Consider the following 57124-nt stretch of genomic DNA (forward strand, 5'->3'; position numbering starts at 1 on the left):
ACGGCGGCACCTTCCTGGTGTTCTCCGACTACATGCGCAACGCCGTGCGGCTGTCCGCGCTGATGCACCTGCCGGTGACGTACGTGTGGACGCACGACTCCATCGGCCTGGGCGAGGACGGCCCGACCCACCAGCCGGTCGAGCACCTGGCCTCGCTGCGCGCCATCCCGGGTCTGAACGTGGTGCGTCCGGCGGACGCCAACGAGACCGCGATCGCCTGGCGGGAGATCCTCACCCGCTGGACGAAGGAGTTCGGCAAGGGCGCCCCGCACGGTCTGGCGCTCACCCGCCAGGGCGTGCCGACGTACGAGCCGAACGAGGACGCGGCCAGGGGCGGTTACGTCCTCTTCGAGGCCGACGGCGGTGAGCCGCAGATCGTGCTGATCGCGACCGGCTCCGAGGTGCACGTCGCCGTCGAGGCCCGCGAGCGGCTCCAGGCCGACGGTGTCCCCACGCGCGTGGTGTCCATGCCGTCCGTGGAGTGGTTCGAGGAGCAGGACCAGGGGTACCGGGACAGCGTCCTGCCGCCCTCCGTGAAGGCGCGCGTCGCCGTCGAGGCGGGGATCGGCCTGACCTGGCACAAGTACGTCGGGGACGCCGGCCGCATCGTCTCCCTCGAGCACTTCGGTGCCTCCGCCGACGGAAAGGTGCTGTTCGAGGAGTTCGGCTTCACCGCCGAGAACGTGGCCGCCAAGGCCCGGGAATCCCTCGCCGCGGCCCAGCGCTGACGCCCACATACGACACGTAGGAGATGGAATTTCCATGACAGACGCACTCAAGCGCCTTTCCGAGGAAGGCGTCGCGATCTGGCTGGACGACCTGTCGCGCAAGCGGATCACGTCCGGCAACCTCGCCGAGCTGATGGACCAGCAGCACGTCGTGGGCGTCACCACCAACCCGACGATCTTCCAGAAGGCGATCTCCGAGGGCGACGGCTACGACACGCAGCTGACCGACCTCGCCGCCCGCAGGGTCACCGTCGAAGAGGCCATCCGCATGATCACCACGGCGGACGTCCGGGACGCCGCCGACATCCTGCGCCCGGTCTTCGACTCCACCGACGGCCGTGACGGCCGGGTCTCGATCGAGGTCGACCCGCGGCTGGCGCACAACACCCGCGCGACGGTCGCCGAGGCCAAGCAGCTGGCCTGGCTGGTGGACCGGCCGAACACGCTGATCAAGATCCCGGCGACCGAGGCCGGCATCCCGGCCATCGCCGAGACCATCGGCCTGGGCATCAGCGTCAACGTCACGCTGATCTTCTCCCTGGAGCGCTACCGCAAGGTCATGGACGCGTTCCTGACCGGCCTGGAGAAGGCCAAGGAGCGCGGCCTGGACCTGTCGAAGATCCACTCCGTGGCGTCCTTCTTCGTGTCCCGTGTGGACACCGAGATCGACAAGCGGATCGACGCGCTCGGCACCGACGAGGCCAAGGCGCTGCGCGGCAAGGCCGCCATCGCCAACGCGCGGCTGGCGTACCAGGCGTACGAGGAGGTCTTCTCCACGGACCGCTGGGCCGCGCTGGAGCGCGACGGCGCCAACAAGCAGCGTCCGCTGTGGGCGTCGACCGGCGTGAAGGACAAGGCGTACAAGTCCACCATGTACGTCGACGAGCTGGTCGCGCCGAACACCGTGAACACCATGCCGGAGGCGACCCTGTTCGCCACCGAGGAGCAGGGTGCGATCCGGGGCGACGCCGTCACCGGCACCTACGAGCAGGCCCGCGCCGACCTGGACGCGGTCGAGGCGCTCGGCATCGCGTACGACGACGTGGTGCGGCTTCTGGAGGACGAGGGCGTCGACAAGTTCGAGGCGTCCTGGAACGACCTGCTGAAGTCGACCGAGGCGGAGCTCCAGCGCCTCGCCCCCTCGGAGGGCTGAGACCTTGTCGAGCAGCAATCCGCTGCGTGACCCGGCGGACCGACGGCTCCCGCGCATCGCGGGGCCGTCGGGCCTGGTCATCTTCGGCGTCACGGGCGACCTGTCGCGCAAGAAGCTGATGCCGGCCGTGTACGACCTGGCCAACCGGGGGCTGCTGCCGCCGGGCTTCTCGCTGGTGGGCTTCGCCCGCCGGGAGTGGGCGAACGAGGACTTCGCACAGGAGGTCCACGACGCGGTCAAGGAGCACGCCCGCACCCCCTTCCGCGAGGAGGTCTGGCAGCAGCTCATCCAGGGCATGCGCTTCGTGCAGGGCACCTTCGACGACGACGAGTCGTTCGAGCGGCTGCGCGGCACGATCGAGGAACTGGACAAGGCGCAGGGCACGGGCGGCAACTTCGCCTTCTACCTGTCGGTGCCCCCGCGCTCGTTCCCGGTGGTCATCCAGCAGCTCAAGAAGCACGGTCTCGCCGACCAGACCGACGGCTCCTGGCGTCGCGCGGTGATCGAGAAGCCGTTCGGGCACGACCTGAGGTCGGCCGAGGAGCTCAACGCGATCGTCCACGAGGTGTTCGCGCCCGACCAGGTCTTCCGCATCGACCACTACCTGGGCAAGGAGACGGTCCAGAACATCCTGGCGCTGCGTTTCGCCAACACGATGTTCGAGCCGATATGGAACCGGTCCTTCGTCGACCACGTCCAGATCACCATGGCCGAGGACATCGGCATCGGCGGCCGGGCCGGCTACTACGACGGCATCGGCGCCGCCCGTGACGTCATCCAGAACCACCTGCTGCAGCTGATGGCGCTGACCGCGATGGAGGAGCCCGCCTCCTTCGACGCGGACGCGCTGGCCGCGGAGAAGACCAAGGTGCTCGGCGCCGTACGGCTGCCGAAGGACCTGGGCCGGGACACCGTGCGCGGTCAGTACGCGGCCGGCTGGCAGGGCGGCGCGAAGGCGGTCGGGTACCTGGAGGAGGACGGCATCGACGCCTCCTCGAAGACCGACACCTACGCCGCCATCAAGGTCGGCATCGACAACCGCCGCTGGGCGGGCGTCCCCTTCTATCTGCGCACCGGCAAGCGGCTCGGCCGCCGGGTCACCGAGATCGCGGTCGTCTTCCAGCGCGCCCCGCACTCCCCCTTCGACTCCACGGCCACGGAGGAGCTGGGCTCCAACGCCATCGTGATCCGGGTCCAGCCCGACGAGGGCGTCACGGTCCGGTTCGGCTCCAAGGTGCCGGGCACGTCGATGGAGATCCGGGACGTGTCGATGGACTTCGCCTACGGCGAGTCGTTCACCGAGTCCAGCCCGGAGGCGTACGAGCGGCTCATCCTCGACGTCCTGCTCGGGGACTCCAACCTCTTCCCGCGCACGGAGGAGGTCGAGCTGTCCTGGAAGATCCTCGACCCGATCGAGGAGTACTGGGACAGGAACGGGAAGCCGGCCCAGTACCCGGCCGGCACCTGGGGACCCGTCGAGGCGGACGAAATGCTCGAGCGAGACGGACGGAGCTGGCGCCGGCCATGAAGACAGACCTCACGGACACCACCGCCAGCAAGATCAACAAGGCGCTGGTGCAGGGCCGCCGGGCCATCGGCACGCCGGCCGTCGGCATGGTGCTCACGCTGGTCATCGTGACGGACGAGGAGAACGCCTACGACGCGCTGAAGTCGGCGGGCGACGCCTCGCACGAGCACCCCTCGCGCACGCTCGTCGTCATCAAGCGGGTCTCCCGCTCGCCGCGTGACCGCACCCAGTCCCGCCTCGACGCCGAGGTCCGGGTCGGCGCGGACGCCGGAACCGGCGAGACCGTCGTGCTCCGCCTCTACGGCGAGGTCGTCGACCACGCCCAGTCGGTGGTGCTGCCGCTGCTGCTGCCGGACGCCCCGGTGGTGGTGTGGTGGCCGGTCAACGCCCCGCTGGACCCGGCGAAGGACCCGCTGGGCGCGCTGGCCCAGCGCAGGGTGACCGACACCTACGCCTGCGAGAAGCCGGTAGAGGAGCTCGCCGCCCGCGCGGACGCCTACACGCCCGGCGACACGGACCTGTCGTGGACCCGCATCACGCCCTGGCGTTCGATGCTGGCCGCGGCGCTGGACCAGGTCGCCTGCGAGGTGAAGGGCGTCGAGGTGGAGGGCGAGGGGTTCAACCCGAGCTGCGAGCTGCTGGCGATGTGGCTCGCGGACCGGCTGGACGTCCCCGTCAGGCGTACCCAGTCCAGCGGCCCGGGTCTCACCGCGGTCCGCATGGACACCGACTGCGGCCCGATCGTGCTGGACCGCGCCGACGGATCGCTGGCGACGCTGTCCATACAGGGCCAGCCGAAGCGTGCGGTGGCGCTCAAGCGCCGGGACACGGCGGAGCTCATCGCCGAGGAGCTGCGCCGTCTGGACCCGGACGACACCTACGCGTCGGCGCTGCGCTACGGCGTGGAGCGGCTGAGGACGTCGGACGGCGGTGACGCGCCGGCCGCCAAAGGAGAACGGGAAGCGGTCCCCGCTCCCGTCGGGTCGGCTGCGAAAGCTCCCGCGTCCGAGGCGGCGGCGCAGGCCCCGGTGAAGAAGGCGGCGGCGAAGTGAGCACGGCACCGCAGCTGGTCGTGCACCGGGACAAGGAGCTGATGGCGCAGGCCGCGGCGGCCCGGCTGATCACCAGGATCGTGGACGCGCAGGCCTCCCGGGGCTCGGCGTCCGTGGTCCTGACCGGCGGCCGCAACGGCAACGGCCTGCTGGCCGCGCTGGCGGCGGCCCCGGCCCGGGACGCGATCGACTGGTCCCGGCTGGACCTGTGGTGGGGCGACGAGCGCTACCTCCCGGAGGGCGACCCGGAGCGCAATGTCACCCAGGCCCGCGAGGCGCTGCTCGACGCGGTGCCCCTGGACCCCGGGCGCGTGCACGCCATGCCCGCGTCGGACGGCCCGCACGGCGCGGACGTGGACGCGGCGGCCGCGGCCTACGCGGAGGAACTCGCCGCGGCCGCGGCCCCGGAGAACCACGGCCCGGTCCCGGTCTTCGACGTCCTGATGCTGGGCGTCGGACCGGACACGCACGTGGCCTCCCTGTTCCCGGAGCTGCCGGCGGTCCGTGAGACGGAGCGCACGGTGGTGGGCGTCCACGGCGCCCCCAAACCCCCGCCGACCCGGGTGACCCTGACCCTCCCCGCGATCCGCGCGGCCCGGGAGGTCTGGCTCCTGGCGGCGGGCGAGGACAAGGCGGAGGCGGCGGAGATCGCCCTCTCCGGCGCGGGCGAGATCCAGGCCCCGGCAGCGGGCGCGTACGGCCGCACCCGCACCCTGTGGCTCCTGGACGCGGCGGCGGCTTCGCAACTCCCGCGGACGCTGTATCCCCCGGCGACGGCGTAACCAGCCCGTCCGGCGCTTGAGGACGAGGCCCGAAGGGCCGACAGGGGGTCTGGGGCGCAGCCCCAGGGACGGGAAGGGAAAGGGCGGAGGGGGCGAAAAACCCCTCCGCCCCGCCCCCTACTTCACGGAACCCGCCATGACCCCCTGCACGAAGTGCCGCTGGAACGCGAAGAACACGACCACCGGCACCACCAGCGACAGGAACGCCCCCGGCGCCAGCACATCGACGTTGCTGCCGAACTGCCGGATCTGCGACTGCAGCTGCACCGTGAGCGGCTGAGCCGAACTGTCCGCGAACAGCAGCGCCACCAGCATGTCGTTCCACACCCACAGGAACTGGAAGATCGCCAGGCTCGCGATGGCCGGCCGCCCCACCGGCAGCACCAGCCGGGTGAAGATCCGCCACTCGCTCCCGCCGTCCATCCGCGCCGCCTCCAGCATCTCCTTCGGCATCTCGGCGAAGTAGTTCCGCAGCAGGAACACCGCGAACGGCAGTCCGTACGCCACGTGGAACAGGACGACTCCGGGGATGGTCCCGAACAGCCCCAGCTGGCCGAAGAGTTTGGCGACGGGCAGCAGCCCGATCTGCACGGGCACCACCAGCAGCGCGACCACGAGCAGGAACACCGCGTCCCGCCCGGGGAAGTCCAGCCACGCGAAGGCGTATCCGGCCAGCGCGGCCACCACCACGACCAGCACGGTGGTCGGCACCGAGATCAGCACGGTGTTCCAGAACGCCTGGGTGATGCCCGAGTTGCCCAGCAGCGCGGAGTAGTTCTCGAAGGACAGCTGCCCGGGGCTGGTGAAGACGGTCCACCAGCCCCCCTCGGCGGTCTCCTCGGCGGAGCGCAGCGAGGACAGGAACAGACCGGCCAGCGGAGTCATCCACACCAGCGCGATCACCACCAGGAAGGCCTGCACCACCGTGCTGCTCAGCCCACGGCGCAGCGCGTTCATCGCTGACTCCTTCGGAAACGGCGGACGTTGAAGACCATGGCCGGCACGACCAGGAGCAGCAGCAGTACGCCGAGGGCGCTGCCCAGCCCCTGGTTGTTGCCGCCGCCGAACGACACCAGCCACATCTGGGTGGCCAGCACCGTCGCGTCCTCCTGCACCGGGCCCGGCGCGATGATGTAGACGAGGTCGAAGACCTTCATGACGTTGATGACCAGCGTCACGAAGACGACGGTGAGCACCGGCGCGAGCAGCGGAACGGTGATGCGACGGAAGATCTGCCACTCGTTGGCACCGTCCATACGTGCCGCCTCCAGCGCGTCCCGGGGCAGCGCCGCGAGACCCGCGCCGATGAGCACCATCGCGAAACCGGTCCAGATCCATAGGTACGCTCCGATGATCGCCGGCGTGACGAGAGCCGGGCCGAGCCAGGAGATGCCGTCATAGGGTGCCGCGAAGTTGGCGGAGGGCAGTTTCAGGGCGTACGAGCCGCTGTCCAGTCCGGCGAAGCGGAACGAGCCGTCGGCGGCGGTGGTGGTGCGCGCCACGGGGTCCCCGTCGCGCACGGCCTCGACCGTCACGCCGGGCAGTCCCTTCTCGCTCCGGTCGACCGCCCCGGGCTCCCCTCCCCCGCCGGGGGTGAAGTCGAGGTACACCACGCCGCGCACCTCGTCGGGGCCGGCCTTCCCGGCCGCCGCGGCAGCCGCGGGTTCGGCGTCGCCCGGCAGGTCCTTGGGGGCGACCCCGACCAGGCCCAGCGCCGCCGCCGGGCCTCCGGGCGAGACGTCCGCACCGGTGGCGTACGACCCGTCCGCGCCCTTGGTCAGCCCCTCGCCGTCCCGCGCGCGGGCGGTCGGGTAGGAGGAGCTGCCCTGGAAGGCGTCGTGCACGGAGACGACGGCGGCGTTGAGGACGCCCTTGTCCGGGTCCTCGTCGTAGGCGAGCCGGAAGATGATGCCGGCCGCGAGGAAGGAGACCGCCATCGGCATGAACAGCAGCAGCTTGAAGGCGGTGGCCCAGCGGATCTTCTCCACCAGGACGGCCAGGATCAGTCCGAGCCCGGTCAGCAGCGTGGGGGCCACGACGACCCAGATCGCGGTGTTCCGGATGGCCTTGAGGGTGGCCGGGTCGCGGAACATCTCGGTGTAGTTCTCGCCGCCCACGAACGTGGTGCCGGAGGCGTCGAAGAAGCTGCGGCCGACGGAGAACAGCACCGGGTAGACGACCAGCGCGCCCAGCAGGAGCAGCGCGGGCAGGACGAACAGCAGGGCGATGACCCGCCCCCGGCGGCGCAGCCGCCGGCCGCGCGCGCTGCCGGGGTGCCGGGGTGTCGGTGGACTCGCCTCTTTCACGAGTGTGGCGGTCACGGCCGTCAGTTCCCGTAGGCCTTGGCGGCGGCACCCTCGAGCGCGGCGGCGGTCTTCGCCGGGTCGGACGGGTCGCGCAGGAAGTCCTGGAGGATCTTCCACTCACCGGCGCCCTTGGTGCCGCCGAAGGCCGCGGGGGCCTGGTCGGACATGTCGAAGCGGACCGAGTCGCCGGCCTCGACCAGGGACTTGGCGGTGGCGCGGGTGACGTCGTCGCCGTAGGAGGAGAGGTCGAGCCCCTTGTTCGGGGAGAGGAAGCCGCCCGCCTCGGCCCACACGGAGGCGGCCTCCGGGGAGGCCAGGTACTCCAGGAGCGCCATGCCGGCCTTGCTGTTCTTGCCGTCCTTGAGGACGACGGCCGCGTCGCCGCCGCTGACCACGGGCGCCTTGCCGTCGCCGACCGGCGGGAAGGGGAAGAAGTCGGCGTCGGTGCCGATGTTCTTGCCGAACTGGTCCTTGGCGACACCGGCGACGAAGTCGCCCTCGTAGACCATGGCGGCCTCGGCCTTGGGCCCGAAGACCTTCTCCACCGAGCCGGGGAAGTCGGTGTTGAGGGCGCCCTTCTGGCCGCCCTCGATGAGCTGCTTGTCCTTGAAGAGCTTACCGAGGGTGGTGAGCGCCTCGACGACCGTCGGGTCGGTCCACTTGATCTCGTGCGCGGCGAGGGCGTCGTACTTCTCGGGTCCGGCCTGGGAGAGGTAGACGTTCTCGAACCAGTCGGTCAGGGTCCAGCCGTCCTGTCCGGCGACGGAGAAGGCGGCGAGTCCGGAGTCGGAGATGGTCCGCCCGTTCTCCAGCATGGCGTCGTAGGTCTTCGGCGGGGTGACGCCGGCCTGCTCGAGGGCCTCGGGGCTGTACCAGACGGTCGACTTGTGGGCGGCCTTGAAGTAGAGGCCGTACAGGGTGCCGTCGACGCTGCCGTAGTTCTGCCACACGTCGGCGAAGTTCTCGCCCATGGTGGACCGCACCTTCTTGTCGAGCGGCTTGAGCCAGCCCTTGTCCGCGAACTGCTGGAGCACGCCGACCTGCGGGACCATCACCACGTCGGGGGCGTTGCCGCCCTCGATCTTGCTGCCGACGACGGTGGAGACGTTGTCACCGGTGGAGACGAACTGGGTCTTGGCGCCGGTCTTCTCCGTGAAGGCGTCGAGCACCTTCTGGAAGTTCTTCTGCTCGCTGCCGGACCACACGCCGGCCACGGTGACGGTCTGGCCGTCGAGCGACTTGTCGCCGCCGCCGGCCGAGACGGGGTCGCCGCCGCCGCAGGCGGTCGCGCCGAGCGCGAGGACGAGGGCGGTGCATCCGGTGAGCAGGGTGGTACGTCGTCGCATCATCGTCGATGTCCTTCGGGAGTGTCGGTCGGGTGTTTCAGGAGCCGTCGATCCACCAGGCGGCGGTGGAGCCGGGGAGCACCCCGGGCGGGCAGGGTCCGCTGGCGAGCAGCGGGGTGCCGGCGACCGGGGCGGGTACGGGGGCGGTGCCGAAGTTGACGGCGCAGACCAGGCCTTCGCCGCGGGAGAAGGCGAGGACGCCGGGCTGGGTGTCCAGCCAGCGCAGCGCGCCCTCGCCCAGCTGGGGCATCGCGGAGCGCAGCTGCAGGCCGTCGCGGTACAGGTGCCAGGAGGAGCGGGTGTCGGCGAGGGCCCGGTGGGTGGCGTACTCGGCGAAGTACTCCGGCTGCGGCAGCCAGGGTTTGGCGCCTTCGGCGCCGGAGGTGAAGCCGAACGGGGAGGCCTGTCCCGACCAGGGCAGCGGCACCCGGCAGCCGTCGCGTATCCGGGCGCGGCTGCCGGTGCGGCGGAAGATCGGGTCGGTGAGCACGTCGTCGGGCAGGTCGACGACCTCGGGCAGGCCCAGCTCCTCGCCCTGGTAGATGTAGGCGGCGCCGGGCAGCGCCAGCATCAGCAGCGCGGCGGCGCGGGCGCGGGCGGCGCCGAGTCCGCTGCCGCCGGCGGGTTCGCCGTAGCGGGTGACCGTGCGGACCTGGTCGTGGTTGTTGAGGACCCAGGTGACGGTGGAGCCGGTGCCCGCGATGTCCAGCATGGCCTCGGAGATGACCTTGCGGAAGGCGTCGGCGTCCCAGGGCGCTCCGAGCAGGTCGAAGAAGAAGGCCTGGTGGAGTTCGTCCGGGCGGACGTAGCGGGCGTGTTCGCGGGCGGTGGGCACGGAGACCTCGCCGACCAGGAGGCGTTCGCGGCCGTCGCGGGCGGTGTACTCCTCGCACACCGACCGCCAGTGCCGCCACACGTCGTGCACCTCGGGCTGGTTCCAGGCGAGCGGGTTGACCGAGTCGCGGGTGCGGGCGTCGGCCTCCGGGTCGGGCGAGTCGGGCAGTTCGGGGTGCTTGAAGAGTCCGGCGGCGACGTCGATGCGGAAGCCGTCGACGCCCCGGTCCAGCCAGAACCGGAGGGTGCGGTCGAACTCGGCGGCGACCTCGGGCTCGCGCCAGTTCCAGTCCGGCTGTTCGGGCGTGAACATGTGCAGGTACCACTGGCCGGGGCGGCCGTCCGGCTCGGTGACCCGGGTCCAGGCGGGGCCGCCGAACATGGCGTGCCAGTTGTTCGGCGGCTCGGCGCCGTCGGGTCCCCGGCCGGGGGCGAAGTGGAAGCGGGCGCGCTCGGGGCTGCCGGGGGCGGCGGCGAGGGCGTCGCGGAACCAGGGGTGCTCGCTGGAGCAGTGGTTGGGGACGATGTCGAGCAGCACCCTGATGCCGAGCCGGCGGGCGGCGGTCACCAGCCGGTCGAACTCGGCGAGGTCGCCGAAGACCGGGTCGACGTCGCGGTAGTCGGCGACGTCGTAGCCGTGGTCGTGCTGCGGCGAAGGGTAGAAGGGGCTCAGCCAGATGCCGTCCACGCCGAGCTTCTTGAGGTAGGGCAGCCCTGCCCTGACCCCGGCGAGATCGCCGATGCCGTCGCCGGTGCTGTCCAGAAAGCTGCGGACGTACACCTGGTAGATCACCGCGTCACGCCACCAGTGGTGCCTGTTCACCCCGTTGACCCGTCTGTGAGGAGCGCTGGTTGTTATGCATGCATGTTAGGTAGCGCTCTCGCGAGGGTGTCAATGAACGTGCGCAAGCTACTGAAGAGTTGGGTGAGCCATATCGGAACTTACTCGTACACAACGGGCACTCTTGTGACGTCCGCGTTACCTAACAAGTAACTAGAGGAGTCGGGCTCCGGGCTAGCGCGAGGAGACAGCGGCGAGCTCGCCCGCCAGCCGGCGCACCGCGGCCCCGGGCGTCTGCCGCCCGCTCATCGCGTCGTGCACCACCGCCTGCACCACCAGGCTCACCTGGTCGTAGTGCGGGCTCTTGGGGCGCGGAGCGGCGGCGAGCACGCTCTCGCGCAGGGTCGGCAGATAGGGGAAGCGCCGGACCAGTCCGGGGTCGTCGTACAGCGCGGCCCTCACCGGTGGCAGGGCGCCGCGCGTGAGCACCTGGCGCTGCACGCGCTCGCTGGTGAGGTACGCGATCAGGCGCGCGGCGGAGTCCGGGTGCCGGGCGTGGCTGCCGACGGCCAGGTTGGAGCCGCCGAGGACGCTCGTCCCCGGGCCGTCCGGCCCCGGCAGCGGCACGGCGCCCACCTTGCCGGCCACCTTCGAGCCGGGGGCGGAGGCGGCGACGTAGGCGTAGGGCCAGTTGCGCAGGAAGAGCAGCCTGCCGTTCTGGAACGCCTGCTTGGACTCCTCCTCCTTGTACGTCAGCGCCTGTCGCGGTATCCAGCCCTCGCGCACCCCGCGGGCGAGGAAGCCGATGCCCTCCGCGGCGGCCCGTGAGTTCACGGTGACGCGTTCGCCCTCGTCGCCGAGGATGGTGCCGCCCGCCGAGTAGACGGCCTCGGCCGCGTTGACGGTGAGGCCCTCGTAGGGCAGGAACTGGCCCGCGTAGCCGTCGAGACCGTGCTCGGGGGCGAGGGTCTCGGCGGCCCGTTCCAGCTCGGCCCAGGTGCGCGGCGGCGCCACCCCCGCCTCGGCGAGGACGTCCTTGCGGTACAGCAGCAGCCCGGCGTTGGTGACGTACGGGACGGCGTACAGGCGTCCGTCGTAGGTCGCCGTGTCGACGACCCGCGGGAGGAAGCTGTCGAGCGGGAAACGCTCGCGCGGCAGCGGGCGGATCCAGCCGGCCGCGGCGAACTCCGAGGTCCAGCTGACGTCGATGTTGAGCACGTCGAAGCGGCCGCGCTCCCCGCCGCGCAGATCGGTGATCATCTGCGCGCGGGTCTCGTCGGCGGAGTCCGGCAGCTCGACGAGGGTGACCTTCTCGCCTGGATGGGTACGGTTCCAGCCGTCGAGCACGGAGCCGAGATAGCCGGTGAGGTCGCCGGCGGTGGCCAGGGTGAGCGGCCCGCGGCCGCCCCCGCCGCCCTCGTCGGCCCGCGCCCCGGAGGCGACGTAACCGGTCAGGACGACGACGAGGGCGAGAAGGCCCCTACCCGCGGCATGGATCCACCGCATAGGTTCCCTCCAGCGCACCGGCACCCGGGCACCATCGTCCGGGGGTCAGAGGCCATGTATACCGGTTAGGTATGCGCGATACTAGGGTCTGCGGCACATTGCGCAGAGGCGAGGAGGAGAGCACGAGTGCGGCTGCACCTCCTCGCGCTGCTCGCCCGCGGCCCGGCACACGGCTACGAGCTCAAACAGGACCTTGAGCAACTGCTGGGCTCCGCGTACCCTCAGCCGAACGTCGGCCAGATCTACGTCACCCTCGGCCGCCTCGAGAAGTCGGGGCTGATCGAGGGCGAGGACGTCGAGCAGTCGAGCCGGCCCAACAAGAAGGTCTACCACCTCACCGACGCCGGGCGGGAGGCGCTGCGCGCCTGGTACGAGGAGACGGCCGACGAGCCGCGGGTGCGGGACGAGTTCTTCATGAAACTGGCCCTCGCCCCGCGGACCGGACTCGCCGACCAGATCGCGCTGATCAACCGACAGCGGCGTCAGTACCTGAACACCATGCGGCAGTTGTCGAAACTGGCCGCCGCCGAGGACCGCGACAACCGCATCTCCCATCTGCTGATCGAGGGCGCGATGCTGCATCTGCAGGCCGACCTGGACTGGCTGGAGCGGTGCCAGGAGGAGCTGGAGGAGCTGGAGTGAGCGAGAGCACCACTCCCGTGCTGCGCGCCGAAGGCCTGGTCAAGACGCACCACGGCGAGGGCGCCCCGGCGCACGCCGTGCGCGGGGTCGACCTGCGGGTGGCGCGCGGCGAGTTCGTGGCGATCACCGGCCCGTCCGGAGCGGGCAAGTCGACCCTGCTGCATCTGCTCGGCGGGCTGCAGCGGCCCGACGCGGGCAGCGTCTGGCTGGACGGCGAGCGCACCGACGGCTACGGCGAGGCCCGCTGGGCGGTGGAGCGCCGCAAGCGGATCGGGATCGTCTTCCAGTTCTTCAACCTCGTCTCCGACCTGTCGGTCGCCGACAACGTGGAGCTGCCCGCGCTGCTCGCCGGGGTGCCGCCGAAGAAGGCGCGCGCCGGGCGGAAGGAGCTGCTCGCCGAGCTCGGTCTCGAAGGCAAGGGGCGCAGCATGCCGGGCGAGCTGTCCGGCGGCGAGCAGCAACGGGTCGCGCTGGCCCGGGCCCTGGTCAACCATCCGCCGCTGCTGCTGGCCGACGAGCCGGCGGGCAGCCTGGACAGCAGGGGCACCCGCGAGGTGATGCGGCTGCTGTCCCGCTTCCATCAGCGCGGGCAGACGATCCTGCTGGTCACCCACGACGCCCGGCTGGCGAGCGCCGCGGACCGGGTGATCAGCTTCTTCGACGGCCGGATCGCCGACGACGCCGCACTCGACGCCGGCCCCCCGCCGCGCCGGGCCGGGGCGTCCGGGGTGCTGGAGCTCAAGGACTGACATGCGCTTCCACGACCGCCCCCCGCGGAAGGGCTGAGGCCGGTGCGGGCGACCCTGCGCTGGGCGCACTCCGATCTGCGCACGCACCGCGGCGAGGCGCTGTTCCTCGTCCTCGCCACCGCGGGCATCGTCGCGTCCCTGCTACTGGCCACGGCCCTGTTCGGGTACGCCACCAATCCGTGGCAGCGCGTCTTCACCCAGGTGCGCGGGGCGCACGTCACGCTGCACACCACCGCCTCCGCCGACGCGGGGAGGCTGGCGGGGCTGGACGGCGTGGAGTCCGTCGCCGGCCCCTATCCCACGGCCGCGGTCACCCTCGCCTCACAGGGCGGCCGTGCCTCCGTCGAGCTGCGCGGCGTCCCCGGGAAGCCGGAGGTGGGCCGCCCGCTGATCACCTCCGGGCGCTGGCTGGACCCGGCCACCCCGGACGGGGTGGTCCTGGAGAGCCGGCTCGCCCGCGCCCTGCTGACGGCCCCCGGCGACACGCTCACCGTGCCCGGCACGGCACGCAGGCTCACCGTGGTGGGCGTCGCCGACAGCGCCGAACCGCGTTACCGGCCGGGTGAGCGGTCCGGCCTGGTGTGGGCGCTGCCGTCGGCCGTGCCGGACCCGGCCGGCCAGGTGGTCGGGCTGCGGCTGACCGACCCGGGCGACACCGGGTACGCCGTGCAGCGCGCGGTGACCGAACTGGGCGCCGGGGCGATCGGCGAGGTGGCCACCTGGCAGCAGGCGCGTGCCGAGGCGCAGGGCGACAACCGGCTGCTGGGGCAGGTGCTGGGGCTGTTCGGGCTGGGCGCGCTGCTCGCCGCCGGGTTCGCCGTGCACGGGGCGATCGGCACCCGCATCCGGGGGCATCTGCGGGACATCTCGGTCCTCAAGGCGATCGGCTTCACACCCGGCCAGGTCGTACGCGTCTTCCTGATCCAGCACCTCCTCTACGCCCTGCTCGGCGCCCTGGCCGCGGCCGTGCTCACCGAGGCGCTGGGCGGGGCTGTGCCCGGGCGGCTGGGGGACGCGGTCGACGTGTGGCAGGGGCTGCCGGGGCACACCGTGGCGCTGTTCACGGTGCCGGTGGGGGCGGTGCTGTTCATCGGGGCGACCACCGGGCTGGCCGCCTGGCGGGCCGGACGGGTGCCGCCGGTGCCGGTGCCGCGTCCGGCGACGGCCCCGGCCGGCCGGCTGACCGGGGTGGCGCGGCGGGCGCTGGGGGCACGGGTGCCGCCGGCGCTGGTCCTGGGCTGGCACAAGGCGTTCACCCGCCGGCCGCGTTCCCTGGGCGCGGTCGGCAGACTGGCGCTGCCGCTGCTGCTGATCGTCGTGGCGCTGAGCGCCTGGACCACCATCGACCGGTTCCACGGCAGCCCCGAGCGGATGGGACTGCCCACGGCCCTCAGTGTCCGCGCGGACTCCTCACTGGGCGACGGGGGCGCCCTCGCGCTGCTGGAACGCGATCCGCAGGTCGCCGCCGCCTATCCGGGCGTGGAGGTGGCCGCGCTGGTCCCGGGACAGACCGCCACGATCGCGCTGCGCGGGCTGGGCACCCACCGGGAGCCCTACCCGTTCACGCTGGCCGAGGGGCGCGCCGCGCACGGGCCGGACGAGGCGGTGGCCGGGCAGGGTCTGCTCGACCTGCTGCACGTCCGGGTCGGCGACTGGGTGCGGATGACCGTCGGCGACCAGCCGCAGATCCTGCACATCGTCGGCCGCAGCATCGAACCGGAGAACGCCGGCCGGGTCATCTCCACGTCTCTCGACACCCTCCGCGCCAACGACCCGGAGCTGCGGCCGGCCCACTACCAGCTCCGTCTGGAGCCGGGCGCGGAACCGGCCGCGGTCGCCGAGCGGCTGGCCGCGGCGGGGCGGGGCCACCTGGACGTGCACACCGTCACCAACCCGGCCGACGGGCTGTCCCCGCTGCGCGCGGTCGTCCTGGGGCTGATCGTGGTGCTCGCGCTGATCGGTCTGATCGAACTGCTGACGCTGATCGGCGGCACGGTGCGGGAGGGCGAGCGCGACCTGCTGGCGCTCAAGGCCATCGGCCTCTCCCCCCGGCAGATCACCGCCGTGACGGTCACCGCGACCGCCGGTACGGCGCTGGCGGCCGTGCTCCTCGCCACGGCGCTGGGCCTGCCGCTGGCGCACTGGCTGATCGACGCCCAGGGAAGGTCGAGCGGCGTCGGCGCCGGAATCGCCCAGGGGCCCTCCCCCGTGCTCCTGCTGCTGCTCGGCACGGCCGCCGTGCTGGGGGCGGCGGCCCTCGCCGCCCTGCCGGCCGCGCGGGCGGCCCGCCGCCGTCTCGCGGACACGCTGAGCGCGGTGGCCTGAGCCCTCGCGCCCCGCCGGTCAGCCGCCGTGCGGGCCGTGCGGGTACCGCGGCGGGTGGTACGGCGGCTGCGGGGGCGCGTAGGGGTGCCCGCCCGGCCCCGGCACGTACGGGTTCCCGCCGGCACCCGGCGCGTACGGGTTGCCGCCCGGTCCCGGCGCGTACGGGTTGCCGCCGGGCGCGGGGGGCCGCGGGTGGCCGTAGGGGTTGCCCTGCGGCGGTACGTGCGGCAGTCCCGTGGGGGGCGCCGGCGGGACGGGGCCGGGGACCGGGGGGAGGCTCGACGGGTGGGTGCCCAGCCGGATGCCGTAGCGCCGCTTCAGCCGGCCCGTCTCCGCCAGGGCGATCGCGGTGACGGTCACCGGGGCGCCCAGGATGAAGACGATGCCCATGGTGAGGCTGAGCCCGTGCAGATCCCCGGTGACGAGGTCGGGGATCGCCATCAGCCAGCTGGTCACCGTGGCGAGCAGGGCCGGCAGACAGCGGTGCACGGCGGCCGTGCCGAAGAAGTTCCCCGAGACCCGCACGGCTCCGTTGGCCACGAAGACGAGCATCCACATCATCGTCAGGCCGACGCCGAGGATCACCAGGGGGTTGCCCGAGCCGTTCGTCGTCTGCACCAGCAGCACCAGCGCGACCACGCAGCCGATGAACAGCAGGAGCAGCTTGAGGGAGTTCAGCAGCGGTGTGCGCAGCTGGCTCACGGTGCCGGTGCGCCGCCAGACGAAGAGCATCACGCCGACCGTCAGCGGCGTGAGGAACAGCAGCACCGCCGAGGCGGTCAGCGCGTTCTCCAGCAGCTCCGTGACGTCGAAGCCGCCCTCCAGGACGGTGTAGACACCGATCGAGGCGACCGCCCCGGCGATGACCCGGAAGCGCTTGAGCCGTTCGATGGACGGGTCGAGCGACGGCGGGATCCACGCGGGGTGGAACACCGCCGTCGAGACGTGATGCGGCTTCAGGAAGCTCCGGGCTCTCAGCGAGCCGCCGGTCCAACTTCCGCGTGCAGATGCCACCTTGTGCTCCCCCGAGCGCTCGCCGTGATGATCGCCGGGGATTCTACGGGAAGCGGACGGCGCCCCGCCGCCCGCTTTCCCGCGCCGTGCTCAGCGCCGTCCGCGCAGCTCCCGGTAGGCGGCCACCAGGGCCTTGGTGGAGGCGTCCAGGCCCGGCACGTCCGCGCCCTCGGTGAGGGCGGGCTCGACGCGCTTGGCGAGGACCTTGCCGAGTTCGACGCCCCACTGGTCGAAGGAGTCGATGTTCCAGACCGCGCCCTGCACGAACACCTTGTGCTCGTACAGCGCAACGAGCTGCCCGAGCACGGACGGGGTGAGCTCGCGCGCGAGGATCGTGGTGGTGGGGTGGTCGCCCTTGAACGTCTTGTGCGGGACCAGTTCCTCCGGCACGCCTTCGCCGCGCACCTCGTCCGGGGTCTTGCCGAAGGCGAGCGCCTGCGTCTGGGCGAAGAAGTTGGCCATCAACAGGTCGTGCTGGGCCTTGAGTTCGTCGCTCAGCCCGTCGACGGGCTCGGCGAAGCCGATGAAGTCGGCGGGGATCAGCTTCGTGCCCTGGTGGATCAACTGGTAGTAGGCGTGCTGCCCGTTGGTGCCGGGCGTGCCCCACACCACCGGGCCGGTCTGCCACTCCACCTCGCGTCCGTCCCGGCCGACGTACTTGCCGTTGGACTCCATGTCGAGCTGCTGGAGGTAGGCGGTGAACTTCGACAGGTAGTGCGAGTACGGCAGTACCGCGTGGGACTGCGCGTCGTGGAAGTTGTTGTACCAGATGCCCAGCAGGCCCATCAGGAGCGGGGCGTTGGCCTCGGCGGGCGCGGTGCGGAAGTGCTCGTCGACGATCCGGAACCCGTCGAGCATCTCCCGGAAGCGGTCCGGGCCGATGGCGATCATCAGCGACAGGCCGATCGCCGAGTCGAAGGAGTAGCGTCCGCCGACCCAGTCCCAGAACGCGAACATGTTCGCCGTGTCGATGCCGAAGTCCGCGACCTTCTCCGCGTTGGTCGACAGCGCGACGAAGTGCGCGGCCACCGCCTTCTCGTCACCCAGCGCCGCGAGCAGCCAGCTCCGCGCGGAGGTGGCGTTGGTGACCGTCTCGATGGTGGTGAACGTCTTCGACGCGACGATGAACAGCGTCTCCGCCGGGTCCAGGTCCCGGACCGCCTCGTGCAGATCGGCGCCGTCCACGTTGGAGACGAAGCGGACGGTGAGGTCCCGGTCGGTGAAGGCGCGCAGCGCCTCGTACGCCATCGCCGGGCCGAGGTCGGAGCCGCCGATGCCGATGTTGACGACATTGCGGATGCGCCTGCCGGTGTGGCCCGTCCACTCGCCGGAACGGACCTGCTGCGCGAAGCCGGCCATCCTGTCGAGCACGGCGTGCACGCCGGGGACGACGTTCTCACCGTCCACCTCGATCACCGCGTCACGCGGGGCCCGGAGCGCGGTGTGCAGCACGGCCCGGTCCTCGGTGGTGTTGATCCTCTCGCCGCGGAACATGGCGTCCCGCAACCCGGACACGTCGGTGGCGACGGCCAGCTCGCGCAGCAGCCGCAGGGTGTCGTCGGTGACGAGGTGCTTGGAGTAGTCGACGTACAGGTCACCGACCCGGAGGGTGTACCCGGTGCCGCGGCCGGGGTCGGCGGCGAACAGCTCGCGCAGCCGCACCTCGCCCAGCTCCTCACGGTGCTTGGCCAGTGCGGTCCACTCGGGCGTCCGGTTGAGCCTGGTACGACCGTCTGCGTTCATCTCGGACTTCAGCCTTCTTCCTTGGGTGTCCCCGCTGTCCCCAACCTAATTGATCAGCGGTGAACACGACGGAAGAAGAAGACTGAAGGAATCCGAAGCGGATCGGTCTAGATCTCGCCCCGCAGTTTGGCGAGCGCCTCGGCGAGGATCGCCTCGCCGTCGGCGTCGCTGCGCCGCTCCCGCACATAGGCGAGGTGCGTCTTGTAGGGCTCGGTGCGCGGCGGGTCCGGGGGGTTGTCGCGGTCCTGTCCGGCCGGGAATCCGCAGCGGGGGCAGTCCCAGGTATCGGGCACCTGCGCGTCGCTCGCGAAGCTCGGCTGTGTCTCGTGCCCGTTGGAGCACCAGAAGGAGATGCGCAGCCGGGGCGCGGACTCGCCGCGCTCCGCCTCACCCATCGGCCCCGCCCCGACCCGGCTTCCCCGGATCGCGTTGCCACTTGCCACGGTCGTAACTCCCTGCGTGATGGTGCCGCAAAGCGAGTCGGCGTTCCGCTTCGCTGCGAGCGCCTCAGTCTACGTAAGGCCCAACGCACGTCCAGTGTGGGGAGTTACCGCCCCCGCGTACAGACGTGGGCCCCATGATAGGCCGCGCTCTGCTGCGCGTACCGAACATGGGGCCTTACGTGCGGAATGCTTGGGGAACGGGGTGCGGAAAGCGCCCTCGGATCAGTTGTTGATCTTCATGGTGATGCCGAGCACGACAATGCACGCGAACCAGAGCAGACCGACCACGAGGGTGATCCGGTCGAGGTTGCGCTCGGCGACCGAGGAGCCGCCGACGGAGGACTGCATGCCGCCACCGAACATGTCGGAGAGGCCGCCGCCCTTTCCCTTGTGCATCAGCACCAGCAGCATCAGCAGCAGGCTGAAGACGATCAGGGCGATGGAGAACCCCAGAACCACGGCTGGACCAACTTCCTCGGATGCGGATGGACGACGCGGGGCCCGGTACAGAACCGGACCCCGCAAGGGTACGACGAATCGCCGTTACCGCATACTCACTGGTCGCGGAAACGAATGATCTTGACGAACTCGTCGGCGTCCAGCGAGGCGCCGCCGACCAGGGCGCCGTCGATGTCGGCCTGCGCCATGATCTCGGCGACGTTGCCGGACTTGACCGAGCCGCCGTACTGGATGCGGACCTTGTCGGCCAGCTCCTGGCCGTACAGCCCGGCGAGCTTGCCGCGGATGGCGGCGCAGACCTCCTGGGCGTCCTCGGCGCCGCAGACCTTGCCGGTGCCGATGGCCCACACCGGCTCGTAGGCGATCACGATCGTCTCGGCCTGCTCGGCCGGGAGGTCCTTCAGACCGCCCTCGACCTGGGCGAGGGTGTGGGCGACGTGGTTGCCCGCCTCGCGGACCTCCAGCTCCTCGCCGACGCACAGGATGGGGGTGATGCCGTGCTTGTAGGCGGCCTTCACCTTGGCGTTCACGATCTCGTCGGTCTCGGCGTGGTACTGCCGCCGCTCCGAGTGGCCGACCGCGACGAAGGTGCACTTCAGCTTGGCCAGCATGGGACCGGAGATCTCGCCGGTGTAGGCGCCGCCGTCGTGCGCGGAGATGTCCTGGGCGCCGTAGGTGATCCGCAGCTTGTCGCCGTCGACCAGGGTCTGGACGGAGCGCAGGTCGGTGAAGGGCGGCAGGACGGCGACCTCGACGGCCTCGTAGTCCTTGTCGGCCAGGGCGAAGGCGAGCTTCTGGACGTGGGCGATGGCCTCGAGGTGGTTGAGGTTCATCTTCCAGTTGCCCGCCATCAGCGGCGTGCGGGTGGTCATCGGGGTCAGTCCTCCAGTGCGGCGAGGCCGGGGAGCGTCTTGCCCTCGAGGTATTCGAGGGAGGCGCCGCCGCCGGTCGAGATGTGGCCGAATGCGTTCTCGTCGAAGCCCAGCGTACGGACCGCGGCGGCGCTGTCGCCGCCGCCCACGACCGTGAAGCCCGGGGAGTCGACGAGGGCCTGGGCGACCGCCCGGGTGCCCTCGGCGTAGTCGGGGTGCTCGAAGACGCCCATCGGGCCGTTCCAGAAGACGGTGGCGGCGTCGGCGAGCTTCGAGGCGTACAGCTTGCGGGTCTCCGGACCGATGTCCAGACCCATCTGGCCGGCCGGCATGGCGTCCGCGGCGACGGTGGCGGGATCGGCCGGCGCCTTGGTCTTCATGTCGGGGAACTCCGCGGCGACCAGCGTGTCGACCGGCACCACCAGCTCTACGCCGTTCTTCTCGGCGCGCTCCAGGTACTCCCGGACCGCCGCGAGCTGGTCCTCCTGCAGCAGCGAGGTGCCGATCTCGTGGCCCTGGGCCTTGAGGAAGGTGTACGCCATGCCGCCGCCGATGAGGATGCGGTCGGCCTTGCCGAGCAGTTCGTCGATGACGGCGAGCTTGTCGGAGACCTTGGCGCCGCCGAGGGCGACGACGTAGGGGCGCCGGACGTCGTCGGTGAGCTTCCTCAGCACGCCGACCTCGGTGGCGATGAGGTACCCGGCGTAGTGCGGCAGCCGCGCGGGGAGGTCGAAGACCGAGGCGTGCTTGCGGTGCACCGCGCCGAAGCCGTCGCCGACGTAGATGTCGGCGAGGGCGGCGAGGCGGTCGGCGAAGGCGCCGCGCTCGGCGTCGTCCTTGCTGGTCTCACCGGCGTTGAAGCGGAGGTTCTCGATGACCGCGACCTGTCCGTCGGTCAGTCCGGCGACGGTGGCGGTGGCCGACTCGCCGACGGTGTCCGTCGCGAACGCGACGTCGGCGCCGAGGAGTTCACCGAGGCGCGCGGCGGCCGGGGCGAGCGAGAAGGCGGGGTCCGGGGCGCCCTTGGGGCGGCCCAGGTGCGAGGCGACGACCACGCGGGCGCCCGCGCCGGCGAGGGCCTCGACGGTGGGCAGCACGGCGCGGATGCGGCCGTCGTCGGTGATGGTGGTGCCGTCCAGCGGCACGTTCAGGTCGGCGCGGACGAAGACCCGCTTGCCCGCGACGCCTTCGGAGAGGAGTTCGTCGATCGTCTTCATAGGGGCTCCCTGCTACGGCTCGTGTTCACTCGTGATCGCTCGTGATCGAAAGAGGGCGGCTGTTCCGATACGTGCGTCAGGGCTCGGACAGCGCGTTGCCGCACCGGCCGAGCCCTGCACTCATATCAGGCTGCCCGCTCCGTGATCAGAGCTGGTTGCCCACGAAGACCGTCAGGTCGACAAGGCGGTTGCTGTAGCCCCACTCGTTGTCGTACCAGCCGATGACCTTCACGCTCTTGCCCTCCTGGACCATCGTCAGGGAGGAGTCGAAGGTGCAGGACGCCGGGGCGTTGACGATGTCCGAGGAGACGATCGCGTCCTCGGTGTACTCGAGGTAGCCCTTCAGCTCGCCCTCGGCGGCCTTCTGGAAGGCGGCGTTGACCTCTTCCTTGGTGACCTCGCGGGAGAGCTCGACCACCAGGTCGGTGACGGAGCCGGTGGGGACCGGGACGCGCATGGCCATGCCGTCCAGCTTGCCCTTGAGCTGCGGCAGCACCAGAGCGGTGGCCTTGGCGGCACCGGTGGTGGTCGGGATGATGTTCTCGGCGGCGGCACGGGCGCGGCGCAGGTCCTTGTGCGGGAAGTCAAGGATGCGCTGGTCGTTCGTGTACGCGTGCACCGTGGTCATCAGACCCTTGACGATGCCGAAGTTCTCGTCGAGGACCTTCGCCATCGGCGCCACACAGTTGGTGGTGCAGGAGGCGTTGGAGATGACGTGGTGGTTCGCCGGGTCGTACTGGTCCTGGTTGACGCCCATGACGAGGGTGATGTCCTCGTTCTTCGCGGGCGCGGAGATGACGACCTTCTTGGCGCCGCCGGCGATGTGCTTCTCGGCGTCTTCCTTCTTGGTGAAGATGCCGGTCGACTCGATGACGATGTCGACGCCCAGCTCGCCCCACGGGATGTCGGCGGGGTCGCGCTCGGAGAGCACCTTGATCGTCTTGCCGTCGACGGTGATCGTGTCGGCGGTGTGGGTGACCTCCTGCTTGAGGCGGCCCAGGATGGTGTCGTACTTCAGCAGGTGCGCAGTGGTCGCCGTGTCACCCAGGTCGTTGACGGCCACGATCTCGATGTCGGCGCCCTGCTCCAGCAGAGCGCGGAAGTAGTTGCGACCGATGCGGCCAAACCCGTTGATGCCTACGCGGATCGTCACGAACCGATCTCCTCGTTGGTACGCCGGCTCTAGTCGCCGGCGAGCTGTATTTGGGATGTCCCCGACCAATGTCGACCCTACCTCTCCGGGGCCCCGGCCGTGACATCGAGTTGGCCCATACCCGGCAGGGCGGCCCGTACCCGTCAGTAGGGTGCGGACCGCCCGGACCGGTGGTCGGCGGTCACTCCATTTCGCTACGGGTCGTCAGTCCGTGTTGACGTGCGGTGTCACCCGTCCAGGGCCGCCAGCGCCTTCCTCAGCAGCGCGGACCGGTCGGCCGCGGAGGGCAGGTGCTCCAGGCCGAAGCCCAGCAGCACGGTGTCGCCGGTGGTGACCGACCCATGGGTGCGGAAGAGCTCCCCGGTGCGCGTCCAGTCCTTCAGGACGGCCGGGCTGCCCGCAGGGGGCCCGGACACCTTCCAGGCGCCCAGCGAGTTCTCGAAGCCCTCGGTGTCCGCCGCGGTGCCGCCGGTCACCAGCGAGGCCTCGTCGGCGAGGACGCCGTGGCCGCCGCTGCCCGGGTCGGTGACGTAGGCGAGGGAGACCTCGACCGACTTGCCCGCGTAGGCGCTCAGGTCGAACTCCACCTGCCGCCAGCCGCCGGAGGAGCCGGTGAGGCTGTTCCAGGAGCCGGTGGTCCCGGTCGCCGCGCAGCCGTCGTCGCCGAGGGTCAGGTAGTGCTCCAGCCAGGGGTGCTCGCCGACGTAGAAGCCGGCCGCGCACTCGCTGGGCACGGTGGCGCGGGTGGCGCCGCCGGCCTCGGGCAGGGTCGTCCAGTCGCCGGCGCCGGTGGTGTGCGCCTCGACGAGGGCGTGGTCGTAGCCCTGTTCGGTGTCCCACAGCAGCCGGGTGCGCAGCGTGGGCCGGTCGGCCGCGGTGGTGCCGGTGAGGTCGATGGTGCGGGTGAGGCGCTTGTAGCCGTCGTCGGTGTGCACGGCGGCCGCCATGTACGAGCCTGCGTAGGGCCCGTACGGGTTGACCGTGCCCGGGTACTGTCCGGCGCCGGCGCTCGCGAACAGCGGGTACGCGCCGGCGGGCAGCTCGTCGGAGGTCACGCCGTAGGTGCCGGCCGCGTCCAGCGGGTTGCCGGGCGTGTCGCCGAGCGGGCCGGTGAAGCCGCCCAGTCCGCCGGAGCCGGTGAACGCGGTGGCCCCCGCGGTCGAGGTGCGCGAGTAGGCGCCCAGGTAGTACTGGCTGAAGTCGTCGGACAGGTTGCCGCCGCCGAGGTCGACGCTGCCGCCCGCCTGCTCGCCGGCCTCGATCAGCCGGCCGCCCTCGTTGAGGAAGGCCCGCAGCTGGAGCTGGGTGGCGACGCCCGGGACGGCGGCGCCGGTGTGGTGGACCACCGTGCCGAAGTGGCTCAGCACGCCGAGCGCGTCGGGCGCGCCCCGTTCCGCGACGTCCCAGACCGCCGCGCCGCGGCCGTCGGCCTTGAGCGCGTCGACGTACTTCTGGGTGTGCGCGGCCTTCGCGCCCTCCTCGGCGACGACCAGGACGTCCGCGCGGGGCCGCTCGGCGACGGTGTACGTGAAGTGCTCGCTGGAGACCTTCCCGCCCTTGCGCGCCTTGCCGGTGAACCACACCTCGACCTTGTCGCCGGGCGCTCCGTGGCGCACCTCGGCCCGGTACTCGTCGAAGTGCAGGTTGTCCTCGCCGCCGTACCGCTCCCCGCCCTTCCAGGGCCTGAGGTCCACGTCGTGCGTACGGCCGCCGTCGACCCGGTACTTGAGCTCCTTGTCGCGCACGGCACGGCGGGCGACGACGGAGACCTCCTGGGCGGCGCCGCGCGCGTACGAGGTGCCGAAGGACGCCGGGGTGAAGTCCGGGGCGTCCAGGCCGACGGCCGAGGACGGCCGGTCGGGGTGGGCGGCGGTCTCGGCGACGGAGAGCGCGAACGGGACGTTCTTGGCGAACTCCTGCTGGATCAGCTTCTCGTCGTCGGGGAAGGTGAAGCCCGACCGGCAGTCACGGGCGTTCCACTCGTCGTCCGGGTCGGCGTCGGAGGCGGTCTGGCAGGTCGACATCTCGGGCGTGAACATCCCCGTGCCGTTGACGTTGGCCGCGTGCCCGTCGGCCTCGCCGTTGGTGGTGTACAGCTCGGAGGAGAGCTGCGGGTGGTAGCCCGGGATCGCCGAGTCACCGGGCGTGCCGGCGAGGGCCCGGTACAGGACGTCGTCGGGGGTCGGCGTGGCCACCTGCCAGCCGACCCCGTAGAGGAGGAGTTCGGCGGCGGAGTGGTAGTTGATGCCGTAGGTGAAGCCGATGCGCTTCTGGAAGGCGTCGACGGCCTTGGTCTCGGGCTCGGAACCGGGGCCCGCGCCGCGGTAGGTCTGGCTGGTGGGGCTCGGGGACGAGCCCTCGTCGTCGTAGCCCCACTTGTAGGGGAAGTTGCGGTTGAGGTCGACGCCGTCGCCGGTGCTGATGGCGCCGTCGCCGTTGACGTCCCGCAGGTTCTTGCGCCACAGGCGGTTGGCGGGGTCGGCGAAGGTGTAGTCGTAGCCGTCGGGGTTGGCGGAGAGGACGAACCACAGTTCGGTGGTGTCCACGATCTTCTTGATCCGCTTGTCCGTCCGGTACGCGTCCAGGTAGTGGTGCATCAGCCGCCGGGTCATCTCCGGGGTGATCCACTCGCGCGCGTGCTGGTTGGACATGTAGAGGACGGACGGCCTGGAGCCGTCCTTGGTCCTCCCCGCCTGCTTGGTGAGCTTCAGGGCGAGGATGTCCTGCCCCCTGACGGTCTTTCCGATGGAGACGACCTTGGTGAGGCCCGGGTTCTCCCGCGCGGTGCGCAGGATCTCCTCCTGGAGGCCGCCCTTTCCGCTGTACGGGCGGAAGACGCCCTGGGCGGCGTTCTCGACCCGGGCGGCCGCCCGCGCGGAGAGCGTGTGCTCGGTGAGGTCGACGCCCTGCTTCTCCAGCTTCTCGGCCTGCCCGTCGGTGAGGTAGACCTCGACGGTGGCCGTGCCCTTGTCGGGCACCCGCTCACCGAGTTCGTGGCCGTCCTGCCCCGCCGCCAGCAGCAGGGACACCTGCGACTTGGTGACCTCGGCCCGGAAGACCTTGACCTCGCCGGAGTCGGAGGCCGCCGGGTCCGCGGGTCGCGCCAGGGCAGTGGGTGCGATGCCCGCTCCGCCGATCAGGAGCGTGCCGACAGCGAGGATCGATCTCGCTCTGTGTCTCATGAGCCCCCCTGAGAGTGGTCCGCCGCAGTGGCGAACAGATGCCAGGCTCATGACGCAACATGATCGAGTCAAGGGCGCCGCCACGCCACGTGAAAAACCGGCGCCGATCACCCGAACGGGCGCCGACGCCGGTCTCCTGACGGGCCATCAGACCATCAGCTTGTCGTCCAGCTCCTCGCCGATGTTGGCCTCCGTGCCCGGGAGGCCGAGGTCGGAGGCGCGCTTGTCCGCCATCGCCAGCAGCCGGCGGATCCGGCCGGCCACGGCGTCCTTGGTGAGCGGCGGGTCGGCGAGCGCGCCCAGCTCCTCCAGCGAGGCCTGCTTGTGCTCCATGCGCAGCCGTCCGGCCGCGGCGAGGTGCTCGGGGACGTCGTCGGCGAGGATCTCCAGGGCGCGCTGGACCCGGGCGCCGGCCGCCACGGCCGCGCGGGCGGAGCGGCGCAGGTTGGCGTCGTCGAAGTTGGCCAGCCGGTTCGCCGTGGCGCGCACCTCGCGGCGCATCCGGCGCTCCTCCCAGGCCAGCACCGACTCGTGCGCGCCGAGCCGGGTGAGCAGCGCGCCGATCGCGTCGCCGTCCCGGACCACGACCCGGTCCACGCCGCGCACCTCGCGCGCCTTGGCCGCGATCGACAGCCGGCGCGCGGCGCCGACCAGGGCGAGCGCGGCCTCGGGGCCGGGGCAGGTCACCTCCAGCGAGGAGGAGCGGCCCGGCTCGGTGAGGGAGCCATGGGCCAGGAAGGCGCCGCGCCAGGCCGCCTCGGCGTCGCAGGTGGCCCCCGAGACCACCTGCGGGGGCAGGCCGCGGATCGGCCGGCCCCGGCCGTCCACCAGGCCGGTCTGCCGGGCCAGCTGGTCGCCGCCCGCGACCACCCGTACGACGTAACGCGAGCCGCGGCGCAGTCCGCCCGGCGCCATCACGATCAGCTCGGAGCTGTGGCCGAAGATCTCCAGGATGTCCCGCTTGAGGCGGCGGGCCGCCATCGCGGTGTCCAGCTCCGCCTCGATCACGATCCGGCCGCTCACCAGGTGAAGGCCGCCGGCGAACCGCAGCAGGGCGGAGACCTCCGCCTTTCTGCAGCAGGTCCGGGTGACGGGGAGCCGGCTGATCTCGTCCTTCACCGCTGCCGTCATCGCCATGGGCCGATCCTTCCATGCATCCGAAAAATACGGTCGTACGCGGCGGCCAACAGCTCCGGGTCGTGCCGGGGGCTTCCGTCGGGCCGGGCCACGGGGGCCAGCTCGACCGCGGCGCCGAACCGCTGGGCGGCCTCGGTCAGCGAGTCGCGGTCGGGCACGGCGGCCTCGTCGGCCAGCACCACGTCCAGGGCGAGTTTAGGGGCGTGTCGTCCCAAAACCTCCAAATGACGCTGCGGGGAGAAGCCCTCGGTTTCTCCTGGCTGCGGGGCGAGGTTAAGCGAGAGTACCCGGCGCGCCTTGGTCTCGATGAGGGCGTCCAGCAGTTCGGGCACGAGCAGGTGCGGAATGACCGAGGAGAACCAGGAGCCGGGGCCGAGCACCACCCAGTCGGCGTCGAGGACCGCCGCGACCGCCTCGGGGACGGCCGGCGGGTCGATCGGCACGAGGTGCACGGACTGCACCTCGCCCGGAGTGAGGGCGACGGTGGCCTGACCGCGGACGGTGCCGACCTCGTCGGGCCGCTCCGGGTCGTGGCCCCTGACCAGTGCCTCGAGCTCCAGCGGCACGGCGGACATCGGCAGCACGCGCCCGTGCGCGCCGAGCAGCCGGCCCACCAGGTCCAGCGCCTGGACGTGGTCGCCGAGCTGCTCCCACAGGGCGACGATCAGCAGATTGCCGACCGCGTGCTCGTGCAGATCGCCCTGGGACTGGAAGCGGTGCTGGATGACGCGGGCCCAGGTCTGGCCCCAGTCGTCGTCACCGCACAGCGCGGCCAGCGCCTTGCGCAGGTCGCCGGGGGGCAGCACCCCCAGCTCGTCGCGCAGCCGTCCGCTGGAGCCGCCGTCGTCGGCCACGGTGACGACGGCGGTGAGGTCGCCGGTGATCCGGCGCAGCGCGGCGAGCGAGGCGGACAGGCCCATGCCGCCACCGAGGGCGACGACCTTGGGCTGGGTGCCGCGGCGGCGCGGTCTGGCGCCGCGGGCCTCGGCCGGCCGGCCGGAGCGTCCCTCGGGGACGACTCTGCGCAGCCGGCTCAGCCGCGGAGTACGTCGTGTCATTCCCGTCCCATGTCCCGGTGGACCACCACCGTCTCCACGCCCTCGGCGGCGAGCCGGGCGGCGAGCTTCTCCGACATGGCGACCGAGCGGTGCTTTCCGCCGGTGCAGCCGACGGCGATGGTCACATAGCGCTTGCCCTCACGACGGTAGCCCGCCGCGATCAGCCGCAGCAGCTCGGCGTACCGGTCGAGGAACTCCTTGGCACCGGGCTGGTTGAAGACGTACGACGCCACCTCGTCGTTGAGGCCGGTGTACGGGCGCAGCTCGGGGACCCAGTGCGGGTTGGGCAGGAACCGCATGTCCACCACGAGGTCGGCGTCGACCGGGAGGCCGTACTTGAAGCCGAAGGACATGACGGTGGCCCGCAGCTCGGGCTCCTCGTCGCCGGCGAACTGGGCGTCCATCTTGGCGCGCAGCTCGTGCACGTTGAGGCTGGAGGTGTCGATCACCAGGTCGGCGTCGCCGCGCAGCTCGCGCAGCAGCTCCCGCTCGGCGGCGATGCCGTCGACGATGCGGCCGTCGCCCTGGAGGGGGTGCGGGCGGCGCACCGACTCGAAACGGCGGACCAGGGCCTCGTCGGAGGACTCCAGGAACACCGTCCGCCGGGTGACGCCCCGCTTGTCGAGGTCGGCGAGGGATTCGCGAAGATTGTCGAAGAAGCGCCGTCCCCGGACGTCGACGACGACGGCGATCCGCGCGACGTTGCCCTGGGAGCGCGCGCCGAGCTCCACCATGGTGGGGATCAGCGCGGGCGGCAGGTTGTCCACCACGAACCAGCCCAGGTCCTCCAGACACTTCGCGGCCGTCGAGCGGCCGGCCCCGGACATGCCGGAGATGATCACCAGCTCGGGGATGGCCGCCTCGGGCGCCCCGGCCTTCTCGTTGCCCGTCTTCACCTGTGCTCCGTCGTCCTGGCGGGCGGCGCCACCGGCCTCCTGCTGTGCCCGGTCCCGCTCCGCCGCGGGTCCTGTCTCGTGCTCGGTCATCGTTCCTGCCCCCGTCGTTCGTCCGGGGCGCCCGTGGAGACGGGCTCCCCGGGAGAACCCGTTGCCTGCCCGGGTTCTTCCGTGTCATCCATGATCTCGCCCGTCGCCGTGTTCACGGCGGGGGCGGCGGGTGCCGCCCGGGCCAGGGCGGCGACGATCGTCTCGGCCGTCTTGCGACCTATGCCCGGTACATCGCAGATCTGGTCGATTGTCGCCGATCGCAGCTTCTTCACCGAACCGAAGTGCTTGATCAGCGCCTGCTTGCGGGTCTCGCCGAGGCCGGGCACGTCGTCCAGGGGGCCGGACCGGAAGCGCTTGGCGCGCTTGGCGCGCTGGTAGGTGATCGCGAACCGGTGCGCCTCGTCCCGGACCCGCTGGAGGAGGTAGAGGCCCTCGCTGGTGCGGGGCAGCACCACCGGGTCGTCGTCGCCCGGCAGCCAGACCTCCTCCAGCCGCTTGGCGAGGCCGCAGACGGCGATGTCGTCGATGCCCAGCTCGTCCAGCGCCCGCTGGGCCGCCGCGACCTGCGGCGCGCCGCCGTCGACGACGACCAGCTGCGGCGGGTAGGCGAAGCGCCGGGGACGGCCGTCGTCCTCGGTGAGCGTGTCCCCCACCGACCCCCCGAACCCGGGCTCGGCCCCATCCCCTAGGGCACCCCCCGCCGACCCGGCGGAGCCGGCCCCGGACGCATCCGCGGGGGTGACCCCCGCCGACCCGCCGACGGCAGTCCCGGGCGACTCCGCGAGCGCGGTCCCCGACGACCCGCCGACGGCAGGCCCGGCCGCTTTCGCGTGGCTGCCTCCCGACGACCCGGCTCCGGCGGGCCCGGATGCGTCCGCGTGCGTGACCGCCGGCGACCCGGCGACGGCGGTCTCAGGTGATTGCGCGGCGGCAGGCTCGGGCGACTCCGCGAGGGCGGCCCGCGACGGATCCGCCGAGGCGGCCTCGGACGCATCCGCGAGCGCGGTCCCCGACGGCCCGGCGACGGCAGACCCGGGCGACTCCGCGGCGGCGGTCCCCGACGGTTCCGCCGAGGCGGGCCCGGGCGCTTCCGTGAGGGGGGCCGTCGGTGGTTCCGGGAGGGCAGGGGCGTCGGTGGGGGCCGTGCCGTCGGTCCACTCCCCCGTCCGCTCCTTCTCCGCCAGGTAGCGCCGGAAGCGGCGGGTGATGACCTCGTGCATGGAGCGGACGTCGTCCTGGCCCGCGAAGCCCTTGATCTGGAAGCGCCGGTACTCGCTCTTGCGGGCCAGTCCGTCCTCGAAGACGACCATGGAGGCCACCACGTCGTCGCCCTGGAGGTGCGAGATGTCGTAGCACTCGATCCGCAGCGGAGCGCTGTCCAGGTCCAGCGCGTCGGTGATCTCCTCCAGCGCGCGGGAGCGCGTGGTCAGGTCGGAGGCGCGCTTGGTCTTGTGCAGCACGAGCGCCTGCTGGGCGTTGCGCTCCACGGTCTCCATCAGGGACTTCTTGTCACCGCGCTGCGGGATCCGCAGGGAGACTCCGGAGCCGCGCCGCTCGGTGAGCCACTGCTGGACCGGCTCCACCGGGTCGGGCAGGGCGGGGACCAGGACCTCCCGGGGGACGGCGTCGCCGGTCTCCTCGCCGTAGAGCTGCTGCAGCGCGTGCTCGACCAGGGCGGCGGTGGTGATCTCCTCGACCTTGTCGGTGACCCAGCCGCGCTGGCCGCGCACCCGTCCGCCGCGCACGTGGAAGATCTGGACGGCCGCCTCCAGCTCGTCCTCGGCGACCGCGATCAGATCGGCGTCGGTCGCGTCGGCGAGCACGACCGCGTTCTTCTCCATGGCCTTCTTCAGGGCCCCGATGTCGTCGCGCAGGCGGGCGGCCCGCTCGTACTCCATCTCCTCGGCCGCCTCCGTCATCCGCCGCTCCAGCCGGCGGAGGTAGGTGCCCGTGCGGCCGGCCATGAAGTCGGAGAACTCCTCGGCCAGTTCACGGTGGTCCTCGGCGGAGATGCGGTCCACGCAGGGCGCCGAGCACTTGCCGATGTAGCCGAGCAGACAGGGGCGCCCGGTGCGCGCGGCGTTCTTGAAGACCCCGGCCGAGCAGGTGCGCACCGGGAAGACGCGCAGCAGCAGGTCCACGGTGTCGCGGATCGCCCACGCGTGCGCGTACGGGCCGAAGTACTTCACGCCCTTCTTCTTGTGACCGCGCATCACCTGCACGCGCGGGAACTCCTCGTTCATCGTCACCGCGAGGTACGGGTAGCTCTTGTCGTCGCGGTACTTGACGTTGAACCGGGGGTCGTACTCCTTGATCCAGGAGTACTCCAGCTGAAGTGCCTCGACCTCCGTGGACACCATCGTCCACTCCACGGACGCGGCCGTGGTGACCATGGAACGGGTGCGCGGGTGCAGCCCGGCCAGGTCCTGGAAGTAGTTCGCCAGGCGCTGGCGCAGGCTCTTCGCCTTCCCGACGTAGATCACCCGGCGGTGCTCGTCGCGGAACCGGTAGACCCCCGGCGAGTCGGGGATCTCACCCGGTTTGGGGCGGTAGCTGGAGGGGTCGGCCATGTCTCACACCCTACTGGCGGGGACCGACACCGCGACGGCCCCGTGGACGCCGGGGCCCGGCCCGGTCCGGTCCGGAGGGGTTACGGCGCACGGGAAGCGGGAAGGTGGGGGTTCCGTCCCTCGGGCGAGCGGCGGACGGTCATGAGGACGGTCACGAGCCGGAGGGCTGGTCGGATGCGACGGACGCGGATCGAGAAACCACGACGGCCTGCCAGGACCCGCCGGTACGCGGACGAGGCGTACGGGCTCACCGAGTCCCTCGACCCGCGCGACCCCGACATCGTGCGCGCCAAGCGGCTGCGCACCCGTGCGGCGGACCGGGACGGAACAGGCGCGGCCTGAGGGCCGGTACGCGCCGCTGTCGGGCCTCAGGTGTTGTCGGGACTTGGCCGACACGCTTCAATGCGGGGGAACTCGGGGCCCTGAACGACGGTGTTCGGATGTGAAGATTCCGCCGCGCCGGCCGGGGGGCGGCTCCGGGGTGACCCGCGCGAACGGCCTGACCAGCCGTTGTGGACTTCACAGAGAGGCCCCTGCATGCCGCACGCCACACCGCACGCGGACGTCGCCACCGCGGAACTGGACTCGGCCCTGCGCGGTGGCCCCTTCCACGTAGCCCTGCGGGCCGCGATCGCCGCGCGCGGGCTGCCGCTGCAGCGGGTGCAGCACCATCTGTCGCGGCACGGTGTGAAGGTCGGTGTCACCAGTCTGAGTTACTGGCAGCAGGGCGCCCGCCGTCCGCAGCGCCCGGAGTCGCTGCGCGCCGTACGGGCGCTGGAGGAGATACTCCAGCTGCCGGAGGAGTCCCTGATCCGGCTGCTCGCCGAGTCGGACGAGCGCGCGGCCGGCCGGTGCTCCCCGGGGCGGTCCTACCGCTCCCTGGTCGAGGCCTCGGGCGTACGGGAACGGCTGCTGGCCGAGATCGGCGCGCCGCGCGACGGCGGGCTGCACACCCTGGGGCACCACGAGCGGGTACGGATCGGGGCGCGCCGCGAGCTGGCGGAGCGCGAGTCGCACCACATCGTGCGCGCCCACCGGGACGGCGTGGACCGCCATGTGGCCGTCCACCACGGCGACCCCGGCTCCGCGCCGGAGCGGATGACCGTGCACGCGCTGGAGAACTGCCGGACCGGGCGCGTCCGTTGGCACCGGGACACCGGGGTGCTGGCGGCCGAGCTGCTCTTCGACACCCGGCTGCGGGCCGGCGACACGTTCCTCTTCCGCTACGCCGTCGAGGACGGCACGGCCGGGGTGTCGCGCGAGTACGTGCACGGGGCGGACTCCCCCGGCGGCCAGTACGCGCTCCAGGTCCGCTTCGACCCCGGAGCGCTCCCGGTGCGCTGCCGGCGCTTCACCCAGCATTCGCCGGCGGCGCCGCGCGGGGGCCACCAGGACCTGGCGGTCAGCGGGCGGTACCGCTCGGTGCACCTGGTGGAGCCGCGGCTGCGGTCGGGCTACGTGGGGATCGCCTGGGACTGGGAGTGACCCCGGTCAGACCTGCGGGCCGGCGACCAGCGTGCCGTTCTTCACCTCGACGGTCAGCGGCTTCAGGGGGGCCACGGCCGGCTCGCGCAGCACCTTGCCGGTGGTGGCGTCGAACTCGCTGCCGTGACAGGGGCAGACCAGCTTCGTGCCGTCGAGCTTGTTGATCGGGCACCCCGCGTGCGTGCAGACGGTGTTGTACGCCTTGAGCGTGCCGTCCCCGCTCCGGCTGACCACGACGTTGTGGTCCGGGTACAGCTTCGCGCCGTCCTCGGCGACCTCGCTCTCCGGCCCGAGCTCGACGGGCTCGGTCAGCGGGGCGGCGGAGTCGTCCGTGGTCCCTCCGCACGCGGTGAGACCCAGCCCGGCGACGGGGGTGAGGGCCACGCCCCGCAGGACGGTGCGACGGCTCGCGGCAGGTCGGGCAGACATGTGTGCTCCACGGGGGGAACGGCGACGAACAGGGTCCACCGGGGACGATACCGGGACCGACCACACCAACAGCGACCGGGTGCACCCGTTTCCCCTCCCGCGCGTAAACGATTGCGCAAGCGTTTACGCGCCGCCCCGCATGGGATACCGTCCCCACCCAGTACGGGACGGCGACCGGGGAGAGCCACGATGGCGACCATGGCGGATGTGGCACGCAGCGCCGGTGTCTCGGTCGCCACCGTCTCCCACGTGCTGAACGGCACCCGCCCGGTCCTGCCGCACACCCGCCGGGCCGTCCTGGACGCCGTCGAGGAGCTCGGCTACACCCCGAACACCCTCGCCCGGTCCCTCGTGACGTCCCGCACCCGCACGATCGGGCTGGCGGTGTCCGCCCTCAGCAACCCGTACTTCACGGAGATCCTGCAGGGCGTCGAGGCCGCCGCCCTGGAACACGGCTACAGCCTCCTCATCGCCGATCCGCACGACGACCCCCAGCACGAGCGCAAGGTCGTACAACTGCTGCACGAGCGCCGTGTCGAAGGCATGATCGTCGCGCCCTCCGCCCGGCCGCGGGAGCTGCTCGCCTACCTCGGGCGCCACCGGGTGCCGGCGGTGTTCCTGGACCGGCTGGTCGACCCGCCCGGGAACGGCGGGGGGCCGCGCTTCGACCAGGTCTGCGCGCAGAGCACGGAACCGACGGCCCGCCTGGTGACCCATCTCGCCGGTCTCGGTCACCGTCGGATCGGCCTGGTCGCGGGGCGGCCGGGGCTCAGCACCACCGCCGAGCGGATCACCGGGTACCGGCACGGCCTGGCGGCCGCCGGACTGCCCTACGACGAGCGGCTCCTGGTGCACGGCGACTCCGAGTCGGCGGGCGCGCAACGGGCCACCGCCGGCCTGCTGGCCCCCGGTTCGCGGCCCACCGCGCTGGTCACCGCCAACAACGCCATGACGATCGGCGCGCTGCGCGCCCTGCGGGAGCGCGGTCTGTCCGTGCCCGGGGACCTCGCGCTGTGCTGCTTCGACGACTTCGCCTGGGCGGACCTGTTCTCGCCCCGCCTCACGGCGATCGCCCAGCCCAGCAGGGACATCGGCGCCCGGGCAGTGCGGGTGCTCCTGGACCGCCTCGCCGAGCCGGACCGTCCCGCGCGTACCGAACGCCTGCCCTGCGCGTTCGTGCACCGCACGTCCTGCGGCTGCCCGGAGGAACCGCGGCCGCCGGAGGACCCCTCCCCCTCAGCCCGAGAACCCGAGGAAAGGAACCCCTCGTGATCGTCGTAGCCGGTGAGGCACTGATCGACCTGGTACCGCGCGGCGCGGGGGCGCTCGCGGCGCTGACGCCGGCGCTCGGCGGCGGCCCGTTCAACACGGCGGTGGCGCTGGGCCGCCTCGGCTCGCCCGCCGCCTTCTGCTCGCGGGTCTCCCGAGACGCCTTCGGTGAGGCGCTGCTGGACCGGCTGCGGGAGACCGGTGTCGACGTGGCGTCGGTGCAGCGCGGCGACGAGCCGACGACACTGGCCGTCGCCACGCTCGGCACGGACGGCTCGGCGGCGTACTCCTTCTACGTGGAGGGGACCGCGGACCGGCTGTTCACCGCCCCCGGGGCGCTGCCGGCCGGTACCCGCGCGGTGTCGTTCGGGACCTGTTCGCTGGTGCTGGAGCCGGGCGCGAGCGTGTACGAGGAGCTGATGCGCACCGCCTCCGCGCGGGGCGTGTTCACGGCGCTGGACCCCAACATCCGGGCGGGTCTCGTCCCGGACGCGGACGCCTACCGGGCCCGGTTCCGGAGCTGGCTGCCGTCGGTGTCGCTGCTGAAGCTGTCCGCGGAGGACGCCGCGTGGCTCGGCGGCTCCCCGAAGGAGTGGCTGGCCGCCGGCCCCGCGGCGGTCGTGGTCACCCGGGGCGGGGAGGGGCTGACGGTGTTCACCCGCGACGGCGGCGAGTACGCGGTGCCGGGTGAGCGGGTCGAGGTGGTGGACACGATCGGCGCCGGGGACACGGTGAACGCGGCGCTGCTGCACGGGCTCGCGGCCCGGGACGCGCTCAGTGACGCGGGGGTGGCCGCGCTGGACGCCGGGGGCTGGGCGGACCTGCTCGGGTTCGCGGCGCGCGCGGCGGCGATCACCTGTTCCCGCGCGGGCGCGCAGCCGCCGTACGCGCGGGAACTGGAGCCGGAGGGCGTCTGACGCACGCACGCGCCGTGCCGCGGGTCTCCCCCGCGGCACGGCGCGTGCCGGTGCGTGCCGGTCAGGCCTTGGTCGCCCGCGTCGTCTTCTTCGCGGGGGCCTTGGTGGCCTTGGTGGCCGCCTTCTTGGCGGTGGTGCCGCCGACCGCCTTGGTGGCGGTCTTCCTGGCGCCGGTCCTGGCGGCGGCCGTCTTCTTCGCGGCCGTCCTGCGCGGGGCCCGCACCTCGGCGGCGTCGCTGATCCGCTCCGCGCCCAGGATGTCCTGCAGGAACTTCCCGGTGTGGCTGGCCGGCACGGCGGCGATCTGCTCCGGGGTGCCCTCCGCGACGACCAGGCCGCCGCCCGCGCCGCCCTCGGGACCCATGTCGACGACCCAGTCCGCCGTCTTGATCACGTCGAGGTTGTGCTCGATGACGATGACCGTGTTGCCCTTCTCGACCAGGCCGGACAGGACCTTCAGCAGCTTGCTGATGTCCTCGAAGTGCAGACCGGTGGTCGGCTCGTCCAGGACGTAGACCGTGCGGCCGGTGGAGCGCTTCTGCAGCTCGCTCGCGAGCTTCACGCGCTGCGCCTCACCGCCGGACAGGGTGGTCGCGGCCTGACCGAGCCGGACGTACCCGAGTCCGACGTCGTTGAGCGTCGTGAGGTGGCGGGAGATGCCCGGGACCGCCTCGAAGAAGTTCATGGCCTCTTCGATCGGCATGTTGAGGACGTCGGCGATGGACTTGCCCTTGTAGTGGACCTCCAGGGTCTCCCGGTTGTAGCGGGCGCCGTGGCAGACCTCGCACGGGACGTACACGTCCGGGAGGAAGTTCATCTCGATCTTGATCGTGCCGTCGCCCGCGCAGTTCTCGCAGCGGCCGCCCTTGACGTTGAAGGAGAAGCGGCCGGGCATGTAGCCGCGGACCTTCGCCTCCGTCGTCTCGGCGAACAGCTTGCGGACGTGGTCGAAGACACCGGTGTACGTCGCCGGGTTGGAGCGCGGGGTGCGGCCGATGGGCGACTGGTCGACGTGGACGACCTTGTCGACGAGGTCGTCGCCGTCCACCCGGGTGTGCCGTCCGGGCACGCTGCGGGCGCCGTTCAGCTCGCGGGCCAGGTGGGTGTACAGGATGTCGTTGACCAGCGTGGACTTGCCGGAGCCGGACACACCGGTGACCGCGGTGAACACGCCCAGCGGGAAGGACACGTCGATGTCCTGGAGGTTGTTCTCGCGGGCGCCGTGCACCGTGAGCCGGCGCGACGGGTCGTGCGGGCGGCGGATGTCGGGCAGCGGGATGGCCTTCTTGCCGGCCAGGTACTGGCCGGTCTGCGACTCGGCGTTGGCGAGCAGCTCCTTGAGGGAGCCGCTGTGCACGACCTTGCCGCCGTGCTCCCCGGCGCCGGGGCCGATGTCGACGATCCAGTCGGCGACCTTAATGGTGTCCTCGTCGTGCTCGACGACGATGAGCGTGTTGCCCATGTCGCGCAGCCGGACCAGGGTCTCGATCAGCCGGTGGTTGTCGCGCTGGTGCAGCCCGATGGACGGCTCGTCGAGGACGTAGAGCACGCCGACGAGTCCGGAGCCGATCTGGGTGGCCAGGCGGATGCGCTGGGCCTCGCCGCCGGAGAGCGTGCCCGCCGCGCGGTTCAGGGAGAGGTAGTCCAGGCCGACGTCGACCAGGAACCGCAGCCGCTCGTTGACCTCCTTGAGCACGCGCTCGGCGATCTTCTTGTCGCGGGCGGTGAGCCTCAGCTCGCCCAGGAAGTCGGCGCAGTCGCTGATGGACATCGCCGAGACCTCGGCGATGGACTTGTCCATGACGGTGACGGCGAGCACGACCGGCTTGAGCCGGGTGCCCTCGCACGTGGGGCAGGGCACCTCTCGCATGTAGCCCTCGAAGCGCTCCCGGCCGGCGTCGCTCTCGGCCTCGCTGTGCCGGCGCTTGACGAAGGGGACGGCGCCCTCGAAGGCGGTGGTGTAGCGGCGCTCCCGGCCGTAGCGGTTGCGGTAGCGGACCTCGACCTGGGTCTTGTGGCCGTACAGCAGGGCCTTCCTGGCGCGCTGCGGCAGTCCCGCGAAGGGGATGTCGGTGCGGAAGCCCAGGGCGTCGGCGAGGGCGCCGATCAGACGGTCGAAGTAGTCCTTGGTGTGGCCGTGCGACCAGGGGTGGATGGCGCCCTCGTCGAGCGTCTTGTCCGGGTCCGGGACGATCAGCTCGGGGTCGACCTCCATGCGCGTGCCGATGCCGGTGCACTCGGGGCAGGCGCCGAAGGGCGAGTTGAAGGAGAAGGAGCGGGGCTCCAGCTCCTCGAAGGACAGGTCGTCGTACGGGCAGTACAGGTGCTCGGAGAACATGCGCTCGCGCTCGGGGTCGTCCTCGGGGAGGTCGACGAAGTCGAGCACCACCATGCCGCCGGACAGCCCGAGGGCGGTCTCCACGGAGTCGGTCAGGCGGCGCTTGGCGCCGTCCTTGACCGTGAGGCGGTCGACGACCACCTCGATGGTGTGCTTCTCCTGCTTCTTCAGGGTGGGCGGGCTGGAGAGCTGGACGGTCTCGCCGTCCACCCGCGCGCGGGAGTAGCCCTTGGTCTGGAGGTCGGAGAAGAGGTCGACGAACTCGCCCTTGCGCTCGCGCACCAGCGGCGAGAGCACCTGGAAGCGGCTCCCCTCCGGGAGCTCCAGGACCCTGTCGACGATGGCCTGCGGCGACTGGCGGGAGATCGGCCGGGAGCACTCGGGGCAGTGCGGCTTGCCGATGCGCGCGAAGAGCAGACGCAGGTAGTCGTAGACCTCGGTGATGGTGCCGACCGTGGAGCGCGGGTTGCGGGAGGTCGACTTCTGGTCGATGGAGACCGCCGGGGACAGGCCCTCGATGAAGTCGACGTCCGGCTTGTCCATCTGGCCGAGGAACTGCCGGGCGTACGAGGAGAGCGACTCCACGTAGCGCCGCTGGCCCTCGGCGAAGATCGTGTCGAAGGCCAGTGAGGACTTGCCCGACCCCGACAGGCCCGTGAAGACGATGAGCGAGTCGCGCGGGAGATCGAGCGAGACGTTCTTGAGGTTGTGCTCGCGCGCTCCACGGACGATGAGACGGTCGGCCACGCCGGTCCGCACCTTTCTTGAGAGAAGTGACAGGGGCGGGGCCCCCGTCTTTCTCAGACTAGGGGGAGCCACTGACAACGCCGGTTCGGATTCACGGGTTGTCAACAAACCCCGGCTCTCCAGCATGCCCGACGCCGCTCCCGAGCTTATAGCACGTGCATTCGATTTAGGGTCGTGCTTCACCACCTTCACCCGAAGGTGGGACGGGGCTAGGGTCAGCACCATGATTGATCACGCTGATGACCTGGCGTCTGTACAAGCAGCGACCGAACGGCTGCTCAGCGCGGCCGCCGCACTGGACAACGCGGCTGTGACCCAGTCGTCACGGCTTCCCGGCTGGACCCGCGGCCATGTGCTCGCCCACCTGGCCCGCAACGCGGACGCCCTGGTGAACGTCCTGGAGGGCCGCCCCATGTACGCGTCCGCCGAGGCGCGGGACGCCGACATCGAGCGGGACGCGCCGCGCCCCCTCGACGCGCACCTCGCCGACGTGCGGGAGAGCGCCGAGCGCTTCCGTGCGGCGGGCGCGGCCCCGGCGGACTGGTCGCGCGAGGTGGAACTGCGCAACGGGGTCACGGACCGGGCGGAGCGGGTGCCGTTCCGGCGCTGGGTGGAGGTGGCGCTGCACCACGTGGACCTGGGGATCGGCTACGAGCTGGAGGACCTGCCGGCGGACTTCACGGAGCGGGAGATCGCCTTCCTGGCGGCACGGTTCGACGGGCACCGGGACGTGCCGCCGACCGCCCTGGCCACCGAGGACGGCAGGACCTGGACCACCGGCGGCGGGGCGGACGGCGGTCCGGTCGCGGTCGGCGGGACGGCCGCCGACCTGCTCGGCTGGCTGGCCGGCCGCCGGGACGGCGCCGCCCTGACCGTGAAGGGCGGCGCCCTCCCGTCGCTTCCGCCGCTCTAGGGGACGGCACGACCGGCGGCGCTTCCCCCTATAGGCTGACGGCCATGACGTACAGCGGTCGGGTGACGGTCGGCGGCCCAGCCGACGTGCACGAACTCAAGGACCTGATGATCACCAAGATCGCGGTCGGCCCCATGGACAACAACGCCTATCTGCTGCGTTGCCGGGCCACCGACGAGCAGGTGCTGATCGACGCGGCCAACGACGCGGAGGCCCTGCTGGGGACGATCGGTGACGACGGCATCGCGTCCGTCGTCACCACCCACCGGCACGGCGACCACTGGCAGGCGCTCGCCGCGGTCGTCGCCGCCACCGGCGCCCGGACCCTCGCGGGCCGGGAGGACGCCGAGGGCATCCCGGTGCCGACGGACGTGCCGGTCGACGACGGCGACATCGTCCGCGTCGGCCGGGTGGAACTCACCGCCCGCCGTCTGGTCGGACACACCCCCGGCTCGATCGCCCTCGTCTACGACGACCCCCACGGGCACCCGCACGTGTTCACCGGGGACTGTCTGTTCCCGGGCGGTGTGGGCAACACCCACAAGGACCCGGAGGCGTTCGCGAGCCTGATCCATGACGTCGAGACCAAGATCTTCGACGTGCTGCCGGACGAGACCTGGGTGTACCCCGGCCACGGCGACGACACCACCCTGGGCGCCGAGCGCCCGCATCTGCCGGAGTGGCGCGCGCGGGGCTGGTGACGGGGCCTACGCCTCGGCCAGTCCCGGTCCGGCCAGCGCCGCGATCCGCTCCACCGCGAACACGTATCCCTGCACGCCGCACCCCGCGATGACGCCGTCGGCGCGCAGGGAGACGTAGGAGTGGTGCCGGAAGGACTCGCGCCGGTGGATGTTGGAGATGTGGACCTCCACCACGGGCAGCCCGTCACAGGTGTGGAGGGCGTCGAGGATCGCCACGGACGTGTGCGAGTAGGCGCCGGGGTTGATGACGATCCCGCAGTGGCTGAGGCGCGCCTCGTGGATCCAGTCCACCAGTTGGCCCTCGTGGTTGGACTGCCGCAGGTCCACGGTGCCGCCCCGCGCCGCGGCCGCCTTGGCGCACATCGCCTCCACGTCGGCGAGCGTGTCGGAGCCGTAGATCTCCGGCTGGCGCTGTCCCAGCAGGTTCAGGTTGGGGCCGTTGAGGATCATGATGGGGGCGCTGGCCAGGTTGCGGGGCACGGTTCCTCCGGTCCGTCGGGGTGACGCGGCTCCCACCGGAGCCGCTGCTCGGACCCGGTCTATCACGGTGTGCAGTACGGCCGTTCGGCGCCGGGCGCGTCGACCCCGGGACGCCGGTCACGCGCGCGGGAGAACGGCCGTGCCCGGGGCCCCGTCGTCTCCGACGCGGACCCCGGGCACACGGGTACGGAAATCCGTCCTACGGGTTGAGCGCCAGCTCCAGATAGGCGGCGAGCAGCACCAGGTGCACGCCTCCCTGGAGCGGTGTGGCGCGTCCGGGAACGACGGTCAGCGCGCCCACCACCATGGTCAGGGCGAGCAGCACCAGATGGGTGTTGCCGAGGCCGAGGACGAGCGGGCCGGTGAGCCAGAGGGACGCCAGCGCGACGGCCGGGATGGTCAGGCCGATGCTCGCCATGGCCGAGCCGAGCGCCAGGTTCATGCTGGTCTGCACCTGGTTGCGGCGCGCGGCGCGCACCGCGGCGATGGTCTCCGGGAGGAGGACCAGCAGGGCGATGACCACACCGACCACGGAGTGCGGCAGCCCGGCCGCTTCCACGCCGGACTCGATCGTGGGCGAGACCCCTTTGGCCAGGCCGACCACTCCGATCAGGGCCAGGCCCAGCAGCCCGAGACTGATCAGGGCGACGCGCGTGGTGGGGGCCTCCGCGTGCTCCTCCACCGGGCTGGCCTTCTCGCTCTGTTTGACGATCGGCAGGAAGTAGTCGCGATGTCGCACCGTCTGCGTCGCCACGAAGAGGGCGTAGAGGATCAGCGAGGAGACCGCCGCGAACGTGAGCTGCACGGTGGAGAACTCCGGACCCGGCTTGCTCGTGGTGAACGTCGGGAGCACGAGGCTGAGGGTCGCCAGCGTCGCGACGGTGGCGAGGGCGGCGCCGGTGCCCTCCGAATTGAAGACCGCCGTGCCGTGACGCAGTGATCCCACCAGCAGACTCAGTCCGAGGATGCCGTTGACGGTGATCATCACGGCCGCGAACACGGTGTCTCTGGCGAGCGTCGCGCTCTTGTCCCCGCCGTCGATCATCAGCGTGACGATCAGCGCCACCTCGATGACGGTGACGGCGACCGCCAGCACCAGGGAGCCGAACGGCTCACCGACCCGGTGGGCGACCACCTCCGCGTGGTGCACTGCGGCCAGCACGGCGCCCGCGAGGACCAGGGTCACCACCGCGACGATCCAGCCGGGCAGTTCACGTCCCCAGGTCAGGACCAGCAGGACTACGGCGAACACCGGCACCAGGGTTGTCCACTGGGCCGCGAGCCTGAGCCGAGCGGTCATGTGGTGATCGTCGCAGACGCGAAGCGGCACCGCACCTTACCGAGGCCCTCGGACCACCGGCCGATTCCAGGAGGCGCGGGGGGTGTCACCGCCGTGCGGCGCACCCCTCCGCTCCGCGATCCTGATCGTCTCGGGGTCATCATGGTCACGCATGGCCTCCTCGTACGAGTCGTATGGGCCCGGCGCCGCCGCGCGGCGCCGGGGTGGAACATGCCGCACCGGAAGCGGTGGCCGGCGAGGTGCCGACCGCCGCTCCCGGTGCCGGTGCTCCGGTGTCCGACAGGGTCAGACGTCTATGTCCTGCTTCTGGGGGTTCCCCTCCGGGCCCCCGCCCGCCTCGGCCTCCGCCTGCTTCCGGGAGGCCCGGAGGCTGGTGATCGTGGTGACGATCAGGACCGAGCAGATCACGCCCAGCGAGACCGGGATGCTGATCTCGGGAACGTGTACCCCGGACTCGTGCAGTGCGTGGAGCACCAGCTTCACGCCGATGAAGCCCAGGATGATCGACAGGCCGTAGGACAGGTGGACCAGCTTCTTCAGCAGGCCGCCGATGAGGAAGTACAGCTGCCTGAGGCCCATCAGCGCGAACGCGTTCGCCGTGAACACGATGTACGGGTCCTGCGTCAGGCCGAAGATCGCGGGGATCGAGTCGAGCGCGAAGAGGACGTCCGTGGTGCCGATGGCGAGCATCACGACGAGCATCGGGGTCATGACCCGCTTGCCGTTCTCCTCGATCCACAGCTTGGTGCCGTGGTACCGGTCGGCCACGCCGAAGCGGCGCTCGGCGGCCTTGAGCAGCTTGTTCTCCTCGAACTCCTCGTCCTCCTCGTCGGCCCGGGCCTCCTGGATGAGCTTCCAGGCGGTCCAGATCAGGAAGGCGCCGAAGAGGTAGAACACCCACGAGAAGTTGGCGATGATCGCGGCCCCGGCGGCGATGAAGATCGTGCGCAGCACCAGGGCGACGAGCACACCGACGAGGAGCACCCGCTGCTGGTACTGCGACGGCACCGCGAACTTCGCCATGATCAGGACGAAGACGAAGAGGTTGTCGACGCTCAGCGACTTCTCGGTGATGTAGCCGGCGAAGAACTCACCGGCGGGCTGGCCACCGCCGAAGACCAGCAGGCCGAGCCCGAAGAGCGCGGCCAGGACGATCCAGACGATGGTCCAGATCCCGGCTTCCTTGATGGAAACGTCGTGCGGTTTGCGGCCGATGAAGAAGTCGACCGCGATGAGGGCGCTCAGGCCCAAGATCGTCAGGACCCATAGGGTCACGGAAACATCCACTGCGCCTCCGGCAGATACGTCACAGGGCAAATGTCAGCGTCGTCGCTGCCGGAGGTCTCTTCCACCCGGACCTCCGGCGCTCTACTGCGCCCGGACGGTCCTTGGGCCGACGCCCCGGGATCTGGCCTGATCCGTATTGACGGGGTCGCCGCACAGACAGGGAGTACTCCCCTCCGTGCGGTCAAAGATACCCAATCACCAAGGATTGGTAAAGGCTCAAGTAAAGGAAGTTACAAAGCCGCAGGTCGCGGGGCTTTGCACAGCCTTGATCAAGAGGGGTGCGGGCGTCACCTGTTCCATGAGCGGCGGGCCGCGGCGACCTGGGTGAGCACCTGGTCGAGGATCTGGCTGCCCGGCGGGACGACCGGCGGCTCGTACGTCCAGGCGTGGCCGACCCATGGGTCGGCCAGATGGTCGTCGGGCACGGGCGTCAGCCGCAGCAGCGCCCGCCACAGCGGGTCGAGGAGCGGGCCGTAGCCCGCGGACTCACCGCGGTCGGCGACCATCATCAGATGGACCCCGACGGACGGTCCCTCGTCGGCGAGATAGCGCAGCTGGTTGACGGCGCGGTCGTCGAAGCCGTGCGGGAAGTCGTTGACGATCAACAGCTGCTGGGAGGTGTCGAAGCCGGGCGGCAGCGCGTCCGGGGCGCCTCCGCGCAGCGCCATCTGCACCAGGTCGACCCGCTGGGTGAGCCTGCCCAGTACGTCCGTCACACCCGCGGCGCCCTGGGCCGGCGGGGCCGCCAGCACGCCGGTCCGCGTCAGCGGCGCCAGCGCCTGTGCCCCGGATCCGGCCGGATCGATGACGTGCACGGTGAACTCGCCCGCCGGGTAGACGGCGAGCAGCCGCGCCGCGTGCGCCACCGCCGTCTCCATCGCGAGGCGCCGCATGTCGTGGGAGTCGGTGAACGTCCCGTCGACCGAGTCGGTGCGTCCGCTGTCGATCCACAGCCCGCGCTCCAGCGGCAGCCGGAGCAGCATCGGGATGCGGATCCGGTCGGCCTCGGGCAGCCGGAGGTCGCCCAGGCGCAGCGCCATGGGTATCTCCATGGGCACCCGGTAGGCGTGCCAGGCGGGGTTGTCCCAGCGGGCGAACGCCGGGGGCAGGGCGGGCTCGACGACGTCGGCCTCGGCGACGAGCTGGGCGAGGTCCCGGTCGAGGGCCTCGCGCGCCTGGGCGACCAGCTGGGCGTGCCGGGCCCGGGCTGCCTCGCGGGCCGCGTCGCCCTGGCCGCCGATCCGGCTGCGCGGGTCGGACAGAGCCTGCTCGAGCTCCTTGTCCATCCGTGACTCGGCGAAGTCGGCGGCGCTGCGGTAGGCGGCGGTGGTGCGGGCCAGGTCCTCGAACATGCCCCACACCTGGTTGTACAGCCGCTCCTCCATCGACCAGCCGGTCGCGTCGCCCGCGACGGGCTGGGCCGGCTGTCCGGGCCGCGCCGGCGGCGCGGTGGGCGGGGGCGGCGGCGGGGCGGATGTCTGCCGGCGCGGGTGGCTGTAGTCGATCGGGCCGCCCGGGGTCGTGGACGGGTCCGCGGCGCCGCCCGCGCCGTACGACGGCTGCGGTCCGGTCTGTCCCGGGCCGCCGCCCGGCTGCCCGCCGTACGACGGGGGTACGGCGCCGGGGGCGCCCTGCGGTGCGGCGCCGCCCTGGTCGGGGCCGACCGCGGGGGCGGCCGGCTGGCGGGAGCGGTCGCCGTCGGCGGTGCGGGGCGGGGGCGCCTGCACGGAGCGGGCGAGGCCCCGCGCGACCGCCTCGTTGATGCTGCCCGCGAGCGGGACGGCCTCGGGCAGGCCCTGGTCGGTGAGGAGTTCGGCCAGCCCGCCGGCGTAGCCCTGGCCGACGGCGCGCACCTTCCAGGCGCCCTGCCGCCGGTAGAGCTCCAGGGCGACGACGGCCGTCTCGGCCTCCAGGCCGGTGATGGTGTAGCTGGCGACCTCGTCGCCGTCCAGGCCGGTGACGGCGACGAAGGGGGCCGCGACGGCGCCGAACCGGGCGGGTCCCGGGCCGCCGTCCGGGACGGGCAGGGCGAGCAGCACACTGACGCGGTGGACCGCGTCCGTCATGGCATCCAGGTCCACCGCGAGACGGTGGTCGGCTGCCGCCTGACGCGACACCTCCAGACCGGGCTGGGTGGGTGCGCCCGGGTGGGCCACCCACTCCACTCCGTGGATCCGGCCGGTCTCGTCACCGAGCGCGGCCGCGGCCACGACCGGCGTGCCGGCCGAGACCCGGATCTCCAGACGGGACTGGGAAAGCGGGTGGTTCTGTCCCCGCACCAGCTCGGCCGTCATCGCCTTCGTCCCCCCGTGTCGCGTGTGTGGCTGCGCAGATCGCCGTCGGTGCCTAGAGAACCGGCAGGATCGCCGGCATCAGGTCCTGGAAGGTGCGGCCGTTGGCCGGGTTGCCGAGGGCCGTCATCGTCCAGCCCGAACCCGAGCGGTGCACCTTGGCCATGATCTGGGCCGTGTAGGCCCCGCCGCCGGCCAGCGTGTAGCGGGCGAGCTCCTGGCCGTTGGTCTCGTCGACGAGGCGGCAGAACGCGTTCTGCACCTCCTGGAAGGTCTGGCCCGTGAAGGAGTTCACGGTGAAGACGATCTGGTCGATGTGGACCGGGACCCGGGAGAGGTCGACGAGGACGGCCTCGTCGTCGCCGCCCTGGCCGACACCGCCGACGAGGTTGTCGCCGGTGTGGCGCACGGAGCCGTCGTCGCTCACCAGGTGACGGAAGAAGACGACGTCGACCGGCTGCTTGTCGGCGAACAGGACGGCGGAGGCGTCCAGGTCGATCTCGCGGGTGCGCGAGCCGAACAGGCCACGACGGGGAGCCGCCTGCCAGCCGAGACCCATGCGCACGGCGGTCAGGCTGCCTCCGTCGTTCTTCTGCAGACTGATGGCCTGACCCTTGGTCATGTTGACGGTCACGCGCTGATTCCCCTCTCGAACTGTCCCCTGTTGCCGCGCGATCGCGGTTGACCAGAACCCTACGCAGGGGCACTGACAGTGACGTACCCAGGGCCGCACTTTGTGTCGTTCTTGCAACACACCGTGCGCGGCCGTCAGGAGAGACCGGCCTCCTGCATCTGCCGCAGCTCCTTCTTCATCTCGGACACCTCGTCGCGCAGCCGGGCCGCGATCTCGAACTGGAGGTCCGCGGCGGCGGTCCGCATCCGCGCGGTGAGCTCCTCGATCTGCTCGGTGAGCTCGGCGGCGGGGCGGTCGGTCGGCACGGTCTCGGCGGCCCTGCCCTTGGCGCTCTTCGCTCCCTTGGCCGCCTTGCCGCCGAGGGAGGGGACGGGCGCCTTGGTACCGCCGCCGTCCTTCTTGGCCTGGCGGTAGCCGGAGCCGAGCAGCTGCTCGGTGTCGATGTCCTCGCGGGCGATCTGCGCCACGATGTCGTTGATCTTCTTGCGCAGCGGCTGCGGGTCGATGCCGTTCGCCGTGTTGTACGCGACCTGCTTCTCCCGGCGGCGGTTGGTCTCGTCGATGGCCTTCTCCATCGCCGGGGTGATCTTGTCGGCGTACATGTGCACCTGGCCGGAGACGTTGCGCGCCGCGCGGCCGATGGTCTGGATCAGGGAGGTGCCGGAGCGCAGGAAGCCCTCCTTGTCGGCGTCGAGGATGGCCACCAGGGACACCTCGGGCAGGTCGAGCCCCTCCCGCAGCAGGTTGATGCCAACGAGGACGTCGTACTCGCCGCTGCGCAGCTCCCGCAGCAGCTCCACCCGGCGCAGGGTGTCGACGTCGCTGTGCAGGTAGCGCACCTGGATGCCGAGTTCCAGGAAGTAGTCGGTGAGGTCCTCGGCCATCTTCTTGGTGAGGGTGGTGACCAGGACGCGTTCGTCCTTCTCCACGCGGGTGCGGATCTCGTGCACCAGGTCGTCGATCTGGCCCTCGGTGGGCTTGACCACGACCTCGGGGTCGACGAGGCCGGTGGGCCGGATGATCTGCTCGACGACGCCGTCCGAGCGGGACAGCTCGTACTGGCCGGGGGTGGCGGACAGGTAGACGGTCTGGCCGACGCGCTCCTGGAACTCCTCCCACTTCAGCGGCCGGTTGTCGAGCGCCGAGGGGAGCCGGAAGCCGTGGTCGACGAGGGTGCGCTTGCGGGAGGCGTCGCCCTCGTACATGGCGCCGATCTGCGGCACGGTGACGTGCGACTCGTCGATGACGAGGAGGAAGTCGTCCGGGAAGTAGTCGAGCAGGGTGTTCGGCGGGGAGCCGGGCGAGCGGCCGTCGAAGTGCATCGAGTAGTTCTCCACGCCGGAGCAGGAGCCGATCTGGCGGAGCATCTCGATGTCGTACGTGGTGCGCATCCGCAGGCGCTGGGCCTCCAGCAGCTTGCCCTGCTTCTCCAGGTCGGTCAGGCGCTCGCCGAGTTCCTTCTCGATGTCGTTGACCGCGCGCTCCAGGCGCTCGGGGCCGGCGACGTAGTGCGAGGCGGGGAAGATGTACAGCTGCTGGTCGTCGCTGATGATCTCGCCGGTGAGCGGGTGGAGCGTGGACAGCGCCTCGATCTCGTCGCCGAACATCTCGATGCGGACGGCGAGCTCCTCGTAGACCGGGAAGATCTCGATGGTGTCGCCGCGGACGCGGAAGGTGCCACGGGTGAACGCCATGTCGTTGCGCGTGTACTGGATGTCGACGAAGCGGCGCAGCAGCTCGTCCCGGTCGAACTCGTCGCCGACGCGGAGGGGGACCATGCGGTCCACGTACTCCTGCGGCGTGCCCAGGCCGTAGATGCAGGAGACGGAGGCGACCACGACGACGTCGCGGCGGGTGAGCAGCGAGTTGGTCGCCGAGTGGCGCAGCCGCTCGACCTCCTCGTTGATCGAGGAGTCCTTCTCGATGTAGGTGTCCGACTGCGGGACGTACGCCTCGGGCTGGTAGTAGTCGTAGTACGAGACGAAGTACTCGACGGCGTTGTTCGGCAGGAGCTCGCGGAACTCGTTGGCCAGCTGGGCGGCGAGCGTCTTGTTCGGCGCCATGACCAGGGTGGGGCGCTGGAGTTTCTCGATCATCCACGCGGTGGTGGCGGACTTGCCGGTGCCGGTCGCGCCGAGCAGGACGACGTCCTTCTCGCCTGCTCCGATGCGCCGGGCGAGGTCGGCGATGGCCGTCGGCTGGTCGCCGTTGGGCTGGTAGGGGCTGACGACCTCGAAGGGCGCCACCGAGCGTTCGATCTGGGAAACGGGCCGCATGTCATCCACCGTACGACCCCCCACTGACAACGGGCGGTGATCAGCGGCGCTGCGGGGTCCGGGATCGGCGCTCCACCGGCCCGCGGGCCCGCAGCCGGGAGCGGGCCGGGCGGTGGTGGGCCGGCGAGTGGGCGGGGACGCCGGGCTTGTGCTCGGCGGGGGGCGCGACGGTTCCGCCCGCGACGATCAGCGGGTCGAAGATCACCACGACGCCCGCGAGGACGAGGAGCGCGAGCGGGCCGGCCATCATCGGTCCGAGCAGGGCGGCCGCGGACTCCCCCACGGCGGGCTCGGCCGTGCCGTGGACGTGGACGTCGAGGGCGGCCATGCCGGTGTAGTGCATCCCGGTGACCGCCAGTCCCATGACGAGGCTGGCTCCCACGCTCCACAGGAAGCCCTTCACCTGTCCGGCCGCCCACAGGGCCGCGCTGGCGGCCGCCATGGCGATGACCACGGACGCGGCGACGGTGAGGCCGTCGTACTCCAGGCGTCCGTCGAGGCTCATCCCGGCCATGCCGAGGTAGTGCATCGAGGCGATGCCGAGGCCGGTGATGGTGCCCCCGGTGAACAGCGCGGTCCCGGAGGCGCCCCGGTAGCCGACGATGAAGATCCCGACGCCCACCATGACGACGGCGACGGCCAGGCTCGCGAACGTCATGGCCCGGTCGTAGTGGATCGGTGTGCCCTCGATGCTGAAGCCCGTCATGGCGACGAAGTGCATCGTCCATATGCCGGAGCCGATGGCGGCGGAGCCGAGGGCGAGCCAGCCGGGCCGCCAGCTGCGGGACATCCGCATGGCTCTGGTGGTGCAGCGCAGGCCCAGGGCGCCTCCGAGGCAGGCCATGAGGAAGGCCACCAGTGGTGTGACCAGGCCGTAGCTGAATCCGTCGACCGTGCTCTGCATGCGCGGCTGCCCTTCCGCCTGTTCGTCCCACAACGTACTGAAATGAGCCCCCTCCCAGGGCCGCGACGGCGGTCCGGGTGACGCAGAGAGTATGACCCCACCGGAATGGTCGAACGACTTTCCGGCAAAGAAACACGTCCTTGCCCCAGGTGTGTGGCACCAGTGTGCGGAGTTCGGGCAACCCCGTTCAATCTGTGGCCATCCCGCACCCGTCTCGCGTTGACCGTCTGCTGTCACAGTTGAGCTCAATGTGATCGTTCGACGCGAGGAGTACGCATGCACGCACGCGCTGTCGCCGCATCGACCACCGCGCTCCTGGGGACCGCCGCCCTCCTGCTCCCGCTCTCCCCCGCGCGGGCCGCCGAGAGCTCCGCGCCGCCCCTGGTGATAGCCCACCGGGGCGCGTCCGCGTACGCCCCCGAGAACACCCTGGCCGCCGTCGACAGGGCGGCCGAACTCGGCGCGGACTGGGTGGAGAACGACGTCCAGCGGACCAGGGACGGTGAACTCGTCGTCCTGCACGACGACAGCCTCCAGCGCACCACGGACGCCGAGCAGGTCTTCCCCGACCGGGCGCCGTGGAAGGTGAAGGACTTCACCGCCGCGGAGATAGCCCGGCTGGACGCGGGCAGCTGGTTCGACCCCGCGTACGCGGGCGCGCGCGTGCCGACGCTGGAACAGTACGTGCGCCGTGTCGAACTGCACGGCCAGAAGCTGCTGCTGGAGATCAAGAACCCTCAGCTGTACCCCGGCATCGAGGGCGAGATCATCAAGGTGCTGGGCAACGAGGGCTGGCTGGACCGCGGGCACGTGGGGCAGCGGCTGGTCGTGCAGAGCTTCAGCGCGGACAGCGTACGGACGGTCCACGATCTGCGGCCCGCGGTGAAGACGGGGTTCCTGGGCACGCCGCCGGTGTCGGACCTGCCCGCGTACGCGGCCTTCACCGACCAGATCAACCCCTCGTACGGTTCCCTCTCCTCCGGTTACGTCGCCGCCGTGCACGCCTTCAAGGGACCGCACGGCAAGCCGCTGGAGGTGTGCACCTGGACCGTGAACGACGCGGCGGCCGCCCGGCGGGTCGCCGGGTACGGGGTCGACGGGATCATCACCAACACGCCCGACGTGGTGCGGGACGCGGTGGGCGGCTGAGGCTTCCGCCCGCGTTGTCAGTGGCGGGCCGTACGGTGAGGCGCATGGACAGCCATGGGCAGTACGAGCAGCGGGTGGTGTGGGCCGTCGTCGGCACCGGCATCGGCCCGCTGCTGCTGGCCGCGACCCGCGAGGGCCTGGTCAACGTCGTCTTCCACGCCACGGACGAGGTGCGCGACGGCGCGCTGGAGCGGCTGGCGTCCCGGCTGGGCGCCGAACCGGTGGAGGACCCCGCCTCGCCGCTGCTGGCGGAGGCGATACGCCAGGTGGAGGCGTACTTCGCCGGCGAGCGGCACGGCTTCGAGCTGCCTCTGGACTGGTCGCTGATATCGGGCTTCAACCGCGAGGTGCTGCGGGAGCTGGCCTCCGGGGTGCCCTTCGGCACGGTCGTCGGGTACGGCGATCTGGCGGGCCGGGTCGGCCAGCCCGGCGCCGCGCAGGCCGTGGGCATGGCGATGGGCGCCAATCCGCTGCCGGTGGTCGTGCCGTGCCACCGGGTCGTGGAGAGCGGCGGCGGCATCGGCGGCTTCGGAGGCGGCCTGGAGACCAAGCGCCGCCTCCTGGCCCTGGAGGGCGTCCTCCCCGAGCCCCTGTTCTAGGACGCGGGGACGGCCTCAGTCGTAGTGCCGCGCCTCGAAGACGTTGCCGTCCGGGTCGCGGAAGTAGAAGCTGCGCCGGGCCGGTCCCCGCGCGCCGAACGAGTCGTGCGAGATCTCGGACACCGGCACGGAGCCCTCCTCCAGCCGGCCGCGCAGCGCGTCGAAGTCCCCCGACGGCAGCGACAGACACACGTGGTTGACGGGATGACCCGAGCTCTCCGCGGCCCCGGGGAGCATGCCCATCCGCTCGGCCTTGGCCCGCGGCATCAGGTCGAGGATCGTCTCCTCGTTGACCCGCACCGAGGGGAAGGGCGCCTCGCCGGCGGAGTAGTCGGTGAGCCTGACGGGCTCCAGTCCGACGGCCTTCTCGTAGAAGCCGGCGGCGGCGATGGGGTCGTTCACCCACAGCACGATGTGGTCGAGGCGTGTCGTGTGCTCCGTCATGGCCACAGCCTCCGTGACGCCCATGAGTGCGCGCAAGGGGTTTGGCCCGGTGCGCCGCCCGCCAGAGATGAGGGAGAACCGGCAGACAGGAGGCAGTCGCGTGGTGCTCATGGTGTCCGAAGAGGTACGGGAGGCGCTCGCCGCGAACCGGCCGGTGGTGGCCCTGGAGTCCACGATCATCGCCCATGGGCTGCCCCGGCCGCGCAATCTCGAGGTGGCGCTGGAGCTGGAGGCGGCCGTGCGGCGGGAGGGCGCGGTGCCGGCGACGATCGCCGTGCTGGACGGGCGGCCTCGGGTCGGTCTGGACGAGAAGCAGCTGGAGCGGATCGCGAGCGGGGACGGCATACGCAAGCTGGGTCACCGTGATCTGCCGCTCGCGGTGGCCACGGAGGCGGACGGGGCGACCACGGTGTCGGCCACCGCCCTGCTGGCGGCGCTCGCGGGTGTGCGGGTGTTCGCCACCGGCGGGCTCGGCGGGGTGCACCGGGAGTGGACGGTGACCCAGGACGAGTCGGCCGACCTCGGTCTGCTGGCGCGGACGCGGATCACGGTGGTGTGCGCGGGGGTGAAGTCGATCCTGGACGTGCCGGCGACCCTGCAGCGGCTGGAGACGCTGGGGGTGGCTGTCGCCGGGTACGGCACGGACCGCTTCCCCGGCTTCTACCTGTCCGACTCGGGCCATCCCGTGGACTGGCGGCTGGACACCCCGGGGCAGGTCGCGGAGGTCATGCGGGCGCAGGACGCGCTGCGCGGGCCCGGCTCGGCGCTGATCGTGGCCAACCCGGTCGCCGAGGAGGAGCAGCTGGATCCCGTGCTGCACGCGCGGGTGCTCGACGAGGCGCTGCGCGCCTGCCGGGCGGAGGGCGTCACCGGCCAGGCGGTCACCCCGTTCCTGCTGGGCCATCTCGTCCGCGGCACCGACGGCGCCTCGCTCGCCGCGAACCTGGCGGCGGTCCGGGGCAACGTACGCCTGGCGGCACGCGTCGCGGCGGCCTGGGCCGACGGAAGGTGACGGGGGCCGTGGGCAGCGGTGCGCTGCTGGTCGCCGGCGATGTGATCACCGATGTGGTGGCCCGGCACCGGGGGCCGCTCGCCCCGGGTACGGACACGGCGGCGTCGATCCGCACGGTGCCGGGCGGCGCGGGCGCCAACGTGGCCTGCTGGGCGGCGTACCGCGGCACCGCCGAGGTGCGGCTGCTCGGGCGGGTGGGCGCGGACGCGGCGGCCTGGCACGAGCGGGAGCTCGCCGCCCGCGGGGTCCGTCCCCTGCTGGTCGTGGACGGGCGGGCGCCGACGGGCACGGTGATCTGCCTGGTCGACGGGGACGCGGCGGCCGAGCGGACCTTCCTCACCGACAGCGGCGCGTCGCTGCGGCTCGAACCGGCCGACTGGTCGGACGCGTTGCTGGACGGGGTGGCGCGGCTGCACCTGTCGGGCTATCTGCTGTTCGCCGAACCGAGCCGGGAGTTCGTCGCGGTGGCGTCGAAGGCGGCGCGGGCCCGCGGGGTGCCGGTGAGTCTGGATCCGGCGTCGGCGGGGTTCCTCGCCCGGCTGGGCGCCGACCGGTTCCTGTCGCTGGTCGACGGCGTGGACGTGCTGCTGCCCAGCCGTGACGAGGCCTGCCTGCTCACGGGGCTGCCCGACGTGGCGGACGCCGCGGCGCGGCTGAGCCGGCACGTCCCGCTGGTGGTGGCCAAGCAGGGCGCCGAGGGCGCGCTGCTCGCCCGGTCCGGGGAGGTGTACGCACGCGTCCCGGCCGAGCCGGTGACGCCCCGGGACACCACGGGCGCGGGCGACGCCTTCACGGGCGCCTTCATCGCGGCCCTGCTCGCGGGCGCCGGCCCGGAACAGGCGGCTCGCGAGGGCTGCCGGGCGGGCGCGCGGGCGGTGGAACTGACGGGGGGCCGGCCGCCCTGACCCGCCCGGCGGACGGGCCGGGCCCCCTGGCGCGGGTCAGTCGGCGGACGTCCTGGCGTAGACGCTCTCCGCCCAAGCGGCGATCTGGTCCTCCGGCAGGTGCTGGGCGAGATCGGCCTCGCTGATCATGCCGACGAGGCGCTTGTCCTCGATGACGGGCAGCCGGCGGATGCGGTGGGTCTGCATCTCGTTGAGGACGTCGCCGATGTCGGCGTCCGCCTCGATCCAGCGCGGGGTGCCCTTGGCCATCTCGCCCGCGGTGACCCTGGCCGGGTCGTGGCCCTTGGCGACGCAGCCGACGACGATGTCGCGGTCGGTGAGAATGCCGCACAGCCGCTCGTTCTCGTCGCTGATGGGCAGCGCGCCGACATTCAGATCGCGCATCAACTGGGCCGCGCGGTCGAGGGTTTCGTGCGCGGGGATCCACTGGGCGCCGCGGTGCATGATGTCTCCGGCGGTGGTCATGGAGTACCTCCCGGTCCCGGACGGCCGGCGCGGCGCGGGGCGCGCCGCAGAGTCCCGGCGCCCTTCATTCTCGTTGTGCCGTCCCCGGAGGGCACCCGGAGAGCGGATGTCAGCCGCGCCAGGCCGGATGCCGGGGATCGTCGGCCCGTACGAGCACGTCGGCCGTGCCGGCGGGGTCGGTCTCCCGCTCGTAGCGCTCGAAGGCGGGGAGGGTCCAGTGGTCGGCGTCGGGGGTGCGGCGGCGCAGGGCACCCGGCGAGAGCAGCACGTGGACGCTCAGGTCGAACGGGAACCAGTGGCGAAGGAGGAGGGGACCGTGCACCAGCAGAACCCCACCGGGCGGCAGCGGCACATAGGGGCTGCGCGTGGCCCGGTCCGTGACGGGATCCCACAGGTCGGGCAGGACCCGTCCGCTCCCGCCGGGTTCGAGGGGGCCGAACACCTCGCGCCAGAGGGCGCCGGTGTCGTACCAGCCGCTGTAGTAGGACTCCACGTCCTGATGCCCGTACTCGAGCCGGACCGAGGCGGGACGCAGGAAGCCCTCGGCGCCCACGGCCAGGGAGGGCCGGCCGCGTATCCGCAGCGCCTCGGCGATCCGCCCGGCGAGGTCTCCGGGGCGGGCGGCCGGCGCTCCGTCGAGGGCGACCCGCGGCCAGGGGCCGCCGTCGGCCGTCTTCAGCTCCAGCATGCGCTCGGCGAGGAGGTCGCCGAGCCGGTCCCAGGTGATCGGTTCGAGTCGCACACGGCCATGATGCGCCGTCCGGACGCTCACGCATGCGTCCGCGCTCCTCGGCCATGGCCCGGCGGATCCGGCCCGGATGTACTGGTGAGGACGGCCGGGGTGAGGCCCCCGGCCCACGACTGGGGGCGAACAGCATGATCGACGGACCGCTTTTCGTACTGGTGATCCTGGGCGTGCTCGGGACAGGTTTGACGGCCGGGGTGTTCGTCGCCTTCTCGACGTTCGTGATGAGGGCGCTCGCTGACCTGCCGCCGGCGCAGGGGGTGGCCGCGATGCAGGCGGTCAACGTGGCCGCCGTGCGTCCGGCGTTCATGCTGCTGTTCCTGGGCTCGGCGGTGCTGTCCGCGGTGATCACGGTGGTGACCTTCGTGCTGTGGCCGGACGAGGGGACGGCGGAACTGCTCGTAGGGGGTGCGCTGTTCCTGGCGGGGTCGTTCGGGCTGACGGCCGTCGCGAACGTACCGCGCAACGAGACCCTGGCCCGCCTGCAGCCGGGCGGCGCGGAGGCCGCCGCGTACTGGCCGGTCTACGTGCGCGAGTGGACGAGGTGGAACCACGTGCGGGCACTGGCCTCGACGGGAGCGGCGGTGTCCTACCTCCTGGCCCTGATCTGACGGCCGCGGCCCCTGCGGGCGCGTCCGAGCGGACGTATCGTGGCCGGAGGACCGAGGCACGGCCCGTCACCCGCGCACGCAAGGAAGACGGTCATGGCCGACCCCAAGGGTTTCCTGACCACACCCCGCCGGGAGTGGCCCCGTCGGCCCGTCGAGGAACGGGTCCGCGACTGGGACGAGGTCCACGTCCCCGGTGCGCTGCTGCCCCTCATCGGTCCGCAGGCCGACCGCTGCATGGACTGCGGTGTGCCGTTCTGCCACGAGGCCTGCCCGCTGGGCAATCTGATCCCCGACTGGAACGACCTGGTCTCCCGGGCGGACTGGCGGGCGGCGGCGGAACGGCTGCACGCCACCAACAACTTCCCGGAGTTCACGGGCAGGTTGTGTCCTGCGCCGTGCGAGGCCGGCTGTGTGCTCGCCATCAACCAGCCGGCGGTCACCATAAAGAACGTCGAGTGCGCCATCGCCGACCGGGCCTGGGAGGAGGGTTTCGCCCCGCCGGCCCCGCCGGACCGGCTCTCCGGCCGGACGGTCGCGGTCATCGGCTCGGGCCCGACGGGACTGGCCGCGGCCCAGCAGCTGACGCGGGCGGGTCACACGGTCGCGGTGTACGAGCGGGACGACCGCCTCGGCGGACTGATGCGGTACGGCATCCCGGCGTTCAAGATGGAGAAGCACCATCTGGAGCGGCGGGTGGAGCAGATGAGGTCCGAGGGGACGAAGTTCCGTACGTCGACGACGGTCGGGCGGGACGTGGACGCGGCGGAGCTGCGGTCGCGCTACGACGCGCTGGTGATCGCCACGGGCGCGACGGCGTGGCGGGAACTCACCGTGCCGGGACGGGAACTCGAGGGCATTCACCAGGCGATGGAGTACCTGCCGCTGGCGAACCGGGTGTGCGAGGGGGACCTGGAGTCGTCGCCGCTGTCGGCGGCGGGCCGGCACGTCGTGATCGTCGGCGGGGGTGACACGGGGGCGGACTGCCTGGGCACGGCGGTACGGGAAGGGGCCGCGTCCGTCACCCAGCTCGACATCTACCGGCGGCCGGGGGCGGAGCGCGACGAGGAGGCCGAGCCGTGGCCGACGTATCCGAAGCTGTACCGGTTGTCGCCGGCGCACGAGGAGGCCCGCGACCTGCGGACGGCTCCTTCGGCGGACGCGGAGGGGGACGCGCGGGTGTTCGCGGCGTCCACGCTGCGGTTCGTGGGTGACGGGGGTGGGCGGGTGCGGGCGCTGCACCTGGTCGAGGTGGATGCCGGCCGCCGGCCCGTGCCGGGCACCGAGCGGACGCTGCCGGCCGATCTCGTGCTGCTCGCGCTCGGGTTCTCCGGACCGGATCAGGAGGACGGGCTGATCGCCCAGCTGGGGGTGGGGCTGGAGCCCCGGGGGACGATCGCGCGGGACGCGGGGTTCGGCACGGAGGTGCGGGGGGTCTTCGCCGCGGGGGACGCGGCGCGCGGGCAGTCGCTGATCGTGTGGGCGATCGCCGAGGGGCGGGCGGTCGCGGCGGCGGTGGACCAGTACCTGACGGGGGTGCCGAGCCGGCTTCCGGCGCCGGTGGGGCCGTACGACCGTCCGATGACCGTGTGAGCACACGTGCCCGTGGGGGCGGGTGGCTTTGCGGTCCCGGGGTGACGTGTGCCGGGTGCGGGCCCGCGACCCAGCGCCGCACCGGTACCCGGCGTGGGTGTGGGCC

The 57124-nt window shown here is 71.9% G+C and carries 49 protein-coding genes (1 of these 49 cut by a window edge); 20 read left to right on the plus strand and 29 right to left on the minus strand.

Going from position 1 to position 57124, the window contains the following annotated elements; genetic code table 11:
• The 5 genes in view from tkt to pgl are tightly spaced (at most 34 nt apart) and all read left to right on the plus strand, a layout consistent with a single transcriptional unit that may run on beyond the window.
• Positions 1–728: the 3' end of a transketolase gene (tkt, locus tag CNQ36_RS08460; RefSeq protein ID WP_004932768.1), read on the plus strand. The gene continues 1360 nt to the left of window position 1, outside the view; only the last 728 of its 2088 coding nucleotides appear in the window; its start codon lies beyond the left edge, outside the window; it ends in the stop codon at positions 726–728.
• 34 nt (positions 729–762) lie between these two features.
• On the plus strand, positions 763–1881 hold the full coding sequence (tal, locus tag CNQ36_RS08465; RefSeq protein WP_121545533.1) for a transaldolase: 1119 nt from the start codon (positions 763–765) through the stop codon (positions 1879–1881).
• A 4-nt stretch (positions 1882–1885) separates the two neighbouring features.
• Positions 1886–3409 carry a glucose-6-phosphate dehydrogenase gene (zwf, locus tag CNQ36_RS08470; RefSeq protein ID WP_004932762.1) on the plus strand — a complete coding sequence of 508 codons (1524 nt, stop codon included), beginning with the start codon at positions 1886–1888 and terminating at the stop codon, positions 3407–3409.
• Positions 3406–4461, plus strand: a complete 1056-nt coding sequence (gene opcA / locus CNQ36_RS08475; RefSeq protein ID WP_040907495.1) for a glucose-6-phosphate dehydrogenase assembly protein OpcA — start codon at positions 3406–3408, stop codon at positions 4459–4461. The genes zwf and opcA overlap by 4 nt, the downstream gene beginning before the upstream one ends.
• The gene (gene pgl, locus CNQ36_RS08480) at positions 4458–5243 is read left to right on the plus strand and encodes a 6-phosphogluconolactonase (RefSeq protein WP_121545534.1); all 786 of its coding nucleotides are present in this window, start codon (positions 4458–4460) and stop codon (positions 5241–5243) included. Before opcA ends, pgl begins: the two co-directional genes overlap by 4 nt.
• A gap of 117 nt (positions 5244–5360) precedes the next feature.
• Here pgl and CNQ36_RS08490 read toward each other — a convergent pair whose 3' ends face one another.
• The 5 genes from CNQ36_RS08490 to CNQ36_RS08510 form a co-directional block, all read right to left on the minus strand.
• Positions 5361–6200: a carbohydrate ABC transporter permease gene (locus CNQ36_RS08490; protein WP_004932753.1), complete on the minus strand. Its 840-nt coding sequence runs from the start codon at positions 6198–6200 to the stop codon at positions 5361–5363.
• Complete coding sequence (locus tag CNQ36_RS08495; protein ID WP_121545535.1) at positions 6197–7564, minus strand: ABC transporter permease; 1368 nt, start codon at positions 7562–7564, stop codon at positions 6197–6199. Before CNQ36_RS08495 ends, CNQ36_RS08490 begins: the two co-directional genes overlap by 4 nt.
• Positions 7565–7569: 5 nt before the next feature.
• A complete protein-coding gene (locus CNQ36_RS08500) occupies positions 7570–8898 on the minus strand; it encodes an ABC transporter substrate-binding protein (protein WP_004932745.1) in 1329 nt (442 codons plus the stop codon).
• 34 nt (positions 8899–8932) lie between these two features.
• A complete protein-coding gene (locus CNQ36_RS08505; RefSeq protein WP_121545536.1) occupies positions 8933–10552 on the minus strand; it encodes a glycoside hydrolase family 13 protein in 1620 nt (539 codons plus the stop codon).
• A gap of 192 nt (positions 10553–10744) precedes the next feature.
• Positions 10745–12016 carry an ABC transporter substrate-binding protein gene (locus tag CNQ36_RS08510; protein ID WP_040907489.1) on the minus strand — a complete coding sequence of 424 codons (1272 nt, stop codon included), beginning with the start codon at positions 12014–12016 and terminating at the stop codon, positions 10745–10747.
• 126 nt (positions 12017–12142) lie between these two features.
• On the opposite strand from CNQ36_RS08510, the gene CNQ36_RS08515 reads away from it, so the two are divergent.
• The 3 genes from CNQ36_RS08515 to CNQ36_RS08525 are packed head-to-tail and all read left to right on the plus strand — an operon-like array spanning position 12143 to position 15732.
• Positions 12143–12658 carry a PadR family transcriptional regulator gene (locus CNQ36_RS08515; RefSeq protein ID WP_004932738.1) on the plus strand — a complete coding sequence of 172 codons (516 nt, stop codon included), beginning with the start codon at positions 12143–12145 and terminating at the stop codon, positions 12656–12658.
• A complete protein-coding gene (locus tag CNQ36_RS08520) occupies positions 12655–13407 on the plus strand; it encodes an ABC transporter ATP-binding protein (protein ID WP_040907487.1) in 753 nt (250 codons plus the stop codon). The genes CNQ36_RS08515 and CNQ36_RS08520 overlap by 4 nt, the downstream gene beginning before the upstream one ends.
• Before the next feature lie 42 nt (positions 13408–13449).
• On the plus strand, positions 13450–15732 hold the full coding sequence (locus tag CNQ36_RS08525) for an FtsX-like permease family protein (protein WP_121545537.1): 2283 nt from the start codon (positions 13450–13452) through the stop codon (positions 15730–15732).
• Between the two features lie 18 nt (positions 15733–15750).
• On the opposite strand, the gene CNQ36_RS08530 is transcribed toward CNQ36_RS08525, so the two are convergent.
• The 12 genes from CNQ36_RS08530 to uvrC all read right to left on the minus strand — a co-directional run bounded on the left by CNQ36_RS08530 (position 15751) and on the right by uvrC (position 31527).
• Positions 15751–16746 carry a hypothetical protein gene (locus CNQ36_RS08530; RefSeq protein ID WP_121545538.1) on the minus strand — a complete coding sequence of 332 codons (996 nt, stop codon included), beginning with the start codon at positions 16744–16746 and terminating at the stop codon, positions 15751–15753.
• Between the two features lie 90 nt (positions 16747–16836).
• Positions 16837–18489, minus strand: coding sequence for a glucose-6-phosphate isomerase (gene pgi / locus CNQ36_RS08535; protein WP_121545539.1), 1653 nt, complete (start codon positions 18487–18489; stop codon positions 16837–16839).
• 107 nt (positions 18490–18596) lie between these two features.
• Positions 18597–18932: an RNA polymerase-binding protein RbpA gene (locus tag CNQ36_RS08540; protein ID WP_003957010.1), complete on the minus strand. Its 336-nt coding sequence runs from the start codon at positions 18930–18932 to the stop codon at positions 18597–18599.
• A 222-nt stretch (positions 18933–19154) separates the two neighbouring features.
• Complete coding sequence (secG, locus tag CNQ36_RS08545; protein ID WP_040908799.1) at positions 19155–19385, minus strand: preprotein translocase subunit SecG; 231 nt, start codon at positions 19383–19385, stop codon at positions 19155–19157.
• Positions 19386–19486: 101 nt separating this feature from the next.
• Entirely contained in the window at positions 19487–20263 is a 777-nt protein-coding gene (gene tpiA, locus CNQ36_RS08550) for a triose-phosphate isomerase (RefSeq protein WP_121545540.1), read from the minus strand.
• 5 nt (positions 20264–20268) lie between these two features.
• The gene (locus CNQ36_RS08555; protein WP_121545541.1) at positions 20269–21480 is read right to left on the minus strand and encodes a phosphoglycerate kinase; all 1212 of its coding nucleotides are present in this window, start codon (positions 21478–21480) and stop codon (positions 20269–20271) included.
• A 145-nt stretch (positions 21481–21625) separates the two neighbouring features.
• Positions 21626–22633 carry a type I glyceraldehyde-3-phosphate dehydrogenase gene (gene gap, locus CNQ36_RS08560; RefSeq protein ID WP_004932692.1) on the minus strand — a complete coding sequence of 336 codons (1008 nt, stop codon included), beginning with the start codon at positions 22631–22633 and terminating at the stop codon, positions 21626–21628.
• 227 nt (positions 22634–22860) lie between these two features.
• Entirely contained in the window at positions 22861–25815 is a 2955-nt protein-coding gene (locus tag CNQ36_RS08565) for a M14 family metallopeptidase (protein WP_121545542.1), read from the minus strand.
• Positions 25816–25962: 147 nt separating this feature from the next.
• Positions 25963–26952 carry a DNA-binding protein WhiA gene (gene whiA, locus CNQ36_RS08570; RefSeq protein ID WP_004932685.1) on the minus strand — a complete coding sequence of 330 codons (990 nt, stop codon included), beginning with the start codon at positions 26950–26952 and terminating at the stop codon, positions 25963–25965.
• Complete coding sequence (locus CNQ36_RS08575; protein WP_004932683.1) at positions 26943–28010, minus strand: gluconeogenesis factor YvcK family protein; 1068 nt, start codon at positions 28008–28010, stop codon at positions 26943–26945. The genes whiA and CNQ36_RS08575 overlap by 10 nt, the downstream gene beginning before the upstream one ends.
• Positions 28007–28996 carry an RNase adapter RapZ gene (rapZ, locus tag CNQ36_RS08580; protein WP_004932681.1) on the minus strand — a complete coding sequence of 330 codons (990 nt, stop codon included), beginning with the start codon at positions 28994–28996 and terminating at the stop codon, positions 28007–28009. The genes CNQ36_RS08575 and rapZ overlap by 4 nt, the downstream gene beginning before the upstream one ends.
• Complete coding sequence (gene uvrC / locus CNQ36_RS08585) at positions 28993–31527, minus strand: excinuclease ABC subunit UvrC (protein WP_121545543.1); 2535 nt, start codon at positions 31525–31527, stop codon at positions 28993–28995. Before uvrC ends, rapZ begins: the two co-directional genes overlap by 4 nt.
• Before the next feature lie 174 nt (positions 31528–31701).
• Here uvrC and CNQ36_RS34620 point away from each other — a divergent pair, with 174 nt between their 5' ends.
• Both CNQ36_RS34620 and CNQ36_RS08590 read left to right on the plus strand, forming a co-directional pair.
• Entirely contained in the window at positions 31702–31869 is a 168-nt protein-coding gene (locus CNQ36_RS34620; protein WP_163013219.1) for a hypothetical protein, read from the plus strand.
• 195 nt (positions 31870–32064) lie between these two features.
• A complete protein-coding gene (locus CNQ36_RS08590) occupies positions 32065–33012 on the plus strand; it encodes a hypothetical protein (protein ID WP_121545544.1) in 948 nt (315 codons plus the stop codon).
• Between the two features lie 6 nt (positions 33013–33018).
• Here CNQ36_RS08590 and CNQ36_RS08595 read toward each other — a convergent pair whose 3' ends face one another.
• Positions 33019–33441, minus strand: a complete 423-nt coding sequence (locus CNQ36_RS08595) for a Rieske (2Fe-2S) protein (protein ID WP_121545545.1) — start codon at positions 33439–33441, stop codon at positions 33019–33021.
• Positions 33442–33630: 189 nt separating this feature from the next.
• Here CNQ36_RS08595 and CNQ36_RS08600 point away from each other — a divergent pair, with 189 nt between their 5' ends.
• Positions 33631–34713 carry a LacI family DNA-binding transcriptional regulator gene (locus tag CNQ36_RS08600; protein ID WP_121545546.1) on the plus strand — a complete coding sequence of 361 codons (1083 nt, stop codon included), beginning with the start codon at positions 33631–33633 and terminating at the stop codon, positions 34711–34713.
• Complete coding sequence (locus tag CNQ36_RS08605) at positions 34710–35627, plus strand: carbohydrate kinase family protein (protein WP_121545547.1); 918 nt, start codon at positions 34710–34712, stop codon at positions 35625–35627. Before CNQ36_RS08600 ends, CNQ36_RS08605 begins: the two co-directional genes overlap by 4 nt.
• A gap of 61 nt (positions 35628–35688) precedes the next feature.
• Here CNQ36_RS08605 and uvrA read toward each other — a convergent pair whose 3' ends face one another.
• The gene (uvrA, locus tag CNQ36_RS08610) at positions 35689–38712 is read right to left on the minus strand and encodes an excinuclease ABC subunit UvrA (RefSeq protein ID WP_121545548.1); all 3024 of its coding nucleotides are present in this window, start codon (positions 38710–38712) and stop codon (positions 35689–35691) included.
• Between the two features lie 223 nt (positions 38713–38935).
• Here uvrA and CNQ36_RS08615 point away from each other — a divergent pair, with 223 nt between their 5' ends.
• Both CNQ36_RS08615 and CNQ36_RS08620 read left to right on the plus strand, forming a co-directional pair.
• The gene (locus CNQ36_RS08615; RefSeq protein ID WP_121545549.1) at positions 38936–39625 is read left to right on the plus strand and encodes a maleylpyruvate isomerase family mycothiol-dependent enzyme; all 690 of its coding nucleotides are present in this window, start codon (positions 38936–38938) and stop codon (positions 39623–39625) included.
• 44 nt (positions 39626–39669) lie between these two features.
• Positions 39670–40326, plus strand: coding sequence for an MBL fold metallo-hydrolase (locus CNQ36_RS08620; RefSeq protein ID WP_004932655.1), 657 nt, complete (start codon positions 39670–39672; stop codon positions 40324–40326).
• 6 nt (positions 40327–40332) lie between these two features.
• On the opposite strand, the gene aroQ is transcribed toward CNQ36_RS08620, so the two are convergent.
• The 7 genes from aroQ to CNQ36_RS08655 all read right to left on the minus strand — a co-directional run bounded on the left by aroQ (position 40333) and on the right by CNQ36_RS08655 (position 49498).
• On the minus strand, positions 40333–40806 hold the full coding sequence (aroQ, locus tag CNQ36_RS08625; RefSeq protein WP_121545550.1) for a type II 3-dehydroquinate dehydratase: 474 nt from the start codon (positions 40804–40806) through the stop codon (positions 40333–40335).
• 199 nt (positions 40807–41005) lie between these two features.
• The gene (locus tag CNQ36_RS08630) at positions 41006–42106 is read right to left on the minus strand and encodes a calcium:cation antiporter (protein ID WP_121545551.1); all 1101 of its coding nucleotides are present in this window, start codon (positions 42104–42106) and stop codon (positions 41006–41008) included.
• 285 nt (positions 42107–42391) lie between these two features.
• Positions 42392–43393 (minus strand): TerC/Alx family metal homeostasis membrane protein, encoded by a 1002-nt coding sequence (locus tag CNQ36_RS08635; protein WP_121545552.1) that lies wholly within the window; start codon positions 43391–43393, stop codon positions 42392–42394.
• Between the two features lie 287 nt (positions 43394–43680).
• Positions 43681–45687 carry a TerD family protein gene (locus tag CNQ36_RS08640; RefSeq protein ID WP_121545553.1) on the minus strand — a complete coding sequence of 669 codons (2007 nt, stop codon included), beginning with the start codon at positions 45685–45687 and terminating at the stop codon, positions 43681–43683.
• A 52-nt stretch (positions 45688–45739) separates the two neighbouring features.
• Positions 45740–46318 (minus strand): TerD family protein, encoded by a 579-nt coding sequence (locus tag CNQ36_RS08645; protein ID WP_004932642.1) that lies wholly within the window; start codon positions 46316–46318, stop codon positions 45740–45742.
• A 134-nt stretch (positions 46319–46452) separates the two neighbouring features.
• On the minus strand, positions 46453–48594 hold the full coding sequence (gene uvrB / locus CNQ36_RS08650; protein ID WP_121545554.1) for an excinuclease ABC subunit UvrB: 2142 nt from the start codon (positions 48592–48594) through the stop codon (positions 46453–46455).
• Positions 48595–48634: 40 nt separating this feature from the next.
• Positions 48635–49498, minus strand: coding sequence for an MHYT domain-containing protein (locus CNQ36_RS08655; RefSeq protein WP_121545555.1), 864 nt, complete (start codon positions 49496–49498; stop codon positions 48635–48637).
• A gap of 276 nt (positions 49499–49774) precedes the next feature.
• Between CNQ36_RS08655 and CNQ36_RS08660 the strand changes: the two genes are divergently transcribed.
• Both CNQ36_RS08660 and CNQ36_RS08665 read left to right on the plus strand, forming a co-directional pair.
• Positions 49775–50647 (plus strand): glycerophosphodiester phosphodiesterase, encoded by an 873-nt coding sequence (locus CNQ36_RS08660; RefSeq protein ID WP_004932636.1) that lies wholly within the window; start codon positions 49775–49777, stop codon positions 50645–50647.
• A gap of 44 nt (positions 50648–50691) precedes the next feature.
• Positions 50692–51246 carry a methylated-DNA--[protein]-cysteine S-methyltransferase gene (locus CNQ36_RS08665; RefSeq protein ID WP_121545556.1) on the plus strand — a complete coding sequence of 185 codons (555 nt, stop codon included), beginning with the start codon at positions 50692–50694 and terminating at the stop codon, positions 51244–51246.
• A 15-nt stretch (positions 51247–51261) separates the two neighbouring features.
• Here CNQ36_RS08665 and CNQ36_RS08670 read toward each other — a convergent pair whose 3' ends face one another.
• Positions 51262–51690, minus strand: a complete 429-nt coding sequence (locus CNQ36_RS08670) for a VOC family protein (protein WP_040907473.1) — start codon at positions 51688–51690, stop codon at positions 51262–51264.
• Positions 51691–51790: 100 nt separating this feature from the next.
• Here CNQ36_RS08670 and CNQ36_RS08675 point away from each other — a divergent pair, with 100 nt between their 5' ends.
• Positions 51791–52702 (plus strand): pseudouridine-5'-phosphate glycosidase, encoded by a 912-nt coding sequence (locus CNQ36_RS08675; protein ID WP_206278442.1) that lies wholly within the window; start codon positions 51791–51793, stop codon positions 52700–52702.
• Positions 52684–53607, plus strand: coding sequence for a carbohydrate kinase family protein (locus tag CNQ36_RS08680; protein ID WP_121548402.1), 924 nt, complete (start codon positions 52684–52686; stop codon positions 53605–53607). The genes CNQ36_RS08675 and CNQ36_RS08680 overlap by 19 nt, the downstream gene beginning before the upstream one ends.
• 36 nt (positions 53608–53643) lie before the next feature.
• Here CNQ36_RS08680 and CNQ36_RS08685 read toward each other — a convergent pair whose 3' ends face one another.
• Positions 53644–54072 (minus strand): CBS domain-containing protein, encoded by a 429-nt coding sequence (locus CNQ36_RS08685; RefSeq protein ID WP_004932621.1) that lies wholly within the window; start codon positions 54070–54072, stop codon positions 53644–53646.
• Between the two features lie 109 nt (positions 54073–54181).
• The gene (locus tag CNQ36_RS08690; protein WP_004932618.1) at positions 54182–54814 is read right to left on the minus strand and encodes a nucleoside/nucleotide kinase family protein; all 633 of its coding nucleotides are present in this window, start codon (positions 54812–54814) and stop codon (positions 54182–54184) included.
• 134 nt (positions 54815–54948) lie between these two features.
• On the opposite strand from CNQ36_RS08690, the gene CNQ36_RS08695 reads away from it, so the two are divergent.
• Complete coding sequence (locus CNQ36_RS08695) at positions 54949–55428, plus strand: anthrone oxygenase family protein (protein ID WP_004932615.1); 480 nt, start codon at positions 54949–54951, stop codon at positions 55426–55428.
• Positions 55429–55521: 93 nt separating this feature from the next.
• The gene (locus CNQ36_RS08700) at positions 55522–57018 is read left to right on the plus strand and encodes a glutamate synthase subunit beta (RefSeq protein ID WP_121545557.1); all 1497 of its coding nucleotides are present in this window, start codon (positions 55522–55524) and stop codon (positions 57016–57018) included.
• Positions 57019–57124: the final 106 nt, after the last annotated feature.

It is taken from the genome of Streptomyces fungicidicus, from assembly GCF_003665435.1.
GTDB lineage: Bacteria > Actinomycetota > Actinomycetes > Streptomycetales > Streptomycetaceae > Streptomyces > Streptomyces fungicidicus.

Bases quoted from the DNA above. Each gene is read 5' to 3' on its own strand.
- tal (WP_121545533.1), top strand. From the start codon at position 763: ATGACAGACGCACTCAAGCGCCTTTCCGAGGAAGGCGTCGCGATCTGG.
- opcA (WP_040907495.1), top strand. From the start codon at position 3,406: ATGAAGACAGACCTCACGGACACCACCGCCAGCAAGATCAACAAGGCG.
- CNQ36_RS08490 (WP_004932753.1), bottom strand. From the start codon at position 6,200: ATGAACGCGCTGCGCCGTGGGCTGAGCAGCACGGTGGTGCAGGCCTTC.
- CNQ36_RS08500 (WP_004932745.1), bottom strand. From the start codon at position 8,898: ATGATGCGACGACGTACCACCCTGCTCACCGGATGCACCGCCCTCGTC.
- CNQ36_RS08510 (WP_040907489.1), bottom strand. From the start codon at position 12,016: ATGCGGTGGATCCATGCCGCGGGTAGGGGCCTTCTCGCCCTCGTCGTC.
- pgi (WP_121545539.1), bottom strand. From the start codon at position 18,489: ATGAACGCAGACGGTCGTACCAGGCTCAACCGGACGCCCGAGTGGACC.
- tpiA (WP_121545540.1), bottom strand. From the start codon at position 20,263: ATGACCACCCGCACGCCGCTGATGGCGGGCAACTGGAAGATGAACCTC.
- CNQ36_RS08555 (WP_121545541.1), bottom strand. From the start codon at position 21,480: ATGAAGACGATCGACGAACTCCTCTCCGAAGGCGTCGCGGGCAAGCGG.
- CNQ36_RS08565 (WP_121545542.1), bottom strand. From the start codon at position 25,815: ATGAGACACAGAGCGAGATCGATCCTCGCTGTCGGCACGCTCCTGATC.
- whiA (WP_004932685.1), bottom strand. From the start codon at position 26,952: ATGGCGATGACGGCAGCGGTGAAGGACGAGATCAGCCGGCTCCCCGTC.
- CNQ36_RS08575 (WP_004932683.1), bottom strand. From the start codon at position 28,010: ATGACACGACGTACTCCGCGGCTGAGCCGGCTGCGCAGAGTCGTCCCC.
- rapZ (WP_004932681.1), bottom strand. From the start codon at position 28,996: ATGACCGAGCACGAGACAGGACCCGCGGCGGAGCGGGACCGGGCACAG.
- uvrC (WP_121545543.1), bottom strand. From the start codon at position 31,527: ATGGCCGACCCCTCCAGCTACCGCCCCAAACCGGGTGAGATCCCCGAC.
- CNQ36_RS34620 (WP_163013219.1), top strand. From the start codon at position 31,702: ATGCGACGGACGCGGATCGAGAAACCACGACGGCCTGCCAGGACCCGC.
- CNQ36_RS08590 (WP_121545544.1), top strand. From the start codon at position 32,065: ATGCCGCACGCCACACCGCACGCGGACGTCGCCACCGCGGAACTGGAC.
- CNQ36_RS08595 (WP_121545545.1), bottom strand. From the start codon at position 33,441: ATGTCTGCCCGACCTGCCGCGAGCCGTCGCACCGTCCTGCGGGGCGTG.
- CNQ36_RS08600 (WP_121545546.1), top strand. From the start codon at position 33,631: ATGGCGACCATGGCGGATGTGGCACGCAGCGCCGGTGTCTCGGTCGCC.
- CNQ36_RS08615 (WP_121545549.1), top strand. From the start codon at position 38,936: ATGATTGATCACGCTGATGACCTGGCGTCTGTACAAGCAGCGACCGAA.
- CNQ36_RS08620 (WP_004932655.1), top strand. From the start codon at position 39,670: ATGACGTACAGCGGTCGGGTGACGGTCGGCGGCCCAGCCGACGTGCAC.
- CNQ36_RS08630 (WP_121545551.1), bottom strand. From the start codon at position 42,106: ATGACCGCTCGGCTCAGGCTCGCGGCCCAGTGGACAACCCTGGTGCCG.
- CNQ36_RS08640 (WP_121545553.1), bottom strand. From the start codon at position 45,687: ATGACGGCCGAGCTGGTGCGGGGACAGAACCACCCGCTTTCCCAGTCC.
- uvrB (WP_121545554.1), bottom strand. From the start codon at position 48,594: ATGCGGCCCGTTTCCCAGATCGAACGCTCGGTGGCGCCCTTCGAGGTC.
- CNQ36_RS08655 (WP_121545555.1), bottom strand. From the start codon at position 49,498: ATGCAGAGCACGGTCGACGGATTCAGCTACGGCCTGGTCACACCACTG.
- CNQ36_RS08660 (WP_004932636.1), top strand. From the start codon at position 49,775: ATGCACGCACGCGCTGTCGCCGCATCGACCACCGCGCTCCTGGGGACC.
- CNQ36_RS08665 (WP_121545556.1), top strand. From the start codon at position 50,692: ATGGACAGCCATGGGCAGTACGAGCAGCGGGTGGTGTGGGCCGTCGTC.
- CNQ36_RS08670 (WP_040907473.1), bottom strand. From the start codon at position 51,690: ATGACGGAGCACACGACACGCCTCGACCACATCGTGCTGTGGGTGAAC.
- CNQ36_RS08685 (WP_004932621.1), bottom strand. From the start codon at position 54,072: ATGACCACCGCCGGAGACATCATGCACCGCGGCGCCCAGTGGATCCCC.
- CNQ36_RS08695 (WP_004932615.1), top strand. From the start codon at position 54,949: ATGATCGACGGACCGCTTTTCGTACTGGTGATCCTGGGCGTGCTCGGG.
- CNQ36_RS08700 (WP_121545557.1), top strand. From the start codon at position 55,522: ATGGCCGACCCCAAGGGTTTCCTGACCACACCCCGCCGGGAGTGGCCC.